The 57,671-nt window shown below is 57.6% G+C and carries 41 protein-coding genes and 10 pseudogenes (1 of these 51 running past the window's edge); 34 read left to right on the top strand and 17 right to left on the bottom strand.

Translation table 11 applies throughout. From position 1 onward, the window contains the following. The 4 genes and pseudogenes from EOA23_RS01170 to EOA23_RS36235 all read left to right on the top strand — a co-directional run. Window positions 1-385 (top strand): annotated as a pseudogene (locus EOA23_RS01170) (DUF269 domain-containing protein); the annotation flags it as partial. Between the two features lie 90 nt (window positions 386-475). Further along, the gene (locus EOA23_RS01175) at window positions 476-634 is read left to right on the top strand and encodes a CCE_0567 family metalloprotein (protein WP_224571204.1); all 159 of its coding nucleotides are present in this window, start codon (window positions 476-478) and stop codon (window positions 632-634) included. Then, window positions 631-947, top strand: a pseudogene (gene fdxB / locus EOA23_RS01180) (ferredoxin III, nif-specific). Before EOA23_RS01175 ends, fdxB begins: the two are co-directional and overlap by 4 nt. A gap of 72 nt (window positions 948-1,019) precedes the next feature. After that, window positions 1,020-1,097 (top strand): annotated as a pseudogene (locus EOA23_RS36235) (hypothetical protein); the annotation flags it as partial. Window positions 1,098-1,133: 36 nt separating this feature from the next. Here EOA23_RS36235 and EOA23_RS01190 read toward each other — a convergent pair. Continuing rightward, a pseudogene (locus EOA23_RS01190) lies at window positions 1,134-1,806 on the bottom strand (transposase); the annotation flags it as partial. Window positions 1,807-1,832: 26 nt separating this feature from the next. Between EOA23_RS01190 and EOA23_RS01195 the strand changes: the two are divergent. After that, window positions 1,833-1,946 (top strand): annotated as a pseudogene (locus EOA23_RS01195) (aminocyclopropane-1-carboxylate deaminase/D-cysteine desulfhydrase family protein); the annotation flags it as partial. 401 nt (window positions 1,947-2,347) lie between these two features. Here EOA23_RS01195 and EOA23_RS01200 read toward each other — a convergent pair. Continuing rightward, window positions 2,348-3,076 carry an SDR family oxidoreductase gene (locus EOA23_RS01200; protein ID WP_126080609.1) on the bottom strand — a complete coding sequence of 243 codons (729 nt, stop codon included), beginning with the start codon at window positions 3,074-3,076 and terminating at the stop codon, window positions 2,348-2,350. A 432-nt stretch (window positions 3,077-3,508) separates the two neighbouring features. Further along, window positions 3,509-4,660, bottom strand: coding sequence for a TlpA disulfide reductase family protein (locus EOA23_RS01205; RefSeq protein ID WP_126080610.1), 1,152 nt, complete (start codon window positions 4,658-4,660; stop codon window positions 3,509-3,511). Between the two features lie 400 nt (window positions 4,661-5,060). Here EOA23_RS01205 and EOA23_RS01210 point away from each other — a divergent pair. Beyond that, window positions 5,061-5,503, top strand: a pseudogene (locus tag EOA23_RS01210) (transposase); the annotation flags it as partial. Beyond that, window positions 5,498-5,888: pseudogene (locus EOA23_RS35510) on the top strand (ATP-binding protein); the annotation flags it as partial. The pseudogenes EOA23_RS01210 and EOA23_RS35510, both read left to right, overlap by 6 nt. 169 nt (window positions 5,889-6,057) lie before the next feature. Here EOA23_RS35510 and EOA23_RS01215 read toward each other — a convergent pair. The 6 genes from EOA23_RS01215 to EOA23_RS01240 all read right to left on the bottom strand — a co-directional run bounded on the left by EOA23_RS01215 (window position 6,058) and on the right by EOA23_RS01240 (window position 12,858). After that, window positions 6,058-6,600 (bottom strand): SET domain-containing protein-lysine N-methyltransferase, encoded by a 543-nt coding sequence (locus EOA23_RS01215; RefSeq protein WP_127302630.1) that lies wholly within the window; start codon window positions 6,598-6,600, stop codon window positions 6,058-6,060. Between the two features lie 592 nt (window positions 6,601-7,192). Then, window positions 7,193-8,188, bottom strand: coding sequence for a 2-oxoglutarate and iron-dependent oxygenase domain-containing protein (locus EOA23_RS01220; RefSeq protein ID WP_126080612.1), 996 nt, complete (start codon window positions 8,186-8,188; stop codon window positions 7,193-7,195). A 161-nt stretch (window positions 8,189-8,349) separates the two neighbouring features. Continuing rightward, on the bottom strand, window positions 8,350-9,057 hold the full coding sequence (locus tag EOA23_RS01225; protein ID WP_126080613.1) for a class I SAM-dependent methyltransferase: 708 nt from the start codon (window positions 9,055-9,057) through the stop codon (window positions 8,350-8,352). Window positions 9,058-9,759: 702 nt separating this feature from the next. Then, window positions 9,760-10,791: a GlxA family transcriptional regulator gene (locus EOA23_RS01230; protein ID WP_164762826.1), complete on the bottom strand. Its 1,032-nt coding sequence runs from the start codon at window positions 10,789-10,791 to the stop codon at window positions 9,760-9,762. Between the two features lie 84 nt (window positions 10,792-10,875). Next, window positions 10,876-11,568, bottom strand: coding sequence for a B12-binding domain-containing protein (locus EOA23_RS01235; RefSeq protein ID WP_126080615.1), 693 nt, complete (start codon window positions 11,566-11,568; stop codon window positions 10,876-10,878). A 381-nt stretch (window positions 11,569-11,949) separates the two neighbouring features. Beyond that, complete coding sequence (locus EOA23_RS01240) at window positions 11,950-12,858, bottom strand: LysR substrate-binding domain-containing protein (protein ID WP_126080616.1); 909 nt, start codon at window positions 12,856-12,858, stop codon at window positions 11,950-11,952. Between the two features lie 240 nt (window positions 12,859-13,098). Between EOA23_RS01240 and EOA23_RS01245 the strand changes: the two genes are divergently transcribed. The 4 genes from EOA23_RS01245 (at window position 13,099) to EOA23_RS01265 (ending at window position 18,703) form a co-directional block, all read left to right on the top strand. Beyond that, a complete protein-coding gene (locus EOA23_RS01245) occupies window positions 13,099-14,343 on the top strand; it encodes an FAD-binding oxidoreductase (RefSeq protein ID WP_245459658.1) in 1,245 nt (414 codons plus the stop codon). Window positions 14,344-14,360: 17 nt separating this feature from the next. Continuing rightward, on the top strand, window positions 14,361-15,242 hold the full coding sequence (locus EOA23_RS01250; protein ID WP_126080618.1) for a dihydrodipicolinate synthase family protein: 882 nt from the start codon (window positions 14,361-14,363) through the stop codon (window positions 15,240-15,242). A 26-nt stretch (window positions 15,243-15,268) separates the two neighbouring features. After that, on the top strand, window positions 15,269-15,883 hold the full coding sequence (locus EOA23_RS01255) for a short chain dehydrogenase (protein ID WP_126080619.1): 615 nt from the start codon (window positions 15,269-15,271) through the stop codon (window positions 15,881-15,883). Between the two features lie 369 nt (window positions 15,884-16,252). Next, a complete protein-coding gene (locus EOA23_RS01265; protein ID WP_126080621.1) occupies window positions 16,253-18,703 on the top strand; it encodes an FAD-dependent oxidoreductase in 2,451 nt (816 codons plus the stop codon). A 502-nt stretch (window positions 18,704-19,205) separates the two neighbouring features. On the opposite strand, the gene EOA23_RS01270 is transcribed toward EOA23_RS01265, so the two are convergent. From EOA23_RS01270 to EOA23_RS01290, 5 genes are all read right to left on the bottom strand, one after another. Continuing rightward, window positions 19,206-20,399 carry a betaine/proline/choline family ABC transporter ATP-binding protein gene (locus tag EOA23_RS01270; protein ID WP_126080622.1) on the bottom strand — a complete coding sequence of 398 codons (1,194 nt, stop codon included), beginning with the start codon at window positions 20,397-20,399 and terminating at the stop codon, window positions 19,206-19,208. An 86-nt stretch (window positions 20,400-20,485) separates the two neighbouring features. Next, the gene (gene proX, locus EOA23_RS01275; protein WP_126080623.1) at window positions 20,486-21,457 is read right to left on the bottom strand and encodes a glycine betaine/L-proline ABC transporter substrate-binding protein ProX; all 972 of its coding nucleotides are present in this window, start codon (window positions 21,455-21,457) and stop codon (window positions 20,486-20,488) included. 27 nt (window positions 21,458-21,484) lie between these two features. Then, entirely contained in the window at window positions 21,485-22,357 is an 873-nt protein-coding gene (locus tag EOA23_RS01280) for an ABC transporter permease subunit (protein ID WP_245466464.1), read from the bottom strand. Window positions 22,358-22,724: 367 nt separating this feature from the next. Beyond that, window positions 22,725-24,374 (bottom strand): ABC transporter substrate-binding protein, encoded by a 1,650-nt coding sequence (locus EOA23_RS01285; RefSeq protein ID WP_126080625.1) that lies wholly within the window; start codon window positions 24,372-24,374, stop codon window positions 22,725-22,727. Window positions 24,375-24,433: 59 nt separating this feature from the next. Beyond that, complete coding sequence (locus EOA23_RS01290; protein ID WP_126080626.1) at window positions 24,434-25,972, bottom strand: trimethylamine methyltransferase family protein; 1,539 nt, start codon at window positions 25,970-25,972, stop codon at window positions 24,434-24,436. Window positions 25,973-26,265: 293 nt separating this feature from the next. Between EOA23_RS01290 and EOA23_RS01295 the strand changes: the two are divergent. The 13 genes and pseudogenes from EOA23_RS01295 to EOA23_RS01360 all read left to right on the top strand — a co-directional run bounded on the left by EOA23_RS01295 (window position 26,266) and on the right by EOA23_RS01360 (window position 42,929). Then, window positions 26,266-27,192, top strand: a pseudogene (locus EOA23_RS01295) (IS630 family transposase). A 1,651-nt stretch (window positions 27,193-28,843) separates the two neighbouring features. After that, window positions 28,844-29,878, top strand: a complete 1,035-nt coding sequence (locus EOA23_RS01305) for a thiamine pyrophosphate-dependent dehydrogenase E1 component subunit alpha (RefSeq protein ID WP_206516851.1) — start codon at window positions 28,844-28,846, stop codon at window positions 29,876-29,878. A gap of 23 nt (window positions 29,879-29,901) precedes the next feature. Then, a complete protein-coding gene (locus tag EOA23_RS01310) occupies window positions 29,902-30,858 on the top strand; it encodes a transketolase C-terminal domain-containing protein (RefSeq protein ID WP_206516850.1) in 957 nt (318 codons plus the stop codon). Beyond that, entirely contained in the window at window positions 30,851-31,090 is a 240-nt protein-coding gene (locus EOA23_RS01315) for a biotin/lipoyl-containing protein (RefSeq protein ID WP_164762741.1), read from the top strand. Before EOA23_RS01310 ends, EOA23_RS01315 begins: the two co-directional genes overlap by 8 nt. Before the next feature lie 135 nt (window positions 31,091-31,225). Next, window positions 31,226-31,969, top strand: coding sequence for an SDR family oxidoreductase (locus tag EOA23_RS01320; RefSeq protein WP_126080629.1), 744 nt, complete (start codon window positions 31,226-31,228; stop codon window positions 31,967-31,969). 128 nt (window positions 31,970-32,097) lie between these two features. Next, the gene (locus EOA23_RS01325; RefSeq protein WP_126080630.1) at window positions 32,098-33,168 is read left to right on the top strand and encodes a 2-oxo acid dehydrogenase subunit E2; all 1,071 of its coding nucleotides are present in this window, start codon (window positions 32,098-32,100) and stop codon (window positions 33,166-33,168) included. Window positions 33,169-33,559: 391 nt separating this feature from the next. Then, complete coding sequence (locus EOA23_RS01330) at window positions 33,560-34,333, top strand: SDR family oxidoreductase (RefSeq protein WP_126080631.1); 774 nt, start codon at window positions 33,560-33,562, stop codon at window positions 34,331-34,333. Window positions 34,334-35,151: 818 nt separating this feature from the next. Then, window positions 35,152-37,179, top strand: coding sequence for a CocE/NonD family hydrolase (locus tag EOA23_RS01335; RefSeq protein ID WP_126080632.1), 2,028 nt, complete (start codon window positions 35,152-35,154; stop codon window positions 37,177-37,179). 306 nt (window positions 37,180-37,485) lie between these two features. Continuing rightward, window positions 37,486-39,069: an ABC transporter substrate-binding protein gene (locus tag EOA23_RS01340; RefSeq protein ID WP_126080633.1), complete on the top strand. Its 1,584-nt coding sequence runs from the start codon at window positions 37,486-37,488 to the stop codon at window positions 39,067-39,069. Between the two features lie 15 nt (window positions 39,070-39,084). Beyond that, the gene (locus EOA23_RS01345) at window positions 39,085-40,023 is read left to right on the top strand and encodes an ABC transporter permease (RefSeq protein ID WP_126080634.1); all 939 of its coding nucleotides are present in this window, start codon (window positions 39,085-39,087) and stop codon (window positions 40,021-40,023) included. 1 nt (window position 40,024) lies between these two features. Continuing rightward, window positions 40,025-40,918, top strand: a complete 894-nt coding sequence (locus EOA23_RS01350; RefSeq protein ID WP_126080635.1) for an ABC transporter permease — start codon at window positions 40,025-40,027, stop codon at window positions 40,916-40,918. Continuing rightward, window positions 40,915-41,928, top strand: coding sequence for an ABC transporter ATP-binding protein (locus EOA23_RS01355; RefSeq protein ID WP_126080636.1), 1,014 nt, complete (start codon window positions 40,915-40,917; stop codon window positions 41,926-41,928). The genes EOA23_RS01350 and EOA23_RS01355 overlap by 4 nt, the downstream gene beginning before the upstream one ends. After that, window positions 41,925-42,929: an ABC transporter ATP-binding protein gene (locus EOA23_RS01360; protein ID WP_126080637.1), complete on the top strand. Its 1,005-nt coding sequence runs from the start codon at window positions 41,925-41,927 to the stop codon at window positions 42,927-42,929. Before EOA23_RS01355 ends, EOA23_RS01360 begins: the two co-directional genes overlap by 4 nt. 1,227 nt (window positions 42,930-44,156) lie before the next feature. On the opposite strand, the pseudogene EOA23_RS01365 reads toward EOA23_RS01360, so the two are convergent. Then, window positions 44,157-44,768: pseudogene (locus EOA23_RS01365) on the bottom strand (hypothetical protein); the annotation flags it as partial. Window positions 44,769-45,051: 283 nt separating this feature from the next. On the opposite strand from EOA23_RS01365, the gene dddP reads away from it, so the two are divergent. From dddP to EOA23_RS01380, 5 genes are all read left to right on the top strand, one after another. Next, window positions 45,052-46,383, top strand: a complete 1,332-nt coding sequence (gene dddP / locus EOA23_RS01370; RefSeq protein ID WP_126080638.1) for a dimethylsulfonioproprionate lyase DddP — start codon at window positions 45,052-45,054, stop codon at window positions 46,381-46,383. A gap of 1,114 nt (window positions 46,384-47,497) precedes the next feature. Further along, on the top strand, window positions 47,498-47,701 hold the full coding sequence (locus EOA23_RS36240) for a hypothetical protein (RefSeq protein ID WP_245466463.1): 204 nt from the start codon (window positions 47,498-47,500) through the stop codon (window positions 47,699-47,701). Then, window positions 47,689-47,886 carry a hypothetical protein gene (locus EOA23_RS36245; RefSeq protein WP_245466462.1) on the top strand — a complete coding sequence of 66 codons (198 nt, stop codon included), beginning with the start codon at window positions 47,689-47,691 and terminating at the stop codon, window positions 47,884-47,886. The genes EOA23_RS36240 and EOA23_RS36245 overlap by 13 nt, the downstream gene beginning before the upstream one ends. Window positions 47,887-47,902: 16 nt before the next feature. Further along, window positions 47,903-48,127 carry a tyrosine-type recombinase/integrase gene (locus tag EOA23_RS36250; RefSeq protein WP_245466461.1) on the top strand — a complete coding sequence of 75 codons (225 nt, stop codon included), beginning with the start codon at window positions 47,903-47,905 and terminating at the stop codon, window positions 48,125-48,127. Between the two features lie 364 nt (window positions 48,128-48,491). Beyond that, window positions 48,492-48,710, top strand: coding sequence for a transposase zinc-binding domain-containing protein (locus EOA23_RS01380; RefSeq protein ID WP_245466460.1), 219 nt, complete (start codon window positions 48,492-48,494; stop codon window positions 48,708-48,710). 154 nt (window positions 48,711-48,864) lie between these two features. Here the strand turns inward: EOA23_RS01380 and EOA23_RS36255 are convergent. Next, window positions 48,865-49,492: pseudogene (locus EOA23_RS36255) on the bottom strand (transposase); the annotation flags it as partial. 388 nt (window positions 49,493-49,880) lie between these two features. Between EOA23_RS36255 and EOA23_RS01390 the strand changes: the two are divergent. The 5 genes from EOA23_RS01390 (at window position 49,881) to EOA23_RS01410 (ending at window position 56,906) form a co-directional block, all read left to right on the top strand. Next, window positions 49,881-50,864: a thiamine pyrophosphate-dependent dehydrogenase E1 component subunit alpha gene (locus tag EOA23_RS01390; protein WP_126080640.1), complete on the top strand. Its 984-nt coding sequence runs from the start codon at window positions 49,881-49,883 to the stop codon at window positions 50,862-50,864. Window positions 50,865-50,883: 19 nt separating this feature from the next. Further along, a complete protein-coding gene (locus EOA23_RS01395; RefSeq protein WP_126080641.1) occupies window positions 50,884-51,891 on the top strand; it encodes a pyruvate dehydrogenase complex E1 component subunit beta in 1,008 nt (335 codons plus the stop codon). Window positions 51,892-52,032: 141 nt separating this feature from the next. Then, entirely contained in the window at window positions 52,033-52,794 is a 762-nt protein-coding gene (locus EOA23_RS01400) for an SDR family oxidoreductase (RefSeq protein WP_245466459.1), read from the top strand. 591 nt (window positions 52,795-53,385) lie between these two features. Continuing rightward, window positions 53,386-54,594, top strand: a complete 1,209-nt coding sequence (locus tag EOA23_RS01405; RefSeq protein ID WP_126080642.1) for an acetyl-CoA carboxylase biotin carboxylase subunit family protein — start codon at window positions 53,386-53,388, stop codon at window positions 54,592-54,594. Between the two features lie 1,604 nt (window positions 54,595-56,198). Next, the gene (locus tag EOA23_RS01410; protein ID WP_245468328.1) at window positions 56,199-56,906 is read left to right on the top strand and encodes an SDR family oxidoreductase; all 708 of its coding nucleotides are present in this window, start codon (window positions 56,199-56,201) and stop codon (window positions 56,904-56,906) included. A gap of 387 nt (window positions 56,907-57,293) precedes the next feature. Here EOA23_RS01410 and EOA23_RS01415 read toward each other — a convergent pair whose 3' ends face one another. Next, window positions 57,294-57,671 carry the final stretch of an ABC transporter ATP-binding protein gene (locus EOA23_RS01415; protein ID WP_126080644.1) on the bottom strand. The gene runs 1,425 nt beyond the window's last position, so only the last 378 of its 1,803 coding nucleotides appear in the window; its start codon lies off the right edge, out of view; the stop codon is at window positions 57,294-57,296.

Here is a 57,671-nt window from a genome sequence, read left to right on the forward strand (position 1 = left end):
GCCCTTGCTTCCCCGTTCGTCAAATGCCTCCTGCGGCTCATTCGTACTCAGGATTCCTTCGGCTTATGGGAAGGCCATTCGGATGCCGAGCTGCTGGCCGAGTTCATCATCACCAAGCAACAGCAACGTGCGGTACCCTTTGGCGGCGATCCTCGATCCTGACGCGCTGTGGAGGCTCGACATGTTTTACACCGCCGTAGCGCTTGCGATCGAGGAGCGCTCCGGCGTGTCGACGTCGCCAATAATTGGAATGAAGCCCCTGCGGGCTTCCAGCGGTTGGGCGTTCTGTCGAGACGTCCACCGGTTCGGCTTCGAGACTTTCCGCAAACTTGCTGAGGCCGGTACGAAACTGGTCGACGATGCGACTGCAGCCATTGAAGCCTAGCCCGAGATGGAGCGCATCAAAAAACCATTGTTCCAGGAAGGATCTATGTCAGACCTAGATAAGATGAGGAAAAAAGTCTGAAAGCTCCAGTTGCGTGCAGCTATTGCCAAGATGGCATTGCAGGACCTCGTCGAGGGTCTGCCGGGCAAGTGGGCCGACATACAGGAAGTCGCCGAGAAAACCCAAGCCGTTTATGCCGAGTTGGATGTTGCCAAGAGAGAACTCGCTTCAATGAAGAATTTAGGATGATGCGCACATTCACCACCCGTGACGGCTCCATTTGGATGCCGCCGTACCTGACCTCCATCGATAGCAAACCTGCATCGGCTGCTGCCGTTGTTTCAAGGTCTGCTCGCGCGATGTGATGCATCTTCACGGCGTTGATGATGCGGGTGAAATCCTCGGCCCCTGCGATGACGAGGACGACGATTTCGACGGCAAGCTCAATCGCATGATCATGGTTGTCGAAGATGCCGGCCGCTGCATAGGCTGCGGAGCCTGCGGCCGCGTCTGCCCCAAGAACTGCCAGACGCATGTTGCGGCCGACCAGCTCGCAACATGATCTGGCGAAAACCAGGAGAACGGCGTTGCACTTCATCTTTTTGTCGGCTCGTGGGGCTGGTCCTGTGCAGCAATGCGTCGATGGTTTACTTCGCTTTGGATTCTCCGTGTGGCAGTCGTCACGACGCTGGCCTGTTCGCTGCTGCTTCAGGCCGGCTACTTCGGCCGCGTGCTCTTTCTGAGCTGGTCATGCGGCTTGGCGCAAAGCAAGCTTCTTGTGCTCGCGCAGGTCATCCATGTTGATGTAGCGGTTGGCCTCCATCCAGTTTTCGTTGGTTTCGACGGCCAGCGCCCTGACCAGGCGCAGGCAGCTTTCGGCGTTCGGGAAGATGCGCACGACATAGGTGCGCCGGCGGATTTCCTCGTTGAGGCGTTCCAGCATGTTGGTGGACTTCAGGTGCTTGTGGTGCTGGCGCGGCAGGCAAAAGAAGGTCAGCGTGCATTCGATGGTCTCCTCTCCCCAGCTCGTCAGTCGCGGATAGCGGCCCGACCATTTGGCAAGCCATGCGGCGAGATCGGCCTTGGCCTCGGCGAGATCGCGCGGTCGTAGAGCCAGCGCAACTCCTGCAGGCAATCATCGCCACGATTTCTCGGCAGGTGATCGAGCGCGTTCCTGAGGCACGTAGCAGCGCTGCCAGGCGGGCTTCGGGGATCCCCCCGCCGATCGCCGCCACCAGGCTGGCATGATCGTCGGACACGACCAGTTCGACGCCCCTGAGCCCGCGCGCCTTCAGCGCGACGAGGAAATCCCTCCAGGCCGAGCGGCTTTCGCGATTAGCCATCTCGACGGCCAAGATCTGGCGCCGGCCGTCCCAATCGATGCCGACAGCGATCAGCACCGCCTGGCTCATGACGACGCCGCCCGACGCGATCGCGCCAGATGCCCGATACGCTCGTCACAACCGGTGGCGTGCAGTCCAACCATACGCGCATGGTCGCTGCGGTCGCCGCCAAGACCGGCATGAGATGCCTCCTGGTCCAGGAGAGCTGGGTCCCACATGGACATCCGCGCCTGGTTCAGCCCTAGCGGTGAAGGCATGGCAGCAAGCTCAGCGCCGCTAAACAACACATCGCCAAGGCATGCGAACATTGCATGCTCTCTCGCTCGAACACGCCGCGGCGGGGGCGCTCGTCTCCACGTAGAAGGACCAGATTTGCCATCGAGCCTTCTCCTGTTCACGGCAAATTTCACCCTAAATGCACCGCCGCCTCGGAGATTGGCCCCAGCAGATGTCCGTAGGCAATCATTCTCTGACGTTGCCGAGCGGCGGAACTGGGCGCCATATTCCTTTACCATCAGACGGACCCGGTTCTCGACGTCGCGGCTGATAGCGACAAGGCAGGTGCCAGCGGGAGGATGGCGTTCCAGCGGCCCGCCCCAGTTCGAAATACGACTAACCGTCACGGAAGACTTAACTTGGCAGTTCGGCCACCGTCTACGACAAAAATCTGGCCGGTGACGAATGCAGCTTCGTCGGAGGCAATCCATGCGACCATGGCGGCAACTTCCTCAACGCGGCCTGTTCGGCCCAACGGATGAATGGTACCAAGCCGTTCCAGTGCCTTCTCGGGCAAAGCGGCGACGAAATCGACATTGAGATCCGTATCGATCCAACCAGGCGCTACGCCATTGCAGCGCACCCCGTCTTGCCCGCCGTCCACCGCTACGGCGCGTGTAAGGCCATGCAGCCCAGCCTTCGAGGCACAATATGCCGCGTGCCCTGGGTTAGAGGCCAATCCCTCTATCGAGCCAACATTGACGATTGAGCCACGGCTTCTGCGAAGATGAGGCATGGCGCGACGGATCAGCAGGAAAGGAGCATCAAGATTCAGCGCCATTGTGCGTCGCCACTCGTCAAGCCCGGTATCATCTACCCTTGCTTCAACCATGCACCCAGCGTTGTTGACCAGGATATCGAGGCGGCCAGCCTGTCGAACGACATGGTCAATTACCATGTTCGGAACGCCGGGGTCGCAAAGGTCCGCGACTATCCCTTCTCTATGACCGGTCGCCTCGAGCTGAACCGCAAATACTCTGGCCCCGTCGCTGGCAAGTCTGTCGGCGATTGCCGCCCCAATGCCGCGGCTAGCCCCGGTCACTAAGGCGACCTTCCCCATAAAACGCTTCATTCGGCTGCCCTTTCGCCATTCACCGTTACAAGCATGCCGACGCGAGACGCACGCGCAGGCCGGTTTAATCCGGACACCTTCTCCCGCGTGGTCAAGGCCTACTCCACCCCGTCGGCGATGCGACCATTAAGCGGCCGCAAGATGAATAGGCGTCTCTGACTCCGAAGGCCCAACCTGATGGCCGTGCGCGACGCACGAGCCCGGTCCGGCGCCGCGATTCGTTGCTCTTAGTCGATTTGAACTGAAATGCGAGCATCTGCGCTGACGCTTCTTTCTTCGTTAGGTGCCCGGGCTTTGTCCCATACCACCATGATTTCATGGGTTTCAAAGGCATCCTCAGAACATGTTTAGTAACACCCTGTATATTGATGCCAATTCAGCTGCGATGGACCCATATGCCTGAACGAATTGGCCCGTAAGCCCTTCTTGCTATCAAACCCTTTTATGCTTTCTCCTCGGCCCGCCCTGCGATCGTGCCTTCAGGACATTGCTTTGCGGAGCCGCACAGAGGGCGCCGTAATAAACCTCCTCACCCTTGTAGTTGGCTAAGGCCTGCAGCAAGTTCGGTAGAAGGTGTTGTTTCAGCTCGTCCAGCATAGGGTCCGCACTGTCCAGCGATTTCAGTGCGAACTCGATTAGCTCAATCGCACGATCTTGGTTGCCGCTCTCGTGATAGTATCGAGCCACCGCCGGATAAGTCCGGAACTTGTGGCCGTCGCCTTGGAGTGGATTGCGTGCCAGGATATGCTCGGCCAACTCTTTGCCGAGCGCGAAGCGCTCATGAGACGGAAAGTGCGAGTGGTCGTGCGCCGGACCGAAAAGTTGGTCTAATGTTGCCAGCAGCCAATGCTCGGAGTTCCTTTCGATCGCGTCGCGAGCCAATTGGCGTATGACAGGCAACCCGGCCGGCATGTCTTGCATTCTGTGAAGCAATACATGCGCCTGAGCCAAGCGGAAGTTGATGTCGTCGGGCATCAAGGCGCTGCCCTCTTCGACTGCTGAGAGTGCCGTCTCCCAGTCCTCTTTTCTCACTGCGGCCCAAAATCTCCTATTAATTGACTTGGTCAACGCTTGTTCGCGCTCGGCGATCCGCTTCGAGTCGACTTTCGATGCGTCGCTGGTGCGCCAGCGGCCGTTGAGCACTCTCGCCAAGACCTCGTTAAGTCGAGTAGCGTGACCGATATAGGCGATACGACCGTCTGCATCGATTACAAACAAGATCGGAAATTCGCCAGAAAAGCTTGCTTCCATCCAACGCTTTTTCATTTGGCCCGTATGGTCGAACGCGATCGGAAAATTCAGGTTCGAGCACTTTTCGGTCAACCACGCGTCCAGCTTGACCCGCGCCTCAACCGTCGATAGCGCGCCTTCATGAGCCGCGACCACGATGACCTCGAGCCCACTGTGCTTGAACCTTTCCTGCATCTGCATCAGATGGTGCATCGCCGCCGCACATGGTTCACTCCCAGTTGCCCAAAATTCGACGACGTATACTTTGCCGGGCTGGAAATGTGCGATGGGCTCGCCGCGCACCCAAGTCTCCACATTGATCGAAGGAGCCGGCGACCCCATCTGCAAAACCATATTGCTCTCCAACGCCATCCCAAAGCTGCGCGGCTTTATGGCAAGCTGTTCCCTGAGAGACGGTGCACCGAGTCGACTGAAAGGAGGCCTCTATCGTCAGGCGGGCTTCGATGCAGTCAGCCGTCAATCAGTTTTGCCGCATTTCAACCAGCAAAGGCCGTGCCAGCGCGCTGAACGCCCGCTGACGGCATTAATTTACCTTTGAAAACATCCATGTGTAATGATGCGGACATTTTTGTCAGGTGTTTGTTTCGAATCCGCCATTTTGTCAGTTGCTGTCGGTCTGGGCGTTTAGAGTCCTCGCGCCAGACTGCGATGGGGCAGCAGCACCTGAATACAGACCTGCCACTGAGAATTTCCTCCATCTGAGACTAGAGTCAGGGTCCTTGATTACGGACTGATGAAGACAAAGCGATTTACGGAAGAGCAGATCATCGCGGTTATGCGCGAGCATGAAGAGGGTGCGAAGGCTGGCGATCTTGCCCGCAAGCACGGGATCTCCGAGGCGACGCTGTATAGCTGGAAGGCCAAGTATGGCGGGATGGACGTCTCCGACGCCAAGCGCCTGAGGCCTTGGAAGACGAGAACGCCAAGCTAAAGAAGCTGCTCGCCGACGCTCGAAGCCTCGGCAGTGCGCGAGCTTCTGTCGAAAAAAGTTAGGACCCGCCGCCAAGCGCGAATCCGTAGCGCATCTGCAGGCCGTCATGGGCCTATCGGAGCGTCGGGCCTGTCCTTCGTCGGCGCCGATCGCAAGATGATTGATACCAGTCTGGCCGACCGCCAGAGACACAGCTGCGTGGTCGGCTGCGCGACCTCACGCACGAGCGTCGACGCTTCGGTTACCTGCCCGTCGTCCACGGTGGCGGCAATCTGTTCTTCCAACTCGCAAACGCCCGCTACGAGAAGGGCGCAATGATTGTTACCTCAAATCGCGGCTTCGCCGAATGGGGCGAGGTCTTCGGCGACCCTCGTCGCAACCGCACTTCTCGATCGCCTGCTTCACCATGCGGTCGTCGTCCAGATCGAAGGATCGAGTTATCGGCTCCGCCAGCACGCCGAGCTCATGCCAGAACACTTGCGATCAAAAGCCTCCATCACATTGCCGACATTAAATTCACCATCGCGACCGCGCGGCCGGCCACCGAAAAATGGACACCCCCACCGGGACAGCCTGAGCGGCGAAACTGGGGAATTTTACTTCGGCACTTTTGGGGACGAGTGGCATTGACAGGTGACGCGCAGGGGATTGCACAGATTGTGCGCACACGTTGGTTCAAGGCAGTTCATCTGAAGTCCGCTACTGGCCAGAGGCCGCGCACGCTCACCGCGGCGCGCAACACTGTCAGGGCGGCACTGCCAACGAGCAGGTCATCCGACGCATGTTGCGTTCCCTGGGGCTAAGCAACCCTATCTCTCTCTTGGAAGGTGCCTTGGGTTTTCTTGAGGTACGGTGCGTAAAAACCCGATACGAGCAGAGGATGATCGCGAGGCAATGTGGAGAAGCCTCCGGCTGAGCCTCGGCAATTTCTAGACGAACAAAGACATACCGATACCCCAATGCACTCGAATTCCGATGTAGCGTAGTTCCACGTCACTTCGGCGCCAGAAGAGATATGCTGAATGGCGACGAAGTCGTAGGCCCCGAAGCGATTGGGCACAATCGCTAAGTTTGGATCATTCACAATGACAGCCGGCTTATGAAAGAGAGCATGGACATTCCAGTCCAGTTGAAAGGAGTTTGTCGTTCGAACCGTTTCCATACGGTCAATTAGCCCGATGACGACAATTTCCCCCGGCAGGAAGTCGCGAGCAGCGAATACCCCGCGCCCCCTTTCTCCTCCCGTGCTGAGGATTTTTACGTTGCGGGCATTGAGCTGCTTTGCGCACGCGACGTCATCCGTCAAAATAGACAGATCTTGGTTTATGTGAGTATCAGACATACTGTTTCTTTCGCCTGCTCGATTGAGGGATGAGTACTTTTCGCCAGAGGTCGCTTGGAATTTCGCTGTTTTCGGAACGTCCTCCTAAAATCCCGATGGTTCCAAGTAATTTACGAAGTTGGGGGCTTGTCCATGTTTTGCGCCTTAGGTCCCAGTCAGCGGCGCCTACTGTCTCTCCCAGGAAACACTCAAAAATCGTGCCGATTCACCCGCCCGGCAGCCGAGGATTTTGATTTCTCTCGGCTATTTGACTGAGGCTAACGAAGAGATTGCCTATCACGCGTGTGTAGCGAATCCGACAGACCAGCAGGCGAAGTGGTGACAACGCGTCTGCAAGCGAGCAGTTTATCCTGCTGCGGATGGTGCGCGTGACACGCCAGCCGGGGGTCCAGGTCTCGAAAGCGTTAGCATACCGCAGGAAGTGGCTGCAAAACCCCTGTTGCCGCCAGATGCCGCGCACATTGAGTTTCAAAGGCGCGGTCAAGGGACTAATGCGTGACAATACTGTCCCACCTATGGCGTTTTCTGAGTTCGACTGGGCCGCTTCGACCCCGCAGTGTATTGTCACGCGAGTAGGCGGCGGCCCGCTCTCTCATGCTTTGGCCAAATGAGCATAACTTGCTGCGAAACGCCCGAGTTTGTGTTCGCCGCAAGTCACCGGCCGGTAGCGCAGAGGGTTGCTGTCAGTGACACATGAGGCCAATGGCTCAATGATCGCATCGAAATCAGCATCGATAAAGAAGGGGATTGAGTATCGCTCACGCCCTGAGCTATTCACTACGCGATGTAGGTTGGCCAGATAGACACCGTTGGTGAGCCGCTGAAGCAGGTCCCCGACGTTGATTATGAAAGTACCGTGGATCGGCGTGCCTTGTACCCAATCGCCGTCTCGGTTCATGACCTGAAGACCGCCGACGTCGTCCTGTGCAAGGATGGTCAAATTGCCGTAGTCGGTGTGGGCGCCGATTCCGATCATGTCTTCGCTGATATAACCACTCTGCGGCGGGTAGTGAAGCAGCCGCTGAATGCTGATCGGGTTCCGCATGAGGTCCTCGAAATAGCTTTCCGCCAGGTCCAGACTGAGCGCAATTCCCTGCAAAAGTTTTTTCGATAGGCCCACCATCTCTTGATGGTATCTGTATGTCAGCTCCCGAAACTCGGGCCAACCTGAGGGCCACTGGTTAGGACCAAAAAAGGGACCTTCTAAGGTCGAACGTTCAGGTCCGAAGTCGAAGCACTCCTTGAGGTCTTTGGTCTTGCCCGGATCGGTGTTCTCGCCGAACAGCTCAATGTAACCGCGAAAGGCCGAATCGGAATTGCCAATATGCAGTGACGACTTCTGCGACAATGGCAAATTAAAAAACCTGCGGCTCACATCAAACACCGATTGTATGAAATCCTGCGGGACTCCGTGGTTCTTCACATACATGAATCCAGTATTGGAAAGCGCCCACCGTATCTCCCTGGCCACCACCTGTTTGTTCGTACCGTTGAGGAGCGGTCCGATGTCGACCACCGGTATTTTGTCAAAGCTTTCGCGTTTTGCGCGCAGCTTATCGTCTAGTCTGGCTACTAAACCTTTGGACATTAGTACACCTTTGTTTTGCCGATTGAAGCCGACGCATAGCTGCCGGCCATTTGGATTTATCGTGACGCGAAGTAGTACTGAAACGCGCCACCGTGCTGGAAATACCCCTACTCGTCTTTAGGTCATCCACAACAGGGTTTCGCTCCCGAGGCAGAGCATGATCACAACCCCTGTCGCTCTGCCGCGCTGACCTTCTCGGGCACTTGAAAGACCCAATAGTCCGCACGCTCCTCGGCCACGTATCTGCCGTTGCTTAGACACTGCGCCAGTAAAAGAACGCCCTCATCCTGCAGACGCCGCGCTTCGTCCTCGAAGAATGCGGCCTCGGCGTAGCTCTTGCGGATGCTTGTGATGATGAATCCTTTCGGGCGCGTGACGCGAGCCAGCTCGCGCAGCCCGTCTGGTCTAACGTGCCCAAGTGTAAAGACACCGCAGCAAACCGTGATATCATAGCCCGCGTCGGCGTACTCAGAGAGTACTCCGTTAAGGTCGACACAGTCTTGGACATGACGGTAGACTCGGGTTTGCCGCGCCTTTTCGGCCATCTCTTTGGAAAGATCGAACCCATCGATCAGCCCGAAGCCGAGGCGTTCCAGTTGCACGCCGACAAGGCCTGTTCCGCAGCCAGCATCCAGGATTGTGATGGCAGTTCGCTCGCTGCTCAAATAGGCTGCCTGCACGGTGCCCGCTAGTTCCGCCACGATCATCGGGCCGTAGTACCCCTCGGAGCCAACATCCACATCGTAGGCCCCAGCCCATCCCCGATAGAATTGGGTTAGGCGATCGGCGTCGCCCTCGAGTACGAGGGCGTCCCTGATGCGCTGTCGTGCGACTTGTTCCAGTGTCGTCTGCTGATCGACGGTATTCATGGCAACTCCTCTGATAGGCATAATCGGAAGCGGCTATTCGGCTCCTGATGCCAACTCTCAAATGTGAGAATCAAAGCTCGTGCCAATTGGCCAAAAGCCCGAAGAAAAGCAATTTTGATGAATTCTGCTATCAGGCTGAGGCACAACAACACAACATTGCTCCAACGAAGCCTGTCCGCAAACAACAAAGCCGACAAAGTGTCGGGTTGTGAACTTGCGACCCAGCGTACAGCACTGCCCGCGAACTCATGAAAATCCCGCGCGCCTCCTACGTTGTCAGCTCTATCAATTCCAGTGGCCTGCTATGTGGTGGGTCCGGAATGAGCTGGTACGGGTTGATCAGCCCGGTGCTCGATTGCCATTGGCAATGCAGATGCGGTCGAAGATTTGCGGCCGAAGGAGGCGTCCGCTGGGACTATCGCCGTTTTGGGGCAGGTCAGGATTGCCCTGGCGCTGGAGTCAGTGATGAGGCGCTAAGCTGGGCTTTGGATGGTGTCCTCTCGGACAGCCCAGGACGTCATCCAGCGGCAGACGACGATGGCTTCTTCGGTCGACGTCAGGCACGGTGCTCTTCGACGCCTCGGCTCCCATCGGAGCATCGGCCCGATCGCGTTGAGCGCGAAAGCCAGGCTGCCGAGGTGCTTGCCAATTGATGGCACGTGGGTTTTGCGGGGCTCGTAAGGGGGCGTCACCGAGTATGGGTCAGCCGCGACAGGTACTGGGGTTGGCGCCGAAGGCTTCGCGGAAGCACTTCGAAAAATGTGAGGCCGACACGAAACCACAGGCGACCGCGATCTCAATAATCGGCAACTCTGTTTGTGCAATGAGACGCTTCGCGCGGCTAAGTCTCAAATGCAGGTAAAAGCGCATGGGAGACAACGAAACCGATCGCTGGAAGAGCCGTTCAATCTGACGCTGTGAGCGGCCGACACATCTTGCGATGTCGCGTAAGGGCAGCGGGTCCTCAATATGCTCCTCCATAATGCGAATCACTTCGGCGACCGGCTTGCAGATGCCGGCTTCGCCGCCATTCATGGTCCATTGTCTATCAGAGGCAGGGCGCCAATACCCGGCAGTCGTATGTCGGCAGACGGTCAACGCAATGTCTCTGCCGAGGCGTTCGCTGATCAGCTCCATAACGAGGTCGAACGACGCAAATTCTCCTGCGCAAGTGAGGAGGTGACTATCACGAACGAATAGCCGGTCAGTGACCTGAAGCCGGCCAAATTTTTCAGAGAAAGCGGCTCTCTTGTCCCAATGGATTGTGCACGCGGTGCCGTCCAGCAACCCGCTGTCCGCCAACAGCCATGTCGCCGTACCCAACGCTGTGATTGGAACACCATGCCGCTTGCAAAGCCGAAGAATCTTGCTGAGAGCAGCAGACGTCTGCCTTTCGACCCGTTCGCCTGCACAGACAATGACCATGTTCGTACCTTTGCCAGCCGGAACGCATTCGCCGGTGCTAGCGAAGTCGCTGCCGACCGACAGGACGAACCCGCTGGCGCATTCAACCGGCTGGCCATCCAGGCTTGCAATCGTCCACTCGAAGAATGATCGACCGGACACAGAATTCGCGATGCGAAGGGGATCTACAAATGACGAAAGGCTGAGTAGCGAAAATCCGGGAAGTGCCAGGATAACCAGTCGGTATACGTCCTGCGTGTCGATCACCTGCCGGCTGGGGTTCCATCCCACGATCCGCGAATGATCTCCTGTTGAAAATGGCGCATTCATAAGGTCATACATCCTGGTTGATGGTGATCAACATCGAGCGGCCGCAAACGACACCGGCGCCTTCAGGGTTGGCACCGCAGCCATTCAACTACGGGTGTTATGCTTGCGCTTCATGAAGTCCTTGGCGGTCTCGACAGCCACCGCCGCGTCGCGGCAATAGGCATCGGCGCCGACGGCCTTGCCGAATTCCTCGTTCAGCGGCGCACCGCCGACCAGCACGACATAGTCGTCGCGAATGCCCTTTTCCTTCATCGTGTCGATGACGACCTTCATGTAGGGCATGGTGGTGGTCAGCAGCGCCGACATGCCGACAATATCAGGTTTATGCTCTTCAATCGCCGCCATATACTTCTCGACCGCATTGTTGATGCCGAGGTCGATGACGTCGAAGCCGGCGCCTTCCATCATCATGCCGACGAGGTTCTTGCCAATGTCGTGGATGTCGCCCTTGACGGTGCCGATCACCATCTTGCCCTGCTTTGGCGCGCCGGTGGCGATAAGCAGCGGGCGCAGGATGAACATGCCGGCCTTCATCGCATTGGCCGACAGCAGCACTTCCGGAACAAACAGGATACCGTCGCGAAAATCCTCGCCGACGATGCGCATGCCTTCGACCAGCGCCTCGGTGAGCACCTTGTAGGGCGCCCATCCGCGCTCCAGCAGGATGGCCGTGCCTTCCTCAATTTCTTCCTTCAGCCCGTCATAAAGGTCGTCGTGCATCTGCTGCACGAGTTCCTCGTCGGACAGCTCGGAAAGGATGATCTCTTCGTCAGCCATGTTGGTTCACCTGATGCTCAATTCAAAGGAGGTCGGCGCCCCATCTCGATGGGGCACCGATCAGGCTTCCGGTTCGAAGCCTTGGGAGTTGATTTTCAGGCTGCCAGCCACTATTCCCGCAGGTGAATCTGGGAACCGGAAGACTGGCCTGTGCGGCGCCGGATTGCGGGAATATCAGTGTCCATCATCGCGTCACCCTCAGCGGAATGACCCGCATCCCGCGTCAAACATCAGTGGCCCGGCCGTCCAATAGGGGCGGACCCTAGCTTAATCTCGCGCTGATGATAGGCGCCGGCAATTGTCCTGAGAATGCGCAAAAGCTTTCGCTTGTCTTAAATCCAGTTTATATCCAGAGGCGGATAGGGTGAGGGGCAATTCAGGTCACGGGCGGAGTTCTTCAGACTGGACGAGAAACCAGTCAACCAAAATCTTGCATCTCTTGTTCTTGCTGGCATCCTCGCTGGCCAACAGAAAGAAGGCCCTGTCGGTCTGGATTTGGGTTGGCAATGGCTTGACCAGGAGGCGGTTGTCGAGCAACTGCTGGGCGGTAAGGGACCACCCCAATGCTATTCCTTCACCAGCCAGAGCCGCTTGAAGCGTTAGCTGGTAGTCATTGAACACGATATTGGGCTTGATGTCGCTGGCATCGCCGCCTGCCAACTCGACCCATTCGGGCCAATCCAGGCGCTTGCGAAAAGCATCGGACGAATGAATCAGTTGATGGTGGATCAGATCTTCGACGGCTTGGGGAGCGGGGTGCGACAGAAGATATGCCGGTGAGCAGACGGGAAAGATGATCTCGTCGCAAACGAACCAGCTGTTGGCCCTTTCAAAATTCCGGGGCCGCACCCAAACCGTCACGTCGATCTCATGATCTGGCTCGACATCGCGGTCGGTGGCGACCACCTTGATCCTGACGTCCGGATGCTCTTCCTGGAAATGATAGAGTTGAGGCGCGAGCCAATGTGCCGCCAGAGATGTCGAAGCTGCGAAAGTTATGTACTTCGTTCCGCGATCAGTGATGGTCTCAAGCCGCTGTTCCAGACGGCGGAAGCTGTTGCGCACCTCATCGTAGAGCTGCCTGCCGGGCTCGGTCAGCTGCACTCCCCGATTGTCTCGGACAAAGAGTGCCGTCCCGCAATGCTTTTCGAACATTTTGATCGAATGCGAGATACTTGGCTGCGTCACGTTGAGTTCGCTGGCCGCGTTCTTGAAACTCAGCGTTCGGGCCGCCGCTTCGAAGACGAAAAGCGAATGCGTCGATGGGACAAGATTGCGAAGCTTGGACATGAAGCAGGTCTATATCAGACCGCATATTTTCCGTCTACGAGACGAACGACACATCGTTTATTCGAAACAGGAACAAGCCAGAGCGAGCGGTGCACTACCCACCGGCCGCCTTCACCGAGCGAGTTGGCAGTGAACTCTTTGAATCAAACAAAGACAAGAGAGCGTATTGTCGTCCAAGCACCGCATCCGGAGCCAACAGTCTCAGGGTGGTACCGCACGTCGGGACCGGAGCTACCCTTAGTGCCGCAGCAAGGCGATGTCACATGCGATTGCCTGGTCATTGGCGGCGGCTGGATGGGGCTTCACGCGGCCCGCCGATTTGCCGAACTCAACCCCCAGTCTTCGGTAATCCTCGTCGACGCCGGACGTATCGGGGACAATGCATCGGGGCGGTGCATGGGCTTCGTCATCGATCTCGCGCACAATCCCCGAAAACGCGACTTCGTTGAAGACATTAGGGGAAACAAGGAAGAGCTGTACGTCAACCTTGAGGGCATCGCCTACATTCGAACCGCCGTCGAGGAGCATGGGGTAGACTGTGATTGGGACCCGCAGGGGAAATACCACAGCGCGGCCACGTCTCACGGCGTTGCCGATCTACACCGCTTTTCGGAGGCGCTCGATAAGCTTGGACAGAAGTACAGCTGGGTTGAAGCCCCTGAAATTCAGTCGATCACCGGCAGTAAGCACTACGTCAAAGCTTTGCATCACCCTGGCACGATTCTGGTCCAGCCTGCGAAGTATCTCAAGAACGCCGTAAACAGCCTCCCCGAGAACGTTACCATCCATGAAAACACCGCCATTGTGGCGGTCCAGTTCGGTGCGCCGAAGCACATCTGCGAGACGCCTGCTGGAACAATCAGGGCTTCGAAGGTCATCATCTGCGCATCGGGTTATCTGACGAGATTTGGCTTCTTCGAAAACCGAGCCATACCACTCTACACGTTCGCGAGCATGACCAGACAGCTCACTGAGAGCGAGCTTTCCAACGTGGGCAACAAGCGAACATATGGGCTTATTCCGGCCGATAGCTTTGGGACGACGGTGCGACGTACTATAGACAACCGTCTTTTCCTTAGAAACGTTTACTCGTATGCGACTAATTTCAAAACAACCAAACAAGATGTCCTTAGGGCGCGGACCCAGCAGCAGGTAGCATTTGACCGCCGATGGCCCGGGCTTTCGTCAATCGGCTTTGAGGCCAGCTGGGGTGGTCTGCTTACGCTCGCGCAAAATGGCGGCATGGTCTTCGGCGAGTTGGCGCACGACGTCTATGGTGCCGCCTTCTGTAATGGAACCGGCGTCGCTCGAGGGGCTGCCTTTGGCAAGGCTGTCGCCGAACTGGCCACGGGGCAATCTTCGGCTGTGATCGATATCCTGAAGACGCGGGCCGCTCCGAGCAGGACTTATCCGAGACTTGTCACATCAATGGGCGTCCGGTTCGTGACCGCTCTTCGTTTCAGGCAGGCAGGCGCGGAAGTCTAGCAATAAGAGGAACGGCAATGGCGGACCTGAAGGGCATCAATCTTGCAATGCAGACACCGTTCGAACCTACCGGTGCGATCGATTACGGCCTCTTCGAAGAGTTGATCGAAAAATACGTATCGGCGGGAGTTCACGGCTTGGTTCTTGGGGCAGGTACAGGCCAGCACCCTTACCTGACCGAGTCCGAATGCAATCGGCTCTACGAGCTCGGGGCGAAGCGCATCGCAGGACGCTGCAACGTTGTCTGCCAGACCTCGGCCCTGAATATGGACGAAGTCATACGGCGGTCACAGCAAGCTGAATCGGTCGGCGCGGACGCGCTGATGATTTTGCCGCCGTATCTCGAAGGTCCGTCAGACGAGGATGGAATTTTCAATTTCTACAGGGAAATCGACGCGGCGGTTGGCGTGGATATTGTGGGCTACAACATCCCGCAGGCTACCGGGATCGCGGTTTCGCCACGCCTTTTTGATCGACTGAGCGGTCTCAAGCATTTCAATTACATCAAAGATAGTGCCGGCGACTTCACCGTGCATCAGGAGTATCTGCAGACGGGAGGCAAGGTGCTAAATGGTTGCGATACAACAACCCTCTATGCGCTGATGGCAGGCGCGCGCGGTGTTATCTGGGGCGCAGCAAACTACATGCCTCTTGAGGCTGTCGAATTGTACAACCTTGTGGCAGCGAAGGATTTGGAGAGGGCTCTGGCACTTTGGCAGCGGATGCTGCCCTCGTTGCTTTTTATCTGGCGGGCACCATATACGCCTTCTGTTCTGAGAGCCGCGCAACTGCGCGGCCTCGGAACCGGGAATGTCCGCAAGCCATTGGCAAAACTCTCGGCGGACCAGGACATGGCGCTTCGCGCCGCACTTGCCCCGCTGTTTGAGGTCGCCTCCTAGCCGTCAGGATATCCAGGGGAGTCCCTATGCGAATTGTCCTGGTTGGTTCGACTGGGATTGTCGGGTCGGCCGTAGCGGCCGAACTTGGCAAGCGGCACAACATTATAGGAGTCGGGCGAACTAGCGGCTTATTCAACGTCGACATCGCCGAGCCGAACTCTATCGACCAATTATTCGACAAGATCGGTGCATTTGACGCGTTGATCTGCACAGCAGGGGCCGTGCACTACGCCCCGCTGAACCAATTCACGAATGAACAGTTCGAAATCGGGCTGCGCAGTAAGTTGATGGGGCAGGTCAATCTCGTAGCGAAGGGTCTCAAGCGTATCCGCGACCACGGATCATTTACCTTGACCTCGGGTCTAACCAACGAAGATCCCATCCGGCAGGGAAGCTCGTCCGCCCTGGTCAATGGCGCGTTAGACGGTTTTGTACGCAGCGCGGCAATCGAGCTTGGGCGGGGGCTGCGGATCAATCTGGTCAGTCCGACTCTCGTACAGGAGTCGGTTCAGCTCTACGGCGACTTCTTTCCTGGCACCGCGGCGGTGCCGGCGAGCGAGGTGGCGCTCGGCTACGTCAAGAGCGCAGAGGGCAGTCAAACGGGTCGAGTTTATCGCATGGGTTGGGTCAGAGACGCCTAATCTGACCAACAATGAACGTCGCGCTAACGGAGGACAAGCATGCCCAGGCAACTCTGCATCGGAGGTAGGTGGGAACTCGGTGGTAGAGCGGCCCAATTTCGATGTGACAAACCCTGCGCATCGTTCTGCGGAGGGGGCATCAACTTGTGGATGTCGCTCCATGAATAGGCAGCGGGTGGTCGGCTTAGAAAATGCCCATCAAGGCGCACTATCGTCGTTGCAGGCGACAGGTGAATGTGACGCAGGGCGCCACTTCACCCCCGTGCCAGAAGGCCATATCCGCATCAGCCTCTGCCAGCCCGAACCTATGCTGCAAGAAGCAGCGCTCCGGCTGCGCCGTTTCGCTTCCAGCTACCGCCGCGAGGCCGCATGACCGCCAAAGCCATTCCCGCCAAAGCAAGAGCGGTCATCATCGGTGGCGGCGTTTCCGGCTGCTCCGTCGCCTATCACCTGGCCAAACTCGGCTGGACCGACATCGTGCTTCTGGAGCGCAAGCAGCTGACGTCAGGCACGACATGGCATGCCGCCGGCCTGATCGGCCAGTTGCGCGGCTCGCAGAACATGACCCGGCTGGCGAAATATTCCGCCGACCTCTACGTCAAGCTGGAAGCCGAGACCGAGGTCGGCACCGGCATGCGCCAGGTCGGTTCGATCACCGTGGCGCTGACCGAGGAGCGCAAGCACGAGATCTACAGGCAAGCATCGCTGGCGCGTGCCTTCGATGTCGATGTCCGCGAGATTTCTCCCAATGAAGTCAAGCAGATGTATCCGCATCTGAATGTCTCGGACGTCGTCGGCGCCGTGCATCTGCCGCTCGACGGCCAGTGCGACCCCGCAAACATCGCCATGGCGCTGGCCAAGGGCGCGCGCCAGCGCGGCGCCACCATCGTCGAGAACGTAAAGGTCACCAAGGTCCATACCAGGGCCGGCCGCGTCACCGGCGTGTCCTGGGCGCAAGGCGAAGAGCAAGGCACGATCGAGGCCGACATCGTCGTCAATTGCGCCGGCATGTGGGCGCGCGAACTGGGAGCGCAGAACGGCGTCACCATCCCGCTACACGCCTGCGAGCATTTTTATCTCGTCACCGAGCCGATCCCCGGCCTCACCCGTCTGCCGGTGCTGCGGGTGCCGGACGAGTGCGCCTACTACAAGGAAGACGCCGGCAAGATGATGCTGGGCGCCTTCGAGCCGGTGGCCAAGCCGTGGGGCATGGACGGCATAAGCGAGGATTTCTGCTTCGACCAACTGCCTGAGGACATGGAGCATTTCGAGCCGATCCTCGAAATGGGCGTCAACCGCATGCCGATGCTGGCGACCGCCGGCATCCACACCTTCTTCAACGGTCCGGAGAGTTTTACGCCCGATGACCGCTACTATCTCGGTGAGGCGCCGGAGCTGTCCGGCTACTGGATGGCGACCGGCTACAATTCGATCGGCATCGTCTCCTCCGGCGGCGCCGGCATGGCGCTGGCGCAGTGGATCAATGACGGCGAAGCGCCCTTCGACCTGTGGGAGGTCGACATCCGCCGCGCCCAGCCATTCCAGAAGAACCGACGCTATCTCAAGGAGCGCGTCTCCGAGACGCTCGGCCTGCTCTATGCCGACCATTTCCCCTATCGGCAGATGGCGACCTCGAGGAATGTCCGCCGCTCGCCCCTGCATGAGCATCTGAAGGCGCGCGGCGCGGTGTTCGGCGAAGTCGCCGGCTGGGAGCGCGCCAACTGGTTCGCACGCGAGGGCCAGGAGCGCGAATACCGCTATTCCTGGAAGCGGCAGAACTGGTTCGACAACCAGCGCGAGGAACACCTCGCGGTCCGAAACAAGGTCGGCCTGTTCGACATGACCTCGTTCGGCAAGATCCGTGTCGAAGGCCGCGACGCCTGTGCCTTCCTCCAGAAGCTCTGCGCCAACGACATGGACGTCGCGCCGGGCAAGATCGTCTACACCCAGATGCTCAACCAACGCGGCGGCATCGAGAGCGACCTGACGGTCTCGCGCCTGTCGGAGACGGCGTTCTTCCTCGTCGTCCCAGGCGCCACGCTGCAGCGTGACCTCGCCTGGCTGCGCCGCCATGTCGGCGGGCAGTTCGTTGTCGTCACCGACGTAACGGCGGCCGAAAGCGTGCTCTGTCTCATGGGTCCGGATGCGCGAAAGCTGATCCAGAAGGTCAGCCCGAACGATTTCTCCAATGAGAAAAATCCGTTCGGCACATTCCAGGAGATCGAGATCGGCATGGGCCTGGCCCGCGCCCACCGCGTCACCTATGTCGGCGAGCTCGGCTGGGAACTCTATGTCTCGACCGACCAGGCAGCACACGTTTTCGAAGCGATCGACGAGGCCGGTGCCGATGTCGGCCTGAAACTCTGCGGCCTGCACACGCTGGATTCCTGCCGCATCGAAAAGGCTTTCCGGCATTTCGGCCACGACATCACCGACGAGGACAATGTGCTGGAGGCCGGCCTCGGCTTCGCGGTGAAGACCGCCAAGGGCGACTTCATCGGCCGCGATGCCGTGCTGCGCAAAAAGGAAGCCGGCCTGTCACGCCGGCTCGTCCAGTTCCGGCTTAAGGATCCAGAGCCCCTGCTCTTCCATAACGAGGCGATCCTGCGCGACGGCAAGATCGTCGGTCCGATCACATCAGGCAATTACGGCCATCACCTCGGCGGCGCGGTAGGGCTGGGTTATGTGCCATGCCGGGGCGAGAGCGAGGCCGATGTGCTGGCTTCATCCTACGAGATCGAAATCGCCGGCGAACGCTTCGCGGCGGAAGCATCGTTGAAGCCGATGTACGATCCGAAGGCTGAAAAAGTGCGGGCCTGAGTTACAAACACCTATAGGAATGAGTGGATAGCTGCGCAACGCGTCTTCGCAAGGGATGCAGCTTCGATACGTAACGCGAGCAATTATACGTCAAGCGTCTAGGTGTCCGTATCCCCAATGCCGTCTCTTGTTGGGAGACCTTGAAAGTAGTGATGCTGGCCAAGGCCCGAGAGATATCAGCCCTAACCGCGGTGGAGCGGCTCAAGGCCTTGTAGGCAGACGTCCTCAGTACCGGTCCCTACGATCGACCACAGCCGTGGGTGGGTGGCAAGTCTTCAATAGGACCAATTTAAATGTGTCAGATCGGCGGTGGTAAAATGGGCGTGCGGATTTAAAGCCCGTTGCGTCCACCGCGCGTGGATCGCCCGGGCGGAACGTAAGTCATCGCCGCGAAAGGGCGACGGCGGGGTCCTTCACGAAAGTAGTTTCAGACTGTTCAGCATGCAGGGCGCCGGGGCACTGCGCGAGCACTTCTACTAAGCACGGGACAAGGTCGGTTCGCTCATTTCTTGCCTTCGTCGCTGTGAGCAGAGAGCGCAGCTGTGTCCATATCGATTGATCTTCCAGAGCTTGTTGGGCGGATTGAGGGGGCAGAGCTGCCCCCGTACTGGCAAATTTTTCCCGATTTCAAACCACTCACGGCCTTGGGGCTCGATATCACGCCTTGAATTCCTGAAAACAGGGCGCGCCGGGTGACGACGCCCGCCGGCTCGCTGCCGTCATAGACTGCGATCAGATCGCCGCCATCCGCAGCGGTGCTGATCACAGCGGAGAGCTTGTCAGTGGTTTGCACGCGGGGGAGCGCTTGGAATTTCTTTTCAGAAAGCGTCGCTATGCTGTCCCGCGGCTGCATGATCTTCCTGGCAGTGACGAGATTGAGCAGCGAAATGCCTGAGACGAAATCAGCGACATAGCGGTCCTTGGGCGCGGTTACGATGTCTTCCGGCGTTCCCACTTGAACGAACTTACCATCCTTCATGATCGCAATACGATCGCCCAGGCGAATGGCTTCGTCGAGGTCGTGTGTGATAAACACCGTTGTTTTCTGGACGACCTTCGCGAGGTCTAGGAACTGCTGTTGGAGTTGGCGGCGGATCAACGGGTCGAGCGCTGAGAACGGCTCGTCCAGTAACAGGATCTGCGGGTCTGCCGCCATGGCACGGGCAAGCCCCACCCGCTGCTTCATCCCGCCCGAGAGCTCGTCCGGGTAACGCTCGCCCCAACCGCTCAAGTCAACGAGCTTGAGGTTTTCTTCCGCCACGCGGCGGCACTCCTTGCGTGATTTGCCTCGGAGTTCGAGACTGAGGGAAACATTGTCGTAGACGGTGCGGTGCGGCAGCAGCGCCATGTGCTGGAAGACCATGCCGACCGTCTCTGAGCGAAGGGTCCGGAGTTCAGACGGCGAAAGTTTGTTGATGGCATTTCCGCCGATCCGAACCTCGCCTGCGGTTGGTTCGATCAGCCGATTGAGATGGCGGACAAGCGTCGATTTCCCTGAGCCGGACAGCCCCATGATGCAAAAGATCTCGCCGGGCTCGACCGAGAAGGACACATCGGCCACACCCAGAACGCAATCGAATTCTTCAAGGACTTGCCTCTTGCTGAACCCGCGATCGCGGGCCGCCGCGAGGGCTTTCCCTTTGCGCGTCCCGAAAATTTTCCACAAGCCGGAACAGACGATGGCGGGTATAGTCATGTGCGGAACTCTCGATAGTGTGTTGTGCCTATCTTCAGACCGTAATCGGCCGGCGGATGCCGCCGGCCGATTTAAACCTCAGAGCCTCACTTGGCGGCCTTGGCTTCAGCGATCCACTTTTCCCAATCAGCGTGGTGAGCGGCGATCCAGTCGGTTGCGTGTTTCATGATCTGCTCGTTGCTCTTTTCACCATTGGCAACCTTTTGATTTTCCGCGTTGACGTCCGCAATCGGGATCTGCACGAGCTCAAAGAATTTCTTGGCTTTCGGGTTGGCTTTCAGCCAAGTCGTATTGGCGATGATCTTCTGGTCGTTCACGGCGAAGCCAAGATTCCCGAGGCCTTCAACAACTGTGTTGCCGGTCTCCGCGTCAGGAAGAGAGGTGTTCTTGACGTTGAGCCAGACAACCTCCTTGCCTGGGCGGAGAATGGCAGATACCCACAGCGGCGTCCAAGTGTAGTACAGTGTCGGCTTGCCAGCCTTGATGCGTTCGATCGCGTCAGGAATGATGGCGAAATAGCCGCCTTGCTTTTCCTCGACGGTATCACGCAGGCCATAGGCGTCGAGCTGATGCTCGATCACGCGTTCGCAGCCCCACCCCGGTTCGCAACCGTAGAGGTCTGCCTTTCCATTCCCGTCGATGTCGAAAAGCTTGGCCTTCTCGGGATCCTTGAGGTCCTCAAGATACTTGATGCCAGTGGCGTCGGCCGTTTTCTTATCGATCAGATAGCCCTGCAGGCTGTTCTTGATTAGGGTGCCGACGCTCATCAGCTTTTCATCGCCGCCTGATGCTTTCCAGAAAGTGTCGTGAAGCGGAACCCAGTGCACCGCATAAAAGGTGAGATCGCCGTTAGCTACAGCGGTATGCGCCAGCTGAACTTGAACCTGGGTCAGGTCAGCTATGTTATAGCCGAGCTCCTTGAGACCCTCATCCACGACAAATGTCTGGAACAGCTCTTCTGTCGCTCCGCTCCAGGCCGGCATGACCTGATCTGCCATTGCCGGCACCGCATAGCCAGCCATCACGGCCATGGCCAGCGCCACACATTTTATCTTCATCGTTTCCTCCCTGTGTGAGCAAATTGCTCAGCTTCTGTGACTAGTTGTTAAGGTGACGGCCCTGAAAAGTCCCACCGGACCTTGATGCCAGAGCTCGCCCGGCCTTCGCTTCTGTGTCGACAGCGAATGCGTGAAGCGATCCAGCACGATGGCCAGCGCGACGATGCCCAGGCCCCCGACTGTCGCCAAACCCACATCAAGACGGCCTATGCCGCGCAGCACCGTCTGGCCCAGTCCACCAACAGCGATCATCGAACCGATGACCACCATCGATAGCGACATCATCAGCGTCTGGTTGATGCCGGCCATGACGGTGGGTAGCGCAAGCGGCAGCTGAGCCTTCCACAGAAGCTGACGCTCCGTAGCGCCGAAGGCGCGCATGGCTTCGATCACCTCTTCCGGTACCTGCCGTATGCCGAGGTTCGTAAGGCGGATCAGCGGCGCAACCGCAAAAATTACCGTAACGATCACGCCCGGCACGTTGCCGATACCGAAGAGCATCACAATGGGAACCAGGTAGACGAACGCTGGAATGGTCTGCATCCCGTCAAGGATCGGACGCATCACCACAAATACTCGCTCGCTCCGCGCCGCCCAGATACCGAGCGGAATGCCAAGCATCACCGCTACGACGAGCGAAGTCAGCACAATTGAAAGCGTCGTCATGGCGTCCTGCCAGACGCCGATGAGACCCATAAAGATGAGAGCGCCGACGATAACCCCGGCGACCTTCCGTCCGCCGAACTGCCAAGCCGCCAGGCCCGCAACGATGATCATCACGACCGGAGGAACCGAATGGAGCGCTATGCCGAACCACTGCAGTAGAAGGTCGAAGGGCGCCTTGACCGATTGAAAGAACGGCCTGTAGTGATCAACAACCCAGCGCAGCCCGATAGTCATCCAATCAGCGAGAGGGATTACCCCGCACTCAAAAGGATCTAGTATTCCGCACTTACCCATGTTGCTGTTCTCCAGAAGCTTTCTCGCTCGAAAACTTGCTACGCCACCAGGGTCCAGGGGAATATCGCGGCGTCGCGCTAAAGTTAGTTGTGTGCAATAGGTGCTCCGGATTCCGCAAGGCCCTACGGCAGGTAGAGCTACTCTTCTATTCCTGAGCAGGTCGCACCGTTACCGACAGATGCGCAGTTCTCCCTGCTTCATGGTGCCATCGTCCAGACTTCACCGTCCTGTTCACCCGACGACGTCCATCTGGACACCACGCTCCGGACCAGGCCTGCCCTCCAGTCGGCGTGCTCGACTGGAGCCTTCAGGCGGCGAGCCAGACGTTCTGCAGATCCATTTGAAACGTCGGGTGAATTACGTAGTTCTGGACCTTTTTGTTCATGTGACCGAAGAGGCTTTGCCAGAACGGCTGGATGATCACTCCGGAGTCCTGCAACACGTCCTCGATGTTCTTCATAAACTCTTTGCGCTCGGCAGCGTCACTCACGGAGAAGGCCTTCTTGAGCTTGGCGTCAAACTCGGGGTTTGAATAAGCGGTCTCATTCCAGGCTTCGCCAGTGCGATAGGCCAATGCAAGAACCTGAACGCCGAGGGGGCGCATGTACCAGACGGTCAGCGAATATGGGTACTTTGACCAGTCATTCCAGAATGTCGAACCCGGAAGCACAGTACGTTTGACCTTGAAACCGGCCTCGCGCAGCTGGGCCGCGATGGCGTCCCCGGTGTTTTTCTGCCAATCCTCGTCGATCGAGATCAACTCATGCTCGAAGTCTGTATGTCCGGATTGAGCAATGAGTTTCCTCGCGCCCTCTACGTTCCGGCTCTTTTTGGGCAGAGCATAATATTCCGGATGAATTGGGCTGACGTGATGGTTTTCGCCGACCGTTCCCCGCCCTGCATAGCCGAGTTGAAGGACAGCGTTGTTATCGACCGCCATCTGCAGCGCGTTTCGGACCTTCTTGTCGTCATATGGTTTGTGGGCGGTGTTGGTGCGGCACACGAGCGTCGTTGCCGTTGCGACTTCCGATTTTACCAGGTCCATCTTGTCCAGAATGTCGATGAAGTCAGCCGGAGTCTCCAGATTGAGATCGACCTCCCCGGACTCGAAAGCAGCCACCGTCGCCTGGAAGTCGGTCCCATAATCGACGAACTGCACGCCATCGAGCAACGCCTCGCCGCCCCACCACTTGCCATCCTGCCGGCGTTTGACTTCAGCCTTGCTGCCGACCAAGTAGGATACCAGTTCAAATGGACCCGTCCCAATCGGCTTCGTGACTGGGTCGGCGCCGCCGGCATCGAAACTGGGGTGGACGATCAGCCCGGGATAGTCGGTGAAATTCGCGATTATGGCGATGTCGGGGTCGCTTAGCTCGAGTTTGACGGTATAATCATCGACCTTGACGATCGCTCCATCTCTCGCCTTGCCGTTCTTGGCATCGATAAGCCCCCCGACACGAGCGGCCATCGAGTTGCCCGAGACGCCCTTCTCGCACCACCGGGTTATGTTGAAGATTACGTCATCGGCGTCGAATGTATCGCCGTTGTTCCAGGTGACGCTCTTCCGGACGTGGAAGACATACTCCGTCGCGTCCTCATTGATCTCCCAGCTTTCCAGCAGAACAGGTTCGAACGTGAACTCATGTGTGTAACGGACGAGCGGCTCCAGCCAGCAACGAGAGATGTTGGCAAGTTCCACCCAGTCATAGGTACGCGGGTCTTTCTGCGCCTTGACGGGCATTGAGACGCGCAGAATTCCGCCCTTCTTCTGTTCAGCGGCGCGCACCGATTGGGGAAATGCCACGCCGATCAGGCTATAGGCCATCGCACCCGAGGCGCCGAATGTACTTGCAAGCGCAAGGAACTCACGCCGGTCCATCGTGCCTGCTTTGACCTCGCTCGCCATCTTATCGATGGAAGCTGGAACGCGATCCCCATTGCTTCTGAAAAACGCCATGTTTCTTCTCCCTAATTTTATTGTTCCCGGTCCATTTATTCATGGGCGCCTGGCTGGACTTAGGCGAGGCTCGGGGAAATATCCTCCTGGCGTTTCGCCACAAACGCATCGAGTTCCTCGCGGACGGCAGGGTCCATCGGCGGCTGCTCGTAGCTCGCGATGATTGCTGTCGCCTTCTCCCTGCAGCGCTGTGCCATGTCCTTGGAACCTTTGACCTTCCACTGCTCGTAGCTTAGGTAGTCGAGGATCTCCGGCGCGATGAACGCGTCCTTGAAGCGCTTGAGCGTGAAGGAATCTCCGAGATAGTGGCCGCCGGGTCCGATGCGGCGGACGGCTTCGAGCGCATCCTCGAAATATTCGAATGATATGCCCCGCGCGTATTTCTCGATGAGCAGGTTCTGTTCAGCATCGGCGATGAACTTCGCCATGCAGCACACCAGACCGGCTTCATCCCAGCCGCCGGCATGCATCATAAGGTTGGAGCAGGCGCTGGCGCCGGACATGTAGGCGATGGCTGATTCATAACCGGACTGGGCATCGAAGGTTTTGGCGGAGGATTGAGACGCAGTGGTTCGCCACGGCACGTTATAGCGCCTTGCCAGTTGTCCGATGACGGCGTTGATCAGAGTAACTTCCGGCATGCCGGACATGGGGGCGCCGCTGCGCATCGACACCGAGACGGAATATTGACCGTAGATCATCTTGGCGCCTGGCGCGGCAAGCTGAGTATAGGCCAGCGCGGCGAGCGCCTCCGCATTCAACTGGGCGATCGTGGCGGGGATGTCGGCGGGAGTGTTGGCGGCGCCGAGCACGAATGGAGACAGCAGCACGACCTGGTTCGCGTCGGCGAAGGCGCGAAGCCCTTCCAGCATGGTCGAATCCCAGACAAGCGGCGAGTTGCCCGACACGTGACCGATCATCACCGCGTTCTGATCCATGAATGCCTTGCCATGCACGATCTGGCCCATCGCGATCGAGTCGTCGGCACGTTGCTTTCCGGTCGTCAGACCGAAGAAAGGCATGTTGGTTTCCACCAGGCTCGAATGATTGATGTGCAGATGGCGCCATGGCACGGCGATGTCGGTCGGCTCGCAGGTGAACCCGCCCGCGATATGGAAACCGGGCAGCATCTGGGTCAGCCGGTTCATGTTCCGGAGATCCTCGATCGTGGATGCGCGCCGCACGCCCTGAAGATCGCGGATGTTTGGCGCACCCTGCATGACGCCGAAAGTCATTGTATCTGGCGCGATCTCGAAACGCTGTGACGGATCGCGAGACGTCATTTCAAAACGGGAAGGGGCCTTGGAGATGAGATCCATGACCATGTCGGCCTCGAGGCGAACGCGGTGTTCACGGACATCCGCCCCCGCCTCTTTCCACTGCCTGATCGCTGTCTCATCTCTGAATTCGATCCCGATCTCGCGTAGGATCGCCAGCGAAGCCTGATGAATGCGCTCAAGCTGTTCGGCGTTGACGGCCTCCACAGGTCGAATTCCGTACTTGATAGTCGAGACACGCGGCCTTCTTTCAGCCTCCCGTGCCGCAACCACCGAAGACCGGCCTCCGCGGCGTCGGTTTGCGGGAACGTCAGTGTCCATTCAGAGCCTCGCCCGCGATAGCGGAACGACCGGCGTCCCGCATTAAAACACTCGTGGCCCCGCCGTCTAAGAAGGCGTGCCGGATTTGTATCTTGCTGATGATAGGCGCGGGCAATAGCCTTGAGAATGCGCAAAAGGTTTCGCTAGTCTTAAACCCACTTTATGTCCAAGTCCCTCGGGCGAAAGCTTTTTGCGATCCCATCACACCACTAGAGCAGTTCGCGTTTTATCTGATTCGGGATTCCCAAGGATGAGCAAATCAGATTTGATGTTCTGACCGTTGGAGGTCGGGACTGACGAAGGCTTATTCGATGGATCTTCGGGAGCGAGCACTGGCCCGACTTGAAGAGGGCGAGACGAGCCGTGAGGTAGCTGCGGCTCTGAGGGTGGCGGTGTCGAGCGTGATCAAGTGGGCGGCGCGCAAGCGTCGCCTTGGCAGTGCGGCACCTGGCAAGATGGGCGGTCACCGGCCCTATCTGATCGATGGGAGCATCGTGCTTTCGTCCTGGGCTAGGTCGAGCGAGATGCCAACGTGACGCTTCATCAGTTGACGGCGGCACTGGCTGAACGTGGTCTCATCATCCACCCTGCGAGCGTCGGTCACTTCCTGCATCGCGAGGGCAAGAGTTTTAAAAAACCCATTCTGCCGGCCGAGCAGTTCAAGCCCAAGCTGATGCGCCGGCGAGCGCAATGGATGCGCTACCAGACCCGCATTGACCCTACGCGCTTGGTCTTCCTGGATGAACCATGGGTCAAGACAAACATGGCGCCATTGCGCGGCTGGGGTGTGCGCGGCAAGCGGCTGATGGCCCACGCACCATATGGCCATTGGAAGACCATGACCTTCATCGCCGCGCTACGCCATGATCGGGTTGGAGGCGCCTTGGGTCATTGACGGCCCTATCAATGCGCAGGCCCTCCGTGCCTATGTCGCAACCGAGCTCATCAAAGCCCTGAAGCCGGGGGACATCGTCATTCTCGACAATCTCGGTTCCCACAAAGGCCAAGCCGTCCGCGATATCGTCAGAGCTGCTGGGGCGCGGCTCTTCTTCCTGCCGCCCTACAGTCCAGATCTCAATCCAATCGAGAAGCTGTTTGCTAAGCTCAAGCACTGCATCCGACCGTGCCGCCAAACGATCACAACGCCATCGCCCACACCCCAGGTCAGCCCAAACGAATGCAACAACTACATGGAAAGCGCAGGCTATAAGTCAACCTAAATGCGAACTGCTCTAGGACTGCAGAACCTGTGGACGTCGTTCCGCTATTCCTCTCGTGCCGTTCGGACTAATGCTGCCCGGGCCGGCCGCGTACGGTCGTTAGGCTCCCCCTTTCCAGGCGCGTATGGGATGGACTTTCGCGATCCCTCGCTGCGGGCATCGTGTCAGCGCAAAAATTGAATGCTCCTACGAGCGGCTTTAAGCTTGTCATGAAGATGGTCTATGTCGGGCAGCAATCTTTCGCCTGTCAAAGCACTAGCGTCTGGAATAAAGAGCGGCTGATTGCAGTAGAGTTCTTCGAACAGGCCTGAGAATTGAACCATCTGACCAGGAAGTGGCATTCAAATCGCGATTGCGGCGTGGTTGCTTGCGCATTCCGTGCCCTCATTGGCAAATAGCCGTTTGGACGGACAATTGAAGGTGCGCCCATGCATCGGCACGATCGACCTCGGAGCGTTTCTATCACGACTCGCGGCTGTTTGAAGATGTCCTTGGGTAAATTATGAACAAGGGGAAAGGTTCTCGACATGACGTTGCCCGATCAGTTCAAGCGCACTGTAGTCATTGCGGTGGATTTACATGACTGCATCGAAGCGGATGGGGCATGGTCGATCTACAATCGAGAAGAGCTGCTGCGGAGTGCCAAGACAGCTCTCCGATGCATGCCGTGCAGCGGGGCTGCCTATTGTCTATACACAGAATTGGTATGATCCAAGAGGAGTAGACGCGCTACGTCACGAGGCTTTGAACGGCGGACGCCCATCACATAGCGTCGGGCAGGCTGCCGAGATTCATCGTGGACCTGAAACCGGAAGCTAGCCTTGTACGAAAGCAGCGTCCCAGCGCGTTCTACAACACGAATTTGGAGATTTTGCTGCGCCGATTGAATGCGGACCATCTTATAATGTTCGGAGCTTAAGCGAGGTTTGTTTGGAAACGACAGTGTGAGACGCGATTTCGCGCGACTACCGCATCAGGATTTTCAAGGATGCCTGCGGCACCGCGACTGAACTGATGCATATGACGCCATGCTTGACTTGGCCAACTGGCTTTACGCAGGCTCGGTGATCACCGCGGACAACCTAAAGAGGGCTCTGGAGGGTATGCCAACAAGGATTGGCGCTTCGATAGGCCCACTGCATTTGCTTACACACTGGAAAACGTTAAATCCTCTCTACAGCTCCCTTTGAGAGAGACGGCCTCTCAATTGGAAGCCTTTTAAGCAGGCCTATCGCGAAGCCAACCGCCGGCGCGTCAGCCGATCCGGGCAGTAAAAGTTGGGTGGACAGAACTGGGCGGTCAGTTCACGCCGCTGCTGCATAGGGAGGAACCCGGTTCGCGGCACTGCTACAGTTGCCTTTCAGGTTCTGTCATGTGCGGATCTTAACGCGTCACGTTGAGTTCGCTGGCCGCGTTCTCGTACTTCATGCGCGGCCACCGGTCCACGGCGAGAAGCGATTACCTCGGGTGAAGATTGTGAGGCTTGATATCAATCAGGTCTATACCCGACGCCATCCTTTCAGTCTACGAGACGCCCGGAATATGGTTTATTCGAAAAGAGTTATTCTGGGCTTGCGTGCCGCGACAATCTTGGTCGGCGATAGGTATCGAGTAGCCACATCGACAACGGGTTTGACCGGAGTAGATCAACTTGGAACACAAAATAGAGGCGTCGACGTCTAACATTATGCCTGCTCAATTCGCGAGAAGCTTGTATTACGACATGGCGCGTATCAGGCAGTTTGAGAACCGGGTCGTCACCCTAGTCGATGACAACGAGATCGCCGGCGTATGTCACGAGTACAGCGGGCAAGAGGCGGTTGCGGTTGGTATTTGCGGCGCACTCACGACTTCAGACATCGTCACAAGTACCCATCGAGGGCATGGCCACACACTGGCGAAGGGCGGCGACGTTGGCAGAATGTTTGCTGAGCTGCTCGCGCGAACGGGCGGATACAATAAGGGTCGCGGCGGATCCATGCACATTGCTGACGTCGGGATTGGAATATTTGGGGCGAATGGTATCGTCGGCGCTGGAGCCCCTATAGCCTGTGGTGCGGCTCACAAATTCAAAGCTGCTCGCGAAAACCGCGTTGCTGTTTCATTCTTCGGCGACGGAGCAATCAACCAAGGGGTCCTCCACGAGGCGATGAACCTCGCGGCGATTTGGGATCTTCCTGTCATTTTCGTCTGCGAGAACAATCAGTACGCGATCTCGACGCCTCTCAAAGAAGTCACGATCCTAGACCCTTACGTTCGCGCCCAATCCTACGGAATGCCTGGTGTGTGCGTCGATGGCATGGACGTCGAGGCCGTTTATCACGCTGCTCTCACTGCTACGGAACGCGCTCGGACCGGCAAAGGCCCAACGTTCATTGAGTGTCAAACCTATCGCTACTTTGGGCATTATACAGGCGAGCGTCACATGAAGATGAACTATCGATCTCAAGAGGAAGTCGATCGCTGGAAGTTGCGGGACCCTATCAAGATCTGGGCGGCGCGTATGATGGAAAGTGGCTTGTGCGCTCAAGAAGACATTGAAGCTATCGATGCCGAGGTCAACATTGAGATCGATCGGGGCGTCGAGTTCGCTAGGAGCAGCCCCCCGCCGAACCCGGCCGAGGCTCTCGATTGCATGTATGCCGTGCCGTATCCGAACACTCCGGCATGGGGAGTAGAGCCGTGAGACAGCTGAGATTTCTTCAGGCCATGAACGAAGCCTACCATCAGGCCATGGGGGCAGATGAGAGTGTCATGATTATCGGGGAGGACATTCGAGGTGGAATTCGCGGTGAGACGAAAGGCCTCCATGGCGCTTTCGGCGATCTCCGCGTACTCGACACACCCATTTCCGAGGCAGCGTTCACCGGCTTCGCTACGGGGGCGGCTTTGGCCGGTTTGCGCCCAATCGTTCAGTTTCAAGTTCCCTCACTGATTTACGTCGCATTCGACCAGCTAGTCAATCAAGCGGCGAAGATGCGATTGATGTTAGGAGGTCAAGCAAATCTTCCAATCACTTACACGCTTATGGTGTCTGGATCGCGGGGTGGAAACGCGGGCCAGCACTCAGACAATCCCTATCCGTACCTCCTACACGCTGGCTTCAAGGTTGTTTGCCCTTCGAATGCCTACGACGCCAAGGGCCTCATGATCCAGGCGATCCGCGAAGACGACCCCGTCGTTTTCATAGCATCAGCCATGTCGCTTCCGCAAAAGGGTCCGGTGCCGGAGGAAATCTATGCCGTCCCTTTCGGTTGCGGTGACGTTAAGCGTGAAGGATCCGATGTCACAGTCATTGCTATCGGGCATTTAGTGCCCGAGGCTCTAGCTGTCGCTGAGCGCCTCGCCCAGGAGAAAAACATCAGCGTCGAAGTGTGGGATCCTCGGTCTCTCTTGCCGCTTGACAGGGAAGGGCTGTTGAAGTCCGTCAAGAAAACTGGCCGCGTCGTAATCTACGACGACACGAACCGTACTTGTGGGTTCGCCGCCGAATTGAGCGCAATAATAGGGGAGCTGGCGTTTTCATCTCTCAAGGCCCCGATCAAGCGTGTCACGCGAGCTGACGTTCCTATGCCGTTCAATCTTGCGCTCGAAGCTGCTGTTCTGCCGAAGCCGCAGCAACTGGAAGACGCGATCTTAGCCGTAAGGAGCTATGCTCATGTTTGAAGTTCGTATCCCGAAGATGGGTGCATCGACGGTCGAGGTTGATCTTACGAAGTGGTATGTTTCGGTCGGCACCTCGGTCGTTCCGGGTCAGATTCTAGCCGAAGTGGAGTCGGAAAAAACTAACATTGAGATAGAGGCGGAGACCGCAGGCGTGGTTGCCGAAATCCTTGTTGATGAAGGGTCAGCGACGGAAGTCGGAATCGTCATCTGTCGCATCAACACCGGGCAGTAGAAAAGAATCACGGTTCGTTACTTATCTGACTAAACTTCAGAACCTCCGGCGATTTAAGTGCCACTCCTGGCTGCTTACGTCTGCATACCCATTGGTTAGTATTCGGAGTCAACTGCTCGTTGCTGTAGGACTACCATGACGCGGGACAAACGCTTCGAAGGCAAGACGGTTTTGATTACTGGTGGAGCTCGAGGTCAAGGTGCGGCGGAAGCCGTCCAAATCGCAACGGAGGGAGGGCGGGTTGTCATCGGCGACCTCCTAGACGAGCAGGGCGAACAACTTGCAGCGACTATTGGTGAAAAAGCGTCATACGTGCATCTCGACGTCACTAGCGAGCAAGACTGGCGAAGCCTGATCCGCTGTCTGGAGGGGGAGGGGACGGGACTTCATGGTCTGGTCAACAACGCGGCGATTTATGAACCCGTGCCAATGAGGGATTCGAGCGTCGCGCTCTTCGAAAAGCACTTCCGTGTGAATCAGTTGGGTTGCTTCCTCGGTATGCGGGAAGTCTCACCTCTGATCGAGGCATCCGGCGGTGGCGCAATAGTAAACATCTCGTCTGTCGCCGGGATGCGCGGAAGTCGAACTTGTATGGCCTACTCCGCGACGAAATGGGCCCTTCGAGGCATGACAAAATGCGCGGCCCTAGAGCTTGCGCCAGCAGGAATCCGCGTCAATTCTATCCACCCCGGGTGGGTGGAAACCGACATGCTGCTCGCCGAGGATCCGTCCGACAGAGAGCGCCAGTACGCGCTCATTCCGCTCAAGCGGGCCGGGACGGTCGACGAGGTGGCCGACCTCGTTCTCTTCCTGCTCTCGAACGAGAGCCGCTACATTACCGGGGCGGAGATCGCGATCGACGGAGGACTGTTGCTGTGAGCATTTGAGCCTTCTTAGCCCCAACATCCGTTCAGCTCGAAGATTTTTCCGCTTCGTACCCCAAGCAGAGCAGCCCGAACCCGCAAACCGCTAGCCCGCTAGATACCTCAAAAGCCACAGTAGAGCCGATGCCTATCAACGTCAGAATGCCGGCCTTCGTTTCCGATATGGGAGCAGCCACCATTGTAAAATGGATGTTCAACGAGGGGGACGACATAAAGGCCGGAGATGTTTTGGCTCAAGTATCAAGCGGTAGCGATACAGGAGAGATCAAGGCCGCTGCCGGCGGTACTCTGGAAAGGATTGTCGTTCCGGAAGGCGCTAACGGTCTAAAAGTCAGGGACCTGGTCGCCGTTCTTGCCATAAAGACTGAAGCTGGTTCGGTTGCCGCAGCCCCTGGACAACGGTCCGACGCGCCTGGAGGCCCTGCTCCTGCAGCGTCGTCTGGAAGCAAAGGTGCCAAGGACGACGCTGTTCTTAAGCTGTTTGAGGGCGGATCATATGAACGCATACCTAACGACGGGATGCGAAGGACGATTGCACGTCGTCTGCTGACCTCGAAGCAAACCATTCCGCATTTCTATGTCGCAGTGGATTGCGAGATCGATCAGCTTCTAGGACTGCGCTCCCGACTCAACGGTGCGGCGCCTAGGGCCGCGGACGGACTGCCGGTCTACAAGTTGTCCGTCAATGACATGGTGATAAGGGCCTTGGCGCTTGCGCTGCGTGACGTTCCGGACGCGAATGTCTCCTGGACCGAGGGCGCTATTCTTAAACACCAGCACGTCGACATAGGGGTAGCTGTCTCGATCGCAGGCGGTCTGATCACGCCGATCATACGCAAGGCTGAACAGAAAACACTTCAAGTCATTTCCGCCGAGATGAAGGACCTCGGCAAACGCGCGAGAGATCGCAAGCTAAAGCCTGAAGAATATGAAGGCGGCACGACATCGATCTCGAACATGGGCATGATGGGGGTCAAAGAGTTCGCTGCCGTGATCAATCCCCCCCACGCTACGATTCTGGCAGTCGGTGCGGGCAGACAGCATGTAGTCGTCAAGAGCGGTTCAATGGCCATCGCAACGGTGATGAGTGTTACCCTTTCCATCGACCATCGCTGTGTGGACGGCGTGCTCGGAGCAAAGTTGCTGCAGATATTTAAGAGCTATATTGAAAATCCTATGAGCATGGTCGCCTGAGCATGAGGTCCAAGTTTGGCAACTAGACGCTTGCGTTATGGCCGGCGAAGGTAGCGTATTCGCGATCTTGCGCATGAGCGGCTGGACATAAGCTGGGTTTACGGCCAGCGAATCCTTTTGCGCATTCTCAGGACAATTGCTGGCGCCTATCATTGCAAGCCAATTGGCCAGGCTGCCTATACGGGTTGTTTCTGCGGCAGAATGTTGATCCCTGTCGGACGGTGCTGGACAATGTCATTCCGTATCCGTGTCGCGGGGCCGTTTTAGTGATGATAGCCGGCAGAGTGGCACAGACCCGCAAAAGCAACAACGGGCGCCACCCGTATCGGGATCATGATCCCGGTCAATTTATTGGGGCGAGGCCAACATACAAACTTGGATCAAAGGCAGCATGGATTATCTGAAGAAATTCGACCTGTCCGGCAAGCGTGCAATTGTAACCGGAGGGGGGCGCGGTATCGGGCTTGAAATCGCTCACGCTCTCGGCCAAGCGGGCGCGTCAATTGTCATCGCGGACTTGGACGCGAATAGCGCTGCTGCCGCTGCGGCCAAACTCGCATCATGCGGTATCGCGGCAAGTCATCGCGGCATCGATGTGGCAAAGCCGGATGCGGTTACGGCGCTCGCCGACGAACTGAATGCCGAACAGCCGATCGACGTCCTTATTAACAATGCCGGTATAGCCCGGATAACCGAGGCCCTCGACACTTCCGACGCGGACTGGCTGGCAACGATGCGGGTCAATTCGGATGCTGCATTTTGGTGTGCGAGGGCCTTTGGCCGGCACATGATCGCCCGTCGCTGGGGCAACATCGTGAACATCGGATCCATGTGCGGCATGATAGTGACGCAGCCACAGAACAACACCGCCTATATTACCAGTAAGGGCGCCATTCACATGATGACGAAGTCGCTGGCCTGTGCCTGGGCAAAGCATAATGTGCGAGTAAATGCGGTAGCTCCAGGATATGTTACAACAGAGATGACAATTTCCCCGAGGAATGAAAGCTCATTTCAGTATGATCGATGGTTAGAGCAGACTCCGCTGGGAAGAATGGGCGAGTCCCATGAAGTTGCATCCGCGGTGCTGTTTCTTGCCAGCCCTGCATCAAGCTATTGCACGGGAGCCATCCTGTCCGTTGATGGCGGCTATACATGTATGTGAGCGACGGATAATTCATTGGAAGTGACTAACTGCCGCGTCAGTAAGATGTCACTTCAGAATCAATATAAGCGTATCGATTTGGGGGAGTGGAATGTTGGTGCAGGTGCGTCGGGTGCGGAGCCACCTAAGAGCTTAAAATCGTGGCGTGAAGGATAACTTGGACGTTCGGGTTTTAGAGAGAGATCTCGTTGGGGAAAACGGGCCATGGCCTGCTATTTGGCGCATTAACCGCCGCTGATCCGCCTGCATCCGCCGGCCGGTCGCGGTTGCGGGAAGAACATCCGCTGGCTGGCCGGAGTCAAATAAAGTCGTATAGCCGGACGATGCGTGACGATCCTGCGCAACCGCGGAATACGGATCTCCATTGCGAGATTTGTCGGGCTATCACTAAAGGCTGAGAGGTGCCCCAGATAGGCTGATGGGAAGTTGATGGCAAACTAGGCTCGGTGAGGCGACCGGTCTCACGCCACCATGACATCCCGCCGCTCGGGTGTTGGGCCGAGCCTTGACGCGCTCCATGCGAGAGCCAAGTTGACCTAAGTCTGCGCGAAACCTGTCACTCGGGACTAAGGCTAGCGAGCGCAACGTTTGATATGAATCGGCTTTATGCCAGTCGCGAGCTTTTCAGTCTGCGACTCTTCAGCCTCGTCGTCTATTCGAGGTGAGGACGAGGACGGCGCTCGCAACTTGGTCGCCGGTCCCCCTTCGACGAACACGGGTATCCCTGCCACCGCTTTTGTTCCAGCAGGTTACCCGCCGCCTTCTTGCTGAACCTCAAGGGCAGTTCGGCAAGCGCGAACGCATATGAGGATTGGACCATGGATGACATCCGCGTTGTTACCGACTTCCCCCGCAAAGTGCGCGAGATCGAGAATGTCTGGATCCCGATGCCGGACGGGGTAAAGCTCGCTGCCCGCCTCTGGTTGCCGGAGGACGCCGAGGCGGACCCGGTCCCCGCCATCCTCGAATACCTGCCCTATCGAAAGAGGGATGGGACTGTGGAGCGCGACCAACTCACCCATCCATACTTCGCCGGGCATGGCTATGCAGGTGTGCGCGTGGACATGCGCGGTTCGGGTGATAGCGAAGGGGTCTGCAGGGGCGAATATCTCAAACAAGAGCAGGACGACTGTCTTGCCGTGATCGAATGGTTGGCGAAGCAATTATGGTGCTCAGGCAGTGTCGGTATGATTGGCATCTCCTGGGGCGGGTTCAACAGCCTTCAGGTTGCTGCCCGCCGTCCGCCAGCCCTCAAGGCGATAATCTCGCTGTGTTCGACCGACGATCGATACCGGGATGAATGTCACTATTTCGGCGGCGCGCTTATGTGCGAAAATTTGATGTGGGGGGCAGCGGCTTGGGCGATTGCCATGACCCCGCCCGATCCAGCTCTTGTGGGAGAACGCTGGCGTGAGATTTGGGAAGAGCGGCTCAACGGCAACGGGATCTGGCTGCAAGACTGGTTCGCGCACCAGCGTCGGGACGATTTCTACAAGCATGGTTCTATCTGCGAGGACTATTCCAACATCGAGATTCCTGTCTACGCGGTGGGTGGCTGGGCGGACGCCTATCCCAACGCCATCTTGCGCATGCTCGAGAACCTGCCGGGACCTCGCAAAGGCCTGATCGGCCCTTGGGCTCATAAGTATCCTCACATCGCCATGCCCGGGCCTCGCATCGGCTTTCTCCAGGAATGCTTGCGCTGGTGGGACCAGCATCTTAAAGCCATCCACACCGGCGTTGAGGACGAGCCGATGTTGCGCGCGTGGATTCAGGATCCTTTGCCCCCCGCCGCCATCTACGACGAGCGGCCAGGCCGTTGGATCGCTGAGCCTTCCTGGCCGACGGCGAGCATTGTCGAAAGACGGCTGTCGCTCTCACCGGGACTTCTTGCCGAAGGAGATGGCAGTGATGCTGTTCTTACGATCTGTTCACCGTCCACTTCGGGGCTATCATCCGGTGTTTGGTGCGCGTATGGCGCAGTGCCGGACCAGCCCATCGACCAGCGCATGGAAGCCGGAAACGCCTTGGTATTCGAAACCGAGCCTCTTCTGGAGGAGGTAGACCTTCTCGGCTTCCCCGAGCTTGAGGTAACCCTCTCTTCCGACAAAGCAGTGGCAATCCTATCGGCCACGCTTTCGCTCGTGTTTAAGGACGGCTCGGCCACCCGTGTGAGCTATGGCATTCTGAATTTGACCCATCGCCACGACGACCTCGATTTGAAGCCAATGACGCCCGGTAAGGCTGAAGCAATACGCCTGAAGCTGCGGTCTTGCGGGCAACGCTTTGAAAAAGGGCAACGCATAAGGCTCGCCATCGCCACCAGCCATTGGCCTATTGTCTTTCCTAGTCCAGAGAGGGCAAGTCTATCAATACATTGTGCGGCCAGCAGGCTTATCTTGCCGGTGCGCAAAGCGAATGCCGTAGACTCCAAACTTGTACCGTTTCTGAAGCCAGAGAGTGCTCGGCCGATGGCAACAGAGACTATTAAGCCTGGTAAACCTTTCTGTCGCGAGGTAATCACCAACCAAGCCACGGGCGAGACAACTTTCCGGATGGCGAGCGACGCGGGGACCGTGGTGCATCCGCACACCGGAATGGTCATTTCGGCTAAGCACAGTGACACACTTACCATGCATCCCGACGATCCGAGCTCGGCGCGCGGAACCTCCAACTGGGAAAAGTCGTACGCCCGCGGTAACTGGAACGTGCATATTGCGCTCTCGGCCACTGTCCGCGCGCTGCGCGACGTATGGCGCATCGAGACACATATCGTGGCGAAGGAAGGCGACAAGCTTTTACTTGAACGAGACGACGTCAAGGAGTTCGCTCGGGACTTAAACTGACCGGTACTGGTCCCGCTCGGCCGGGGTTCAAATGTCGCTTTTTACAACGAGATAGTAGGTATTGACGCGTTCCAACCAGCAGTGAGGTTCACGCCATCTCCGCAACTTCTGAAGGAAAGAGTGCTGCGTCGGCAACTAGGCCGAGAGCTCATGACATAAACAGAATTTATGCCTGACGGTATCTTTTCCGCCTGCGGCTTGGCTGCCCCATAGTATATTCCAAAGAGAAACACACCCGAGCAAGGAACGCGGGCGCCGCGGCCACGGCAAGACGCCTCGGCAAGTCGCTCGGCAAGGGGAACAGCCATGGAGGACATGATGCAAAGTGTAAGCCGCCGCACCTTTCTTAGGGCAGGAGCCGCGCTAAGCGGTGGCATAATCTCTGCTGGCATGCCCTTGTCTCAAGTCATCTGGGCGGCCGAAGGCAAGGTGCTCGAGGTGCGTTCCAGTGGAGACCTGGTCACGCTGGATCCCGCTTTCCTCGGGCAGGCGGCGGAAGTAGACCTAACAAACTGTATCTATTCAAAGCTCACGCGATATAAGCCCGGCACCGAATGGGGCTGGGAGTTAGAGGCTGCAGACAAGATCGAGCAGGTTGATCCCACGCATATCCGATTTCGCCTCAAGAAAGGCATAAAATTTAGTGGCGATTACGGCGAGCTGACGGCCAAGGATGTTAAGTTCTCTTTCGAGCGCGTCATCAAGCTCAATTCACCCATCAAGCCCCAATGGGGCTCGTTAAATCACGTCGAGGTGGAGGACGACTACAGTGGTGTTATCGTGTTCAACGCGCCATTTGCGGCTGTTTGGCTTGTTCCGCTGCCTTATGCCGTCGGCCAAATCGTTTCTGAGGCTGCGGTAAGGAAAGCCACCAAGGACGGCGGTAATTTCGGTGTGAAGCCGCCAGCATTCTCAGGTCCCTACGTGCTGGCTGACTGGAAGCCCAACCAGTACGCACTTCTCACGAGAAATCCGGACTGGTCAGGCCCCAAGCCGGGCTTCGACGAAATCCGTATCCTGCCTATTCCGGACGCTAAGGCAGCGGAACGTGCTTATCAGGCGGGCGACGTCGATTTCACCGTAGTCGGTTTGGACTCTCTCGCGGCGTTCAAGAGCAATCCGCCCGCCAACACGGAGATCGCGGAAAGGGCATCGACCCGTTATACATGGATCGGCATGAACATGGATCATCCCAAACTGAAGGACATAAATGTCCGCAGGGCGATCCAATGGGCGATCAATGTACCACAGGTTTTAGATACCGCGTATGACGGTCAGTCAATTGCGGCCACGGGTATTATTCCTCCAGGTATCGTTGGGCATCGCGCAAAGACTCTGGTTCCGCCGGAAGGTGATCTCTCAAAAGCCAAAGAGCTTCTCGAGAAGGCTGGGGTAAATGGTTTGACATTGAGCCTCGACTGTACAAACGACAGCCAGACTTCAGCCATAGCTCAGACGGTGCAGGCACAATTGTCCCAAGTCGGAATTTCTCTGGTGGTTAATGCCCGAGATCCCGGGACATTCTGGTCACTCGGCGTGGAGTCTGAGGGAGACAGCTGGAAGGACGTGCAGCTCTTTATTATGACCTTCTCCGGACTGCCGGATCCGTACGACTACGTGACTTGGTTCGTGCAAGATCAAGTGGGTATATGGAACTGGCAACGCTTCCGCAGCCAACGCTTTGACGAGCTAAACGCTAAGGGACTGTCCATTAACGATCCCAACGAGCGGGCAAAGGTTTACGAGGACATGCAGGACTTGATGGAAGATTCTGGCGCATTTCGGTTCCTGACCAATGAGACCAATCCAATCCTATATCGGAAGACGCGAATGAAAGCGGCGATGCGCCCAGATGGAACCCCATTATATATCGATTTCCAGCCGGCTTAAGCTTGAGCGTGAACTGTGTGGATCTATCTACTGAAACGCGTTTTCCTCGCGGTCGCCATTACGGTGATCGCGGTGACCCTTGTGTTCATGATGATCCATGCGGTGCCTGGCGACCCAGCCGTTGCTCTGCTAGGTCCCCGCGCCACGCCTGAAATGATAGCGCACCTTCATCGGGAGATGGGGCTGGATAAGCCGCTTGCCGTGCAGATCGTCATTTTCTTCGAAGGGCTGCTGCAAGGCAATCTTGGTTTTGATGTGTTGAGCCAACGTCCGGTTGCGGACATAATATTCGAGCAACTTCCTTATACTATCGAACTAATCTTCGTCTCGATTTTGTGGGCGGTGGCGATTGCGGTGCCGCTCGGTTGTTATTCGGCCATGAGGCGTAATTCTGTCATCGACCAGATCGTCGCGATCATGGCAGTCGCCACGATCGCGATTCCTTCGTTCGTCATGGCTGTCTACGCACTCCTGATCTTCGCTGTCACGCTCCATTGGTTACCAGCAGTCGGAGCCGGACAGGGTTTTTTGGACGGCCTTGTTCATCTCATTCTGCCAGCCTTCGCCGTCGGGATCGGCTGGGTTGGATACATCTCCCGGCTGGTACGGGCATCCATGATGGAGATCCTGGGTGAAAACCATGTGCGAATGGCCCGTTCCTTCGGCATTTCCGAATGGCGCATTGTTTTGCATTACGCGCTGCCGCTTGCGATCCTGCCGACAGTGACGATCCTCGGCGTGGGCATAGCGTGGTTGCTTTCGTCAGCTGTCTTTATCGAGGTCGTTTTCGCAAGACCAGGTATCGGTGCCTTGATTGTACAGGCGGTCAACACGCGCAACTATGCAGTCGTAATAGGGGCCGTGCTAGTCACCACTGTTGTTACTGTCTTGGCGACGACGGCGTCCGATCTGATCGCTGCCTCTCTTGATCCTCGAACCCGCGAGAAACTTTAGCATGGCGAGCCTTGAAGCGCTCCGCGGCGAAACTGGCCCAGAGCTAGCACCCGGCAGCTTCCGTAAGACGGTGCGGCAACTGCGCAAGAACCGTCTTGGCGTCCTTGGAGCCGCGCTGGTCGCGATCGTTTTCGCAAGCGCGATCTTCGCCCCGATCATCATTACACATGATCCGACCCGCATCATGGTGGGGCCGCGCTTGGCGGACCCGTCACTACTTTTTCTTCTGGGCACCGATCAACTGGGCCGCGACACATTCTCGCGCGTCATGATGGGCGGCCGCGTCCCGCTGCTTGTCGCCTTCGCCTCGCTAGGCAGTTCGCTGGCAGCCGGCCTCGTGCTTGGTCTGATCGCAGGCTTCGGACCGAGGTGGCTGGACAATTTGCTCCTTCTTTTATTCGATACGATCCGCTCCTTTCCGGGCATCATCTTCGCGTTGGCGATTATCGGCTTACTTGGACCCAGCCTGGCCAGCATGATTTTTGTTATCGCAATCACCTCTATGCCCATTTATGCACGGGTCGTGAGGACCCAGACAGAGGCGCTACGCAACAGTGAATACATCGCCGCAGAACGCACTCTGGGCGCTGGCACGATGCGCATCCTGGCAGTGCACGTACTGCCTAATGTTATCGGCCCGCTTCTCATCCTCGTGAGCATGGACGTGCCCGCGGTAATCGCGGTGGAGGCCGGTCTCAGCTTCCTTGGTTTGGGCGTACGTCCACCCACGCCCGATTGGGGAGCAATCCTCAACGACGGCTATAATTACATCCAGCAGACGCCGTGGCTTGTGGTTGGCGGTGGTATTCCAATCGTCCTCGCAACGCTGGGCTTCACATTCCTGGGTGAGGCGCTACGCGACATGTTCGATCCAAAGCTGCGGAAAGATCTATGATACCACACGATCGGTCATCGCAATCGACCACACCCCTCCTGGAGATACGTCACCTCCATCTTGATTTCGGGACACCAGAGGGGCGCATTCATGCACTGCGAAACGTGTCGCTTAATGTCGCAGCCGCAGAGGTGGTCGGCGTTGTCGGCGAAAGCGGATCTGGAAAGTCGACGCTTGCGTATACGGTGATGGGTCTGCTTTCGGAAAATGCCGATGTCACAGGTGGCGAGATCCTGTTTGAAGGGCGAGACCTGCTGAAGATGCCGGCTCAGTCGCAGCGTAGCCTGCTTGGCGATCGACTTTCCATGGTTTTTCAAGATCCAATGACTGCGCTTAATCCTGTGCGCACCGTTGAGAACCAGATGATCGACATCCAGCACCACCAGCAAAAAAGCCGGAGTGAAAAGCGTGCTCGTGCCATCGACATGCTACACCGGGTCGGAATTCCGGATCCGCAAAACCGGATCGGGGCCTATCCGCACCACTTTTCCGGCGGCATGCGTCAGCGGATATGTATAGCCATGGCGCTGCTTGTAAAACCCGTGCTCCTCATCGCCGACGAGCCGACGACTGCGCTCGATGCGACACTTGAAGTCCAGATCATCCATCTGCTCAAAAATCTCCAAAGGGAGATCGGTTGCTCCGTCCTCTTCGTATCCCATCATCTTGGAGCTGTGGCTGAGTTGTGCGACCGGGTCGTCGTCATGTATGCCGGCGAAGTGGTCGAACAAGGCGATGTGCGCAGCATATTCCGCAATCCCGCTCATCCCTACACCCGCGCCCTGCTTGAGTGCGACCCGGGGCGGCTTAAACGAACCACACGCACATTGCCGACCATTTCCGGCGAGGTGCCCAGCCTCCTGGGCTTGAAGAAGGGGTGCATCTTCAGCGCGCGATGCCCGCAGGCATATGATCGCTGTCTCGAGGAACAGCCAGTCGATCGCCCGATCAGCCCAGGGCAGACGGCACGATGCCATCTGCTCGAAGAAAATCGACTAGTTTCGGCATGAGTGCCCTTGTCAGTGTTCGGGACCTCTGCGTCCGCTTCCGCACGATGGGGCCGCTTAAAGCGCTCGCGACCGGGACAAATGCGCCTTTCATCGACGCGGTATGCAGTGTTTCTTTTGAAATTCACAAGGGTGAGACGCTGGCCCTTGTCGGCGAGAGCGGCTCCGGAAAATCCACCGTCGCTCGCACGATGATTGGCCTGCAGCGGGCGGTGAGCGGCAGCATCAGCTTCGATGGGCAGGAACTCACGGACCTCAGTGCGGTAGAACGCAAGCCCTACTTGCGACGCATGGCGATGACGTTTCAGGATCCGATCGGTTCACTTTCGCCCAGGCTGACGGTGCGATCGATCTTGACCGAGCCTTTCCGCATCCATGGGCTGAAGGATCGCGATTTAGGAGCTGAAGCGACGCGCCTCCTGCGGATGGTGGGCTTGCCGGCCGATTTTGTTGGCCGCTATCCTCATCAACTCTCCGGTGGTCAAGCCAGGCGCGTCAGCGTGGCGCGCGCCCTAGCGCTCAATCCGGACTTGATCATCGCCGATGAGCCGACCGCGGGCTTGGATGTCTCGGTGCAAGGCGAGGTGCTAAATCTTCTCACTCGCCTGCAGGACGAACTAGGCATCGCGATCCTGATAATCACGCACAACCTCAATGTAGTGCGCCACATAACTGACCGCATGGCAATCATGTATCTCGGCCGCTTCATTGAAGTCGGCACGACGCAGAGTATTTTCCATCAGCCAAGCCATCCCTATACCGAAGCGCTGCTTGCGGCCAATCCCGAACCGGACCCAGACGCAGTGCTCAACAGGATTGAGCTCAAGGGCGAAGTGCCAAGCGTGATGTACCGGCCATCCGGCTGCGAGTTCCACACCCGGTGTCGTTACGCTCAAGATCGCATCTGTGGCCGCGTCGCTCCCCCATCCTCAGTGAGCCTGCAGGACCCGGAGCACAGCTTTAGATGCCATTTCCCGTTAAGCTCCAAATCGTTGACCTGCTGAACGTTCATCCCTCGCGGAAACTGGGGGCCGATTTGTTTAAAATCTTGGCTGGGCTTAGGCAATTTGTCAGGCGCGAAGCCTTTCATCAGCGCAACAGACCGCGGGTCTGGCGTAATGCATTGGCATTCCATGGCGAGCAATTGGGGTGTTCCGGCCGAACAGCCGAACCCGGCGATTGCGACGGCGTAACATAAAAACGGGGTGGCCTCGAGGGCTTCGCAACTGGGGAACTGCGGTTGGTGGGCACCCTCGGCAGGCGTCCATGGTTCAGCTGTGCCGCACAAGCAGTGCCCGGTTCGCGCGCCCTATGAGGGTACGGCTTATGGGGGTAAGGCGGAGGCGCCCACTGTTCCCGCCGGCGCGCTAATAACGAATGGGGCATCAACATCATGCTGCGCATCAAATTCAATGATTGAATCTGGCATCCAGGGACCGATAACCTCGGGCAACCGGTGTCCGTGTCCGCTATGTAGTAAGCGCCTATGAAGTGGCGGCGCTCCTCTACACGTATTTCGCGAGCGCCGAATCGTTCTGGCTTAGAATAGCGGTCCTGGAACGCTTCTTGTTGGGACGAAAGCCACAGATGTCGCTCAGCCCGAAACTGGCTTGCAATCGAGATATAGTGGGGTTCCATCTGGGCGCATTGCCGCCTGCACCTTCGTTGTGCGATACACGACGGGAGTGGCCCCGTGGGTCAGGAATCGGAAATTCCCCGGATTCTTCCATGAGGTCCAGCATCTCCTCGTAGAGCTTTCCACGCTCATTAGGTCAGCGATGGAGAGTCCCTTGACGTTCAGTTCGTCATAACGTTTCGCTCCGGAAGCGTTGCCAATTCCAAACGCCAACTTGAGCCTGCGTGGTACGCATCCGGTGAAGACCGCAGACGTGCGTATCTGGTGGCCAGAGAACCTGAGCACCGGAGTGCTGGGGTCAAGCTTTCGATGGGGAGACGCGATGATGTTCTTCGAGGAGGAGTTTGACCTCCTCGAAGCCTTCATCGGTGAAGATCCCGTCGTCATCATTGGCGCCGTAGACCCAGATGACGCCGTCCTAATCCGGGACACAAAGGGGGTGAACTCCCGTCTCGACGGCGCGGGCGTCGCCGCCGTTGCAAAGGCGGTCGTCGCCATCCGCTCGTACCATGCCGCAGCGAGTCAAAGCGGCCCGCATCTGACCCTGCCTCTGTCAACCAAGGACAGCCGTGCGGTGCTCGTGACGCTTAAGGTGGAAGCGGAAGGTGAGGCGCTGATGGCGGCCGAGCAGGCACGCGCCTTGGGGTGCTTGTGAGCGGCGTAGTTGTCAAGAACGACGTGGATGGCCCTGCTGGCCGCCACCTCGGCATCGACAGCGTTGAGTGAGGCGGATGAATTCCTGGTGACGATGGCGCTGCATGTTCCTGCCGATAACGGTGCCATCGAGCACGGTAAGGGCGGCAAACAGGGTGGTCGTGCCGTTGCACTTGTAGTCGTGGTCGTGGTGCCGAGCCTACCCTTCATGGGCAGGCCGGGCTGGGTGCGGTCGAGCGCCTGGATCTGGGCTCTTCTCGTCGACCGACAACAGGATAGCGTGAGCCGGTGGATCAACTAGTGGCATGGCCGACGACGTTGCGCAGTTTGTCGACGAACTGCGGATCGTTGCAGAGCTTGCACTGGCGCGCCACACGCAAGTCTTGAACTTACCAGATTGCCGCATGATCTCGAGGGTGCCCACGCCGTCGCTGCTCAACAGAATGATCTCTGCGCGCCAAACGTGCTTCTGCAGCGCACTGCGATGGGCGCGCTGATCAGAGAGAGGCTGACGATCAATCGAAGAAACGGTGAGGTATATTCCTGTGCGCATGTACCAGACTCGCATGCGCACTCACAAAAGGGAATCCTCAGCCGAACTCTTATGTCAGGCGTAAACCACTAGCACGACAGGGCTCCCGGCAAAGCTCTGGGATCGACAGATTGCCCATTGCGGCGCGCTGGAAGGCTACCTGGTTCCAGTTGTGGTCGCAGGCACCCCAGAGCACGAATGCAGATGAATTGACTTTATATCGAGCAATATTTTTTCCGCCTTTAGCATCCAAGAAATCCGGTCTTAGATCCACGTAAGAGTGAGCCACTAGGGCGGCCTTAACATGTCCTCGTTTTCGATTGTGAACCACAAAATTGATCCCACGCGAGTGGCAAAAGCACTTAAGCCGGATGGGAGCATGGATGACAACGATCGGGTTGAAATTGGGCCGACGGACGTCGCCTTTGCGGAGTGGGCAGCCTTGGGCCTGACCACGCCCAACCTAGATCGTATGCGCAAGACCCGTCTTGATCGGATTGTTCTGCAACTCCGCCAAAGAGACTATGCGGGCGTGCTCTGCTTCGACCCGCTGAACATACGATACGCTTCAGATTCCTCGAACATGCACATATGGATCATGCACAATCCGTCACGAGCTGTGTTCGTATCGGCCGACGGCTATGTCGTTCTCTGGGATTTCCATCGTTGCAGCCACCTGTCAACCTATCTGCCGCTCATCAACGAAACCCGGGATGGCGGGGCCGGCTTTTACTATTTCGTTGCCGGCGACCAAGAAGAAGCAGTCGCCAAGGACTTTGCCGGACAAATTGACGAACTGTTGCGCCGCTCTGGTGGCAAAAACCGTCGTCTTGCCGTCGACAAGATCGAAATCCCCGGCCTTCGTGCGCTAGATGCAGTTGGCATCGAGGTTTGCAACGGCATGCAGCTCATGGAGCACGCCAGGGCCATTAAGGGAATCGACGAGATCAACGCCATGCGCTGCTCTCTCGCGACCTGCGAGATTGCCGTTGCCAAAATGCGAGAACGTTTGCAGCCCGGCATAGCCGAAACGGAACTTTGGTCGGTTCTTCATGCCGAAAACATCGCACGTGGTGGCGAGTGGATCGAAACGCGCATTTTAACTTCCGGCCCGCGCACGAACCCCTGGATGCAGGAGGCCGGCCCCCGTCGCATTGTCTCAGGAGACCTCGTCGCCTTCGACACCGATATGGTGGGCCCGTACGGCATGTGTGCCGACTTCTCCCGCACTTGGCACTGCGGTGACGGCCGACCCACCGAAGCACAGCGAAGGCTGCACGACATAGCCTACGAGCACGTAGCTGCAAACATGGCTATGCTAAAGCCGGGCGTCTCTTTCACCGAACTCACTCAGCGCAGCCACAAGCTTCCCGCGGATTTCGTCAAGCAGCGATATGGCGTCATGATGCATGGCATTGGTCTTTGCGACGAATATCCCGCGATTCTCTATCCTGAAGACTTCATCCCGGGAGCATTCGACTATGTTCTCGAGCCCGGAATGACCCTGTGCGTCGAGGCTTATATCGGTGCCGTCGGTGGGCGGGAAGGCGTAAAACTGGAAGAGCAGGTGCTCGTGACCGAGAGCGGAGTTGAAAATCTCACGAGATGCCCGTTTGATGAGGCTTTGGTGGCCTAGGGATTTCGGCCGAGTCTCTTCAAATTGTCCAATTCTTGAGAGATCCGCGGAAAAGCTGTTTGTTGCGCATCTGGCTCAGCACTTTTGCGGAAGTTGGCTTTTCGTTGGTCCAACTCGCCCGCCTACATTCGTAGAAAGGGGGGTGGAGGCATCCAAGTCCATGGTCGACGCCCTGACCCGCGAGTGCTGTCGATACTCTGACCAGCAGTCGGGCAGTGGCAGCTGTGGCGTCAGATTTGCAGCAAGTCCGCTGTTAGCCTCCGAACACACGGTCTCTGTTGGGGGTGGCGCATGTGGCCATTCCGCCAAGGATATTGGTCGAATTGCAGGCAATAGCCGGTCAGTGTCAGGTCACACTGGGTTGGCGCTTCGTGACGACGATTTTCGTGTAGCAGACATTTCGCTGAGTGGTTTGCATGCTCTCGATCTTGGCTGGGGACACAACAATGTGGAGCTTCGGTGTATGGAGCGCGGATCGGTCGTCATCGTTCGGCGTGTTCGGTGCTCCATGGGGCGGTCAATTCATCTGCTTACGTCACAGCCGGGACCTGCTTGACAAGAAACCTGAGGCAGCGCGATACTATGAGAAGTCCCTCCTGTCGTGACGGAACGCTATCTCGGAGGATAAATATGCACTATTCCCTAGATATACATGCCGAGGCTGGGCGTTTGTTGGAAGAGAAATGCTGTGCGATTTCCGCCCTACTGATCACGACTCCCCTGGTCGGCTTGCTTTTCGCATTTGCGTCACAGGGGACAAATCTTTTTGACTCTACTAACCCGGAGAGGGCCTTCCTCCAGAGTTCTTCGATCGTGCTGCCGCCGCGCTGAGCAAGTCCAATAAGTCTGCCACGGATGTAGCTAAGCTGAGCGTCCGACGGAAACGCCCCAGTGTTGATTTTTCGAGCTTTCTCTGACTTGCCTGTCGGAGTCCACCAGAGGCGATCCGTCGCGACGCAGCCTAGTGCTACTTTGGCAGATTTTTGGCGATGTGGGCATTTTGAGGATTGAACGAAGCCGCTAACGCGGCATTTGGCGGATCGGTTTGCAGGAACGCTTCTGTTTTGAAGGATCGCGGCTGTTGAAGCGCAATCTGAGAACAGGAGCTACAGAAATGGCCAAGTTGACCCCAGTTCCCCGGCGCATGATCGAGGATATGACGATCCGTAATCTGCCGCCGGCCACGCAGCGATCCCCACGTGCATGCCGCGGCGAAGTTTTCGCGCTACTTGGCCGTTCGCCGGACCGGCTCGGTCTGGAGGACGTGCGCGCCTTCCAAGTTCATTTGATGTCGACCGGAATCTCGTGGCTGCGCTGAACCAGACGGTGTGCGCGCTGCGGTTCCTCTACGGCGTGACGCTGGGCCATGCCGAGAGTCCGGAGCGGATCGTCTATGCTCGCTCGCTACGCACGCTGCCGGTGGTATTGAGCGCCGACGAAGTCGTGGCCTTCCTAGAGGCGGTGCCGAGCCTGAAGTGCCGTACGGCCCTGACGACGGCCTAAGAGCAGGTCTCAGTGCTTGGAGACTGTCGGGCTGAAGGTCGGCGACATCGACAGCGGTCGCGGGGTGATCCGTGTTGAGCACGGCAAGGGCGACAAGGACCGCACCGTGATGCTGTCGGCGCAGCTTCTGCGCATCTGCGAGTCTACTGGCGGCTTGGCGAAGCCGCGGGACTGGCTGTTTCCCGCGCGCGGGTGTTATTTGGGCTTGTCGTTCGGCGCGTGCGGCCGCCTAAGCGGGTGACGGTCCACACGCTCAGGCACAGCTTCGCCACGCATCTTCAGAACGCACCGACATCCGCACCATCCAGGTTCTACTCGGCCACAACAATCTGTCCGGCGGCGCGCTACGCTAAGGTCTCGAACAGCCTCATCCGACGCACGACAAGCCCGGCTGAACATCGAGGTGCCGCCAGGGTGAGTGGTACCGCCATGTCGGCGAGACTGAAGGTGGCGGATATCTTCCGCCGCCATGGCGAAGTATATAGACAGGTTCATGACGGCTATCTAGGCTCGCATCGAGCGGCGTGTGATGAGCGCGATCGAGCTCTGCCGGACCGCCGAACTGGGCGGCCAGTCTACGGCTGCCGCTCCTGCGGTCGATCCGCGTGGCCTACAATTCCTGTCGCAGCCGGCACAGTCCCAAATGCCAGGGTCAGGCCTGCCGGGACTGGCTTGCCGCACGCCAGAATGAACTGCTGCCGGTGCTCTATCACGCAGTGTTCATGCTGCCGGCTGAGGTTGCTGCGATCCCTTTCACAAGGCGGCACCTTATACGCGGCCGAAACGCCTGCGCGCGAAGCCAATCTCAGGCATTTGGGAGCTGAGATCGGCCTCATCGCGGCGCTGCATAGCTCTCATCTACCATCCCGCCTGATTGTATCGTACCGGGTGGTGGTGTCTCGCCCGACGGCACACGCTGGATCTCGTGCAGGCCGGGCTCTTTTTACTCGTGCGCGTGCTGTCGCGCCTGTTTCGCTGGCGCATGACACGGAAGACGCGCTTGTGATTGACGGCCGGTTCGCCGTCTTTCGCGTTCCCTGTTCGTCAGGGCTGTGATGCGACGATCGCCATAGGTCGGGCGTTCGTCGATCAGGCGGCGACCAGCTCCAAGAGCCCATCGTCATCGGGGTTGCGATAAGGCCCGCGCGGCTTCACCAGGCGATGCAACTCATGGAGATGGGAACGCGCCGCCCCGAGGGTCTCGGCAACGGCCTTCATCGGGAACCGTCCCTCGGCTGCGACAAGAGCCGCAAGTTCGGTTTTTTGACTCCGACCTGGCCAGCGCGTCTTTGAGGATCTCCACTTCCATGGTCTTGCGGCCGAGAAGCCGCTCGAGGTCGCGAAGGCGCTCTTCAAGCCGCCGCACTTCCGAACTCCCGACCACAGATTCGTCCGATCCCACCGCAGCCGTTCCGCCTTCCTTCAATAAACGGCGCCAACGATACAAGAGATTTGGCGCCACGCCTCATCGTGCGGCGACAGAGGACACGGTCTCACCCGGAAGGAAACTCTCCTCGATAATCTGCAGCTTCTGTTCGGTCGTCGTCCAGTGTCGGCGCCGTACCTCCCCGGTGATCAGTTCAATCCGTCGACAGTCGTCAGCCATAAGCCTGTGCTTGAGGATATCCCCAAGCCTCCCGCGTTAGGCCGACTGTCCGGCCGAAATGGGGGCCAGTTCAGGATCCGACATTGTTGGCGAACTTCGAACAAAGGAGGTCTGTGCAGTTCTTTCACGACGCCTTTCTTCGATGAAGAACAGTGTAATGCGAGCCTTCAGGTCAAATGGCATGACGCATGCACAGGGTTGTGCGAGCCGGAAGGAACAAGGCCATGCTGACAGAGAACCAGATGAAAGTGCCTGCCGAGATCGTGCCTCGCCAGGAGAATGCCGAAGAGACCCGCCACGTACCTTCGGAGCTCGAGCACGAGGATTTAGCCGATGCGCGCTGTTGGAATGCAGGCGATCGCCCCTTGCTGACGGGCAGGGTTGGGTCATGCAGTTGAAGGGCGATCGTAGGCTAGAGGCTTTTCGACGGATGCTTCGCATCCGCCGATTCGAAGAAGAAGGTAGGCGCCTGTTCAACGGTGGTCAGATCCCTGGTTGGTTTCACACGACCGTGGGTCAGGAAGGCGCTATCGTCGGAGCAAGCCTCGCCCTCCGGGACGATGACGCCATGACCGGAACACACCGTTCGCATGGCCATCCGATTGCGAAGGGCGCGCATTTGCAGGCGCTTATGGCAGAACTGATGGGTAAGGAGGGCGGCGTTTGTAAGGGGCGTGGCGGTTCGATGCATTTTGCGGACAGTTCAGTGGGGATTATCAGTGAATCGGGAATCGTCGGAGGGGGCATTCCTCTTGCCACAGGATGCGCATTTAGCGCCAAGGTGCGCGGCGTCGATCAGGTTACCCTTTGCTTTTTCGGCGACGGAGCAGTGAACCAGGGCACTTTTCACGAGAGCCTCAACATGGCCTCGTTGTGGAGGCTTCCCGTCATTTATCTTTGCGAGAACAATGGCTATGCAATGACCACCTCCGTAGCAACAAGCCACGGACAGCCGGACATTGCCCTACGAGCGGCAGGTTACGGAATTCCAGGAGAAATAGTAGACGGACAGGACGTCAGTGCCGTCTATCAATCTGCGGCATATGCGGTCACGCGAGCACGCGCGGGGCAGGGACCCACTCTCATAGTGGCCAACACTTATCGGTTCGATGAACACAATATAGGCTTGGCCGTTTCTGGGGAGCCTTATCGACAGGTCGCAGAAGTCGAGGCACACAAACGCGACCGGGACCCAATTTTGCTATATCGCACTGTGCTGCTCGAAGAGGGTGTAAATGAAGAGACTCTAGCAACCATCGAGCATGAAGTGGCCCAAGCCGTCACACAGGCCGTACAGTTTGCTTTGGCTAGCCCCATGCCCCGGCCCGAAACGTTGCCCGACTATATGTTCGTGTCGACCATTGCCCGCTAAGGGTGGGCTGGAGGGATTAATGGATGTGAAAGACGATACCCACAGAGACGCAGCCACGCCCGGTCCCCATATTCAGATGACCTATTTTGAGGCAATCGTGCAGGCCCAGCTAGAGGAAATGCATCGGGATGAGCGCGTTGTATTGTTGGGAGAGGACGTCTCAGTTCATGGCGGCGGCAAGCTTATCGAATGCTTCGGCAAGAACCGGGTTTGGAACATGCCAATTTCAGAAGGCAGTTTTACGGGACTTGGCATCGGGGCTGCCATCAATGGTTTGCGACCGATTGTAGACATTTCAACTGCCAGTTTCATCTATCTCGCTTGTGACCAGATTGTAAACCAGGCCTCAAAATTGCGGTATATGACTGGGGGCCAGATAGACATCCCAATCGTCTTTCGCTGCTGTATGTTCTCGACGGGCTCCGAAGCGGCACAGCATGCCGACCGGCCTTACCCGCTTTTTATGAACGTGCCGGGCCTTAAGATTATCAGCCCGACCAGCGCTGCCGATATCAAAGGCCTCATGAAATCCGCCATTCGCGACGGCGATCCTGTGCTCGTCTTCGAGGACACCCGCCTCTGGCCTCTCAAAGGCGACGTCCCCACGGATCCGGACCATTTAATCCCAATTGGCAAAGCGGACGTGAAGCGCGAGGGGGAGCACGTTACCGTCGTTGCCATCGCCGGTGCTATCAGGCCGACCATGGAAGCTGCCAACTACCTCATCGAGGAAGGCATTTCGGTCGAAGTGATCGATCCACGTACATTGAAGCCGCTCGATTATGAGGCAATCAAGATGTCAATCGAGAAGACCGGACGGCTGATTATTGTCGAGAACGGACACCGTATCTGCAACGTCGGAAGTGAAATCGCAGCGGTGATGGCGGAAGAGTCCTTCGATCTTTTGAAGCGACCTATCTTGCGGCTGAGTGCTCCAGATATTCATGTCCCATTCAGTCCGGCTCTTGAGAAGGACTTTTTTCCAACACGGGACAGCATTGTTGGCGCCATACGACAGTTACTCTGAGTTCCCAAAAAACGCATGAATGGAAGTAACACAGCAACTGCCGTTATCGTCGCAGTAGGAGGTGATAAGACGCGCTTAGAAAAAGAAGGCAGGCCATCAGACGATAGGCGGGAAACATTCCAGAAGGGATAGGGCTTATACGTGAGTAAATCATTCATCGATGGCAGATTCGGTCTGAGTGGGAAGACCGCTTTGGTGACCGGCGGAGCACGCGGCATCGGATTGCAAGTCGCGCTTACATTACAAGAAGCTGGCGCCGATATAATTCTCACTGGAAGGGATCGGGTTCGCGTGGCCGCGGCGGCAGATCAGTTTCCAGTCAAGCCTAAAGTCTATCAGCTCGATGTTAGGGACTCGCAGGCGGTACGCGATCTCGCCGATGGCATCGCCGTTTGCCCTGACATCCTTATTAACAATGCCGGGGTGTCCCGCGCGGCGCCGACGAAATATACCACCGACGAGGATTGGCGAGCTGTCCTTTCAGTCAACTTGGACGGCCTGTTCTACTGCAGTCGCACCTTCGGCTCTCTCATGGCGGAGCGCGGTTCCGGCGTGATTGTAAATATCAGTTCGATATGTGGAGATGTTGTCACCCGACAGGAATCCGTAGTCACGGCTTACAATGCGAGCAAGGCGGGGGTAACTATGGTAACCAAAACCCTTGCTTGCGAATGGGCAAGATCTGGGGTTCGGGTGAACGCAGTGGCGCCTGGATTCGTACAGTCAGAGATGACCGACCAGTATCCTGTAGAAGTGGTCAGGGCATGGTCTGATCGGACGCCAATGGGCCGCTTCGGCCAACCTCATGAGATTGCATCTGCCGTCCAATTTCTTGCTAGCGACGCGTCAACCTATATCACGGGAACGGTATTGTTGGTGGATGGTGGCTACACTTGCTGGTGAGATTTTCTATTGGTTAATTCTGGTGGGCCATCCTGCTGCCTGGGGTGACAAAGCAAGATGATCTACCCATCGAAGTTTCTGTGCGTCGCACTACTTGATCCATAGTTTCGTAGTCAAAAGCACGGTGAACGTCAACCGAATCGATGAAGCTATCCAGCAGTTTGGCGGTGCGTTCTTGAGGCCGCTGTAGGTTAGGTGTAAGGCCGTTCACCAAGCTCGTTTGAATGACAGTTCGCGCGACGAGCAGAAGCTCGTGCATCGTACCTTCTCCCAGACGCTCCCCAGCCAGCTGAGTGATGTAGACACCGGTCATCACCCGTTGCCATGGGATCTCTGGTCCTTCACCAGGATCGGTGCGGCGGTAACGGATCCCATCATCGCGCCTCTCATTCCCCAGCCGACTTGCGCGAGAAGAATAGGCCTATATTGCGGCAACCAAGACACTCTTTTTGGTGGTCATGACGTCACATCCTGCAACAGATAAATACAACTACTTCACAAGAATTTACCAATCGCAAACCACGAGCAGTGGTATGTTGGACGAACTCACGCGCGGAAAAAAACCAGACAAGCTATTCGGAGTCGACAAACATGAAAAGAAGAGCGCTTATCCTGATCGAGGGTACAAGGAACAATGGTCCTCTATATGTCCAAGCGGCCCGAAGTCTTGGCCTGCACTCGATTACCCTGGCGGCTGATCCACTTAGGCACTACTATCATGCCGCAGAAGACAGTGAGGTAATCTGTGTGGACACATCCAATCTCGATGCGCTGATTTGCGAGTGTGTTCGGCTGCATGCGACCTATGATATTGCTGGGATTACGAGCTCGGAGGAAGCTGCATATGCGACAGTCGGCATGCTCTGTCGACATTTCAATCTGCCAGGTCCGAACGCCGAATCGGTTGAACGATGCTGCGATAAATTCACTCAACGTCAGCTGCTTGGGCAAGCCGACATTCCAATTCCTGCCTACGCGTTGGCAACGAATGCGAGCGAGGTTGTAAGCTCTGCCGCTAAAATCGGCTTTCCTGTAATTGTAAAACCAGCCACGGACACCGGCGGCAGCGAGGGGGTCCGATTGTGCGGCAGTAGCGAGGAGCTAATCCAGCATACTGCTTATCTATCAAGCAGGTGGAGTACATGGCAGTCCCCAGCAAGAATATTAGTGGAACAATTTGTGAAAGGCTTTCATTATTGGGTGGAGATGATGGGAGATGACGTCATTGGAATCGCCTCTCTCGAATTCGGTCCCTCGCCGCATTTCGTATATAATAGATGCGCCTATCCGGCCTTGCTTACCAATGAAGAGGATGAGCGCATCGCCGATGTTTCACTGAGGTGTTTACAGGCTCTCGACCTTCACTGGGGTCCGACCAACGTTGAACTCAGGTGGACGGCACATGGGCCGGTCGTCATTGAAGTAAATCCGCGTATGTCGGGCTCGCCCGGTGTTGAGCTAGTTGAGCTAGCTTGCGGTATCAATCTTATCCGAGAGCACATTAAACTCGTGATCGGCGATGAGGGCGATTTGCGCGGAACCCGTTCAGAAACTGCTGCTGCGCAATTCCTAGTTCCTGAACGGGACGGCGTTCTCGATTGGATCGATGGCGTCAGCCGGGCGGCTGCTGTACCTGGCGTCGCCAAAGTGAAGCTTTACCTTGAACCAAACACCACGATCAAAAGGAGAGGCGATCACCGAGACTTAATCGGATATGTGACCGCCAGCTCGCCTGACATCGCTCGGACGGAGGCGATACTTCAGCGGGCCGTCGGCTTAATTGAGTGGTCGGTTACATAGGTTCGATTTCCCTTGCTACCTGGCGGAGCGGCGCTTGTGTCCACCGTGTGGTGTTGCCGGGTTCAAGCGCCAGCCGCTGAAGATGATGAAGCCGACGTGCATCATTGTTGAAGCTGCTGAAGCGCTAGCGCAGCGAAGAAGAACCGCCAGGGAGCCATACGATCAGCGGATGGCGCACAGGATCGCTGGTCCTCGACGCACCCGTTTCCGGTTAACCTCCGAGCCAGCGACTGTCGGCCCTCCAACAGGGAAACCGGCAGTCCCGCGCGCGTCCGCAACAGCGGACGGTTGTCGTGCGTAGGACGGAGGAAATTCGCCCCTGCCTCGGGCGGTGAACGGGACAGCCGTAGGAGCGTCAGCAAAGCGCAGGCCGCAGGACGGGACGCGGGACGACTTTCCCCGTCCGCGGCGATCCGCATGTGTTTGCGTCAGGAGAAAGGCTGACCGGACGAAAGGCGCACTGCCGCTTCTCGAAAGTCCGGTCGCTGATCAGCGACGTGCGGTAGGATCGGCCATAGCAGGGCCGAGTTCCCCCTGGAAGAAAAAACAGGTGTTGCACCCGTCGGGTCCCCCTCAATTGCTGGGCAGCCTGTTAACTTCCAGCCTGGCATACTCGCTCTCCAGGTCGTCTTGCGCGGGTTCGGCAATTCCTCGAGCGTCAGCTCCACGGCCAAGATCGCCCGCTCAACGATCTCACCCGCGTCGAGCTCGGCCAGGCCCGAATCAATACCGGCCCAGCTGGTTGGCTGCCAGTCGCAGGAGACTGAGATTCTGCATGGCAGAGTTTACTCGGCAAGCGCCAGCCAGCGCTCTCGGTGGGCCGCATTCATACCCCAACAGAGCGCGTTCAAAGCTGAGGTTGCCGCCAAGGCGCTGTCAAGCAGAGGCTTATCGCGAAATAGAGACGTACGGGCTGCGATCGTTCGAAGGTCGTCGAACGATCGACCTGATTGCAGACCGCGCATACGCCTACGAGGCCCGGGGGTACGTCCTGGGATGTTTTAGAACAGCCATGCCCGCATTACTCCAGGAGCTTGGCGCAAGGCAACGGAGGCCTACGAGTTCTGCTGCACCCGGACAAGGAGCCCGTGTGCCGGTACTCACCAAACCGCCAGCTGGTTCCGAAATAAGGCGATGTCGCAGGTCCGAACAGCTTGCGCACGACTGCGCGAGGCATAAACTGGTTTTAACCCTAGCGAAACCTTTTGTGCATTCTCAGGGCAGTTGCTGGTGCTTACGATTAGAATGACACAAGCAAGGCTCGGCTTGCCGGATCCTGAGTATGTAATACTCCGCTTCCGCCGCTGCAGAAGCCAGTCGTCGGGGGGAACTTCGGCGGGGGGAAGGAAGCCGCGGGTCTCGATCAGCGGGATGGCATCTGGGTTTGAGGTAGCAGAACCGGGGAAGCGTCTTCACCGCTTCCCCGTCGATCCTGCGGATAGGGGCAGAGCTTGGCAAGCTAGTCCGCTCGGCAGATCGCAGAGGCGGTGGCATCGCCCAGACCATCGTGCCTCACGCGATGTCCCGCTGCCTATGCATGTCGCTCGTCGAAGTGAAGGGTGGAAAGGCAGTTGGATAAAAGGTTTGCAGGTAAGGTGGCTCTCGTGACGGGCGGGCGTAGCGGCATCGGTCTTGCGACTGCGCGACGTCTAAGGGACGAGGGCGCTCGCGTGTTCACCGCTCAACGTGGTGAGGACCGGGAATTCGAGGCCATTTCGGTCGACTTCACAGCTCCGACCAAGGCGGCTCATGCTATCAAAGCGGTTGTCGAACGGGCGGGACGGCTCGATGTCCTGGTAAACAACGCCGGGGTCATGCAGGAGGCGCTCGTCGAAGATATGAGCCTAGCAGATTGGGAGAGGACGATCGCCATAAATCTGACCACCCCATTCGTGCTGATAAAGGCGGCGATGCCTCACCTGCGGTCCACTGGCGGCGCGATCGTGAATGTCGGATCGATCGAGGGGCTGGGATCCAACCCGAAACACGCGGCCTATTGCGCCTCCAAGGCTGGTCTCCACGGTCTCACCCGCGCGGTTGCGATCGACCACGGCGCCGAAGGTGTGCGCTGCAACGCTGTCGCGCCTGGCTGGATCGACACCGACCTGAACTTGGATTTCATCGAGAGCATGCCGGACCCCAAGCGCTTTCGCCAGCAGATCGGTAATATCCATCCAATTGGGCGAACGGGGAAGCCGGAGGAGGTCGCGAACCTCGTAGTCTGGCTGGCTTCGCCAGAATCCTCGTTTATCACCGGTCAGGTGTGGACGATCGATGGAGGCCGAATGGCGAAGCTCAGTCTGCCACAGTAGAACCTGCGCAGGTTTGCCAAGCCGGACTTCATTGGACACCGCTCTCTTAAAAGGTGTTTGACAGCTTAGGTTGCAACCTGAGCGAAACGTTTGCGTTGTGCCCGGTATGAAAGAGGTCTAGGATTTCGGAGGATCTCTTGCAGTATAGTTCTAGAATTTTCTAAGCGAAAATTAACGAGCTTAAGTTCTGCGCAATGCAAGCGAAACAGGAGTATGATGGACGGTACCTTATGTTTTTTTGGATGGGAGTCGGTTTCAGCGGACACCTCCATGTGCTTCCCAATATACGTCGACCGGGCTAGATTTGGGATGTCGTGAGACGGCGATACATTTTGTACCGGGAATGGGCGCTCTCGCGGTCGGGCACTCGATCCTGATACTTGGCGCTCAGGCCAGGCCCATCGCTAGTTCCAACGCCTGCCGTTCGAAGAGGCGGCGGTAAATGCCACCATCGAGATCGATCAGCGCGGCATGATCGCCGTCCTCCATGATGCGGCCACGGTCGAAGACGAGCAGCCGATCGAGCGAGCGGACCGTCGACAGCCGGTGTGCGATGACGAGTGTGGTTCGACCCACCATCAACCGATCCACCGCTTGTTGAATGAGCACCTCGGATTCCGAATCGAGGCTCGATGTGGCCTCGTCAAGAATAAGGATCGGCGCGTTCGCCAGGAAGGCGCGCGCGATCGCCACGCGCTGGCGCTCGCCGCCGGAGAGCTTCAAACCTCTTTCGCCGACCAATGTCCCATAGCCCTTCGGCAGGGG

The sequence above is a fragment of the Mesorhizobium sp. M2A.F.Ca.ET.042.01.1.1 genome, from assembly GCF_003997405.1.
GTDB lineage: Bacteria > Pseudomonadota > Alphaproteobacteria > Rhizobiales > Rhizobiaceae > Mesorhizobium.

Coding starts and splice junctions, on each gene's coding strand:
- EOA23_RS01200 (WP_126080609.1), bottom strand. CDS start 3,076: ATGAAGCGTTTTATGGGGAAGGTCGCCTTAGTGACCGGGGCTAGCCGC.
- EOA23_RS01205 (WP_126080610.1), bottom strand. CDS start 4,660: ATGGTTTTGCAGATGGGGTCGCCGGCTCCTTCGATCAATGTGGAGACT.
- EOA23_RS01215 (WP_127302630.1), bottom strand. CDS start 6,600: ATGTCTGATACTCACATAAACCAAGATCTGTCTATTTTGACGGATGAC.
- EOA23_RS01220 (WP_126080612.1), bottom strand. CDS start 8,188: ATGTCCAAAGGTTTAGTAGCCAGACTAGACGATAAGCTGCGCGCAAAA.
- EOA23_RS01225 (WP_126080613.1), bottom strand. CDS start 9,057: ATGAATACCGTCGATCAGCAGACGACACTGGAACAAGTCGCACGACAG.
- EOA23_RS01230 (WP_164762826.1), bottom strand. CDS start 10,791: ATGAATGCGCCATTTTCAACAGGAGATCATTCGCGGATCGTGGGATGG.
- EOA23_RS01235 (WP_126080615.1), bottom strand. CDS start 11,568: ATGGCTGACGAAGAGATCATCCTTTCCGAGCTGTCCGACGAGGAACTC.
- EOA23_RS01240 (WP_126080616.1), bottom strand. CDS start 12,858: ATGTCCAAGCTTCGCAATCTTGTCCCATCGACGCATTCGCTTTTCGTC.
- EOA23_RS01250 (WP_126080618.1), top strand. CDS start 14,361: ATGGCGGACCTGAAGGGCATCAATCTTGCAATGCAGACACCGTTCGAA.
- EOA23_RS01255 (WP_126080619.1), top strand. CDS start 15,269: ATGCGAATTGTCCTGGTTGGTTCGACTGGGATTGTCGGGTCGGCCGTA.
- EOA23_RS01265 (WP_126080621.1), top strand. CDS start 16,253: ATGACCGCCAAAGCCATTCCCGCCAAAGCAAGAGCGGTCATCATCGGT.
- EOA23_RS01270 (WP_126080622.1), bottom strand. CDS start 20,399: ATGACTATACCCGCCATCGTCTGTTCCGGCTTGTGGAAAATTTTCGGG.
- proX (WP_126080623.1), bottom strand. CDS start 21,457: ATGAAGATAAAATGTGTGGCGCTGGCCATGGCCGTGATGGCTGGCTAT.
- EOA23_RS01280 (WP_245466464.1), bottom strand. CDS start 22,357: ATGACTATCGGGCTGCGCTGGGTTGTTGATCACTACAGGCCGTTCTTT.
- EOA23_RS01285 (WP_126080625.1), bottom strand. CDS start 24,374: ATGGCGTTTTTCAGAAGCAATGGGGATCGCGTTCCAGCTTCCATCGAT.
- EOA23_RS01290 (WP_126080626.1), bottom strand. CDS start 25,972: ATGGACACTGACGTTCCCGCAAACCGACGCCGCGGAGGCCGGTCTTCG.
- EOA23_RS01310 (WP_206516850.1), top strand. CDS start 29,902: ATGAACGAAGCCTACCATCAGGCCATGGGGGCAGATGAGAGTGTCATG.
- EOA23_RS01315 (WP_164762741.1), top strand. CDS start 30,851: ATGTTTGAAGTTCGTATCCCGAAGATGGGTGCATCGACGGTCGAGGTT.
- EOA23_RS01320 (WP_126080629.1), top strand. CDS start 31,226: ATGACGCGGGACAAACGCTTCGAAGGCAAGACGGTTTTGATTACTGGT.
- EOA23_RS01325 (WP_126080630.1), top strand. CDS start 32,098: ATGCCTATCAACGTCAGAATGCCGGCCTTCGTTTCCGATATGGGAGCA.
- EOA23_RS01330 (WP_126080631.1), top strand. CDS start 33,560: ATGGATTATCTGAAGAAATTCGACCTGTCCGGCAAGCGTGCAATTGTA.
- EOA23_RS01335 (WP_126080632.1), top strand. CDS start 35,152: ATGGATGACATCCGCGTTGTTACCGACTTCCCCCGCAAAGTGCGCGAG.
- EOA23_RS01340 (WP_126080633.1), top strand. CDS start 37,486: ATGGAGGACATGATGCAAAGTGTAAGCCGCCGCACCTTTCTTAGGGCA.
- EOA23_RS01350 (WP_126080635.1), top strand. CDS start 40,025: ATGGCGAGCCTTGAAGCGCTCCGCGGCGAAACTGGCCCAGAGCTAGCA.
- EOA23_RS01355 (WP_126080636.1), top strand. CDS start 40,915: ATGATACCACACGATCGGTCATCGCAATCGACCACACCCCTCCTGGAG.
- EOA23_RS01360 (WP_126080637.1), top strand. CDS start 41,925: ATGAGTGCCCTTGTCAGTGTTCGGGACCTCTGCGTCCGCTTCCGCACG.
- dddP (WP_126080638.1), top strand. CDS start 45,052: ATGTCCTCGTTTTCGATTGTGAACCACAAAATTGATCCCACGCGAGTG.
- EOA23_RS36240 (WP_245466463.1), top strand. CDS start 47,498: ATGGCCAAGTTGACCCCAGTTCCCCGGCGCATGATCGAGGATATGACG.
- EOA23_RS01390 (WP_126080640.1), top strand. CDS start 49,881: ATGCAGTTGAAGGGCGATCGTAGGCTAGAGGCTTTTCGACGGATGCTT.
- EOA23_RS01395 (WP_126080641.1), top strand. CDS start 50,884: ATGGATGTGAAAGACGATACCCACAGAGACGCAGCCACGCCCGGTCCC.
- EOA23_RS01405 (WP_126080642.1), top strand. CDS start 53,386: ATGAAAAGAAGAGCGCTTATCCTGATCGAGGGTACAAGGAACAATGGT.